This is a genomic window from Synechococcus sp. R55.4, assembly GCF_047461935.1.
Classification (GTDB): Bacteria; Cyanobacteriota; Cyanobacteriia; order Thermostichales; family Thermostichaceae; genus Thermostichus.
This window is the reverse complement of the sequence record NZ_JANSIF010000004.1, coordinates 1-57,671: the sequence shown is the minus strand read 5'-3', so window position 1 is coordinate 57,671 and position 57,671 is coordinate 1. Positions and strand designations below refer to the sequence as shown.

Below are 57,671 nucleotides of genomic sequence, written 5' to 3'. Positions count from 1 at the left end.
GCGAATGGGTTTCTTCTAAGTAGTGCAAAAGCCCTCCCGCTGCTCGCACCGCCAGAGGCAATCCCTCACAGCCCAATCCTTCCAGAGAGCGCAGGCCGTAGGTCTGCATGAGGTTCTCCCGCGCCACCGCCAGTTCAAAAGGTTCGGCTGGGCGCAGGGTATAGGCGTATTGGTTGGGGAGACCCAGGGGCTTCTGGGGATCCCCTGGACGGATGAGGCCTAGTCCCAGCCCCTCCTCGGTGGGCAGCAAAACCTCTGCCGGCTGCAGCCGGGCCAGTTCCTGCTCCAGTTGCTCTTGCCCCTCGCTCTGACACACCCAGAACTCGCCGGTGGAGATATCCGCATAGGCTAGGCCCCAGCGGCAGGGAGCCTGCTTCGATCCTTTGAGCCGCACGACGGCTGCCAGGTAGTTGTTTTGCCGCGCCTGCAGCAGCTCCTCTTCGAGGACGGTGCCAGGGGTGATCACCCGCGTCACTTCCCGCCGCACCAAGCCCTTGGCCTGATCTGCCGGCTCCATCTGGTCGCAGACGGCCAGGGCATAGCCTTTGGCCACCAACTGGGCGGCATAGCGGTCAAAGGCGTGGTAAGGGATCCCGCACATGGGCACCCGCCCTATGGCCCCTGCTTCCCGCCCGGTGAGCACCAGCTCCAGCTCCCGCGACACCCGCTGGGCGTCCTGGAAGAACATCTCGTAGAAATCCCCCAGGCGGTAGAGCAAGATGGCGTGGGGATACTGCCGCTTCAGCTCCACATAGTGCTGCATCATGGGGGTGAGCAGGGCGGGATCTACCTCTAAGGCATCCCAAGTAGGCTCGGCGGAAGAACTCATGGCATCAAAACGTGGGCAAGCAATGGGCTGAAGGTTCGGAGTCTAGCCAACTCGGGCCGACCAGCTTGGGCCATTCTAGATCCAGGTCTAGATGAAGTTTGAGACGTTTCCCCAGCCCTTCTCCCCTGATTCCCATTTCGCGGTTGGTTGCCATGACCTCGCTCAGGGTAGTTGGATCCCCCCTGAGGTAAGTCTGAATGGCTGGGCAGAGGCGCTGCCCGGTCTTGTCCAAAAGCCCTGAAGCGCAAGAGGGAGAAATTTAGGCACAAGCTATTGAAACTGACTTGCAACATCCAAGAAGCCTTGCTATTCTAGCGACTACGTTTTGTTGAGTTTGACTTTCAATAAAGCTCGGGAGGGAGGCCTGGCCAACTTGGCTGAGTTTTCCATCCCGCCCTTGCGGGCGGAGGGGGTTTCTTGGCCTCAGAAGGCTCTCTTCCTGGGCAAAGCTCGAGAGGTTTTCCCGGTGCTGGTCGATCGCGAGTGTCCGTATACAGAGGTTGAGGGGGGCAGAGGCTGGGGGCAAAGAAAGCGGCTGCTCTCGCCAATCGGTTTGACCTGTTTGCTATTGAGTTTCATTTTCCTAGTACTTTTGGTCTCGATTGCTTTGGGATCCGTTCCCATGACTTTCCCAGAACTCTGGCAAGCCCTGTGGGGGCAGGGGGATCCCATTCGGCAGACGATTGTTTGGCAGTTGCGGCTGCCGCGGGCGCTCTTGGCCCAGTTGCTGGGGGCGGCTCTGGGGATGGCAGGGGCCCTGTTGCAGGGGATGCTGGGCAATGGGCTGGCGGATCCCTACCTGCTGGGCATTTCGGCGGGGGCGGGCCTGGCGGCGGTGGGGTTGCTCACCTTGGGAGAGTGGACGGCTTGGGTGCCCCTGGCCGCTTGGGTGGGCGGGGTGCTGACTACCGTGTTGGTGTACGGGTTGGCGCGTACTCCCTTGGGACTGGCGGTGGAGCGGCTGATCTTGGCGGGGGTGGCCGTCAGCGCCCTGTTTGGGGCCATTAGCTCCACCTTGTTGTTGATGGCAGATGACCGGGTGCAGGTGGCTCTCACCTGGTTGATCGGCAGCTTGAGCGGGCGGGGCTGGCCAGAGGTGCAGGTGGCCGGGGCGTATATCCTGGTCGGCTTGGGATTGGGATGGGGGCAGGCGCGGGCTTTAAACCTGCTGAGCTTGGGGGAAGAGATGGCGGTGAGCTTGGGGATCCCTCTGGCGCGGACGCGGGTGGTGATTGGTCTGGTGGCGGCTTGGCTGGCGGCAACCGCCGTCAGTGTGGGGGGGGTGATCGGCTTTGTCGGTTTGGTGGTGCCCCACATGGTGCGGCAGGGGGTGGGATCCGATTACCGCTGGCTGTTGCCCCTTTCTGCCTTGGCGGGGGCGACCCTGCTGAGCGGTGCCGATATCCTGAGCCGTTTGGGCCCGATAGAGCTGCCGGTGGGGATTGTCACCGCTGTGATGGGGGCTCCCTTTTTCGGCTGGCTGCTGTGGCAGCAGGGGGCAGGGCGATGAGAGAGCCCATCCTGCAGGTCGAGGATTTGAGCGGGGGCTACGGATCCCGGACGGTGGTGCAACAGGTGAGCTTCAGCGTGCAAAAGGGGGAATGGCTGAGCATTGTCGGCCCCAATGGTTCCGGCAAATCGACGGTGCTGCGACTGTTGAGTCGGGTTCTGATTCCCCAAGCTGGGCGCGTGTACCTGGACGGTCGGGATCTGCACACTCAACTCACTCCAAAGCAGGTGGCCCGGCAGTTGGCTCTTTTGCCGCAGCAGCCGAGGATCCCGGCAGGGCTGACGGTGCGGCAATTGGTCAGTCTGGGGCGTTCTCCCCACCAGCCCTGGTGGGCGTGGCAGTTGACGCCGGCGGATCGGCAGCGGGTGGAGTGGGCTCTGGAGCAAGCAGGACTGGGATCCCTGGCGCTGCGGCGGGTGGAAACCCTCTCGGGGGGAGAGCGGCAACGGGCTTTTCTGGCGCTGGCTTTGGTGCAGGAGCCGCAGGTGTTGCTGTTGGATGAGCCCACCACCTTTTTGGATCTGCGCCACCAACTGGAGCTGCTGGAGCTGTTGCAACGGCTGAAGCAGGAGCAGGGCCTGACGGTAGTTACGGTGCTGCACGACCTGAATTTGGCCATTCGCTACAGCGAGCAGATTGCCTTGCTGGGATCCGGCCAGATGCAGGCCCTGGGGTCTCCCTTGGCGGTGTTGACCCCCAGCCGGGTGCGACAGGTGTTTGGCCTGGAGGTGGAGTGGATCTCGACTCCGGTAGGGCCACAGCTTTGCCCCCTGCGCAGCACAGCCCCGTCGGCAGCAAGGCTCCTCTCCCTGCCGGTGTCAGGGTGCTGAGGGAGGGTTTGTCCGGTTTTGCAATGAGTTTTTCCTGTTGTGGATTTCGAGGAGCATGAGAGGTTATGCGCGTGAACGGTCGTTGGTGGCGGGTGGTGAGTTTGGGGTTGAGTTTGGGAGTGGGCTGGGGATCCCTGTCCCAGGCTCAGCCCAATGCCCGGATCCCTGATTCGACAACTCCGCCGCTGTTGGCCCAGGCCACCCCTGCACCGACCACCCTGCCAGAGCAGATTAGGGAGCTGGAGGCGCAAATAGAGGCTGCTCGCCGGCGGGGGGATCAGGCAGAGGTGGAGCGGCTACAGGCCGAACTTCGGGCTCTCCAGCAGGAAGGCACGCCGATCTTTAACCTGCAACAGGTCACCGTAACCGGTACTCGCACCGAGCGCACCTTGGCCGACTCGCCCGCCAGCATTACCGTCATCGACCGGGAGCGGTTGCGGCGGGAGCTGGTTCAAAACATTCAGGATCTGGTGCGCTACGAGCCGGGGGTGAGCGTGCGGCGCAGCGTTCGCTACGGCCTGCAGGACTTCAACATCCGCGGCCTCGACGCCAACCGGGTGTTGATCCAGGTGGATGGGATCCGCCAGCCGGAGCGATTTTCCTTCGGCCCCTTCACCATTGGCCGGGATACCTTTGAGCTGGAGGCCTTGAAAACTGTAGAAATTATCCGCGGCCCCGCCTCCACCCTCTACGGCAGCGATGCGCTGGGGGGTGTGGTGACCTACACCACCCTGGATCCAGCCGATTTGCTGGGGGAACGGGACAGCCATGTGGGCCTGTCCAGCCAGTACGACAGCAAAAACCAAGGGTACGTCAACACCCTCAGCTTGGCGGGTCGGCAGGATAACTTAGAGGCCCTGCTCATCTACACTCGCCGCGACGCCAGAGAGCCGGATATCCAGGCGGATCCCAGTTTCAAGGATCGGCAGACGGTGGAGGGAGACAATGTTCTGGCCAAGCTGGTCTATCGCTTCAGTCCCTTTGACAGCCTCACCCTGACGGCGGAATACTTCAACAACCGCACCACCACCACCTTTTCGCCCCGCAACCTGGATCCCGGCATCCGCTTTTTCAGGGAGACCATTGAGACCGAGCGCAGCCGCCTCAGCTTGGAATATCGCTACGCCAACCCCGATACCCCCGCTTTTGAGCTGGCCACCGTCCAGATCTACTACCAGCCGGCCCGCACCCAGGAGCCCAGCGTGGAAGAACGCACCCTCACGGTACAAGATCGGCCCGTGCCTGTGCGTCGGGATACCTTCAACGAGCTGGTCAGCAACATTCTGGGAGCCAGCGTACAGGCCCAGAGCCGCTTCCAAACCGGGGATCTCTCCCACCGCTTGGTGTATGGAATGGAGATCTCCACCACCCGCAACGAACGTCCCCGCAACCGCTTCCAAACCAACCTGCTGACCGGGGCAGTCACCCAAAACATCCCCCCGGACACTTTTCCCACCAAAGATTTTCCCGACTCCGATACCGTGCGCTTTGGGCTGTATTTGCAAGATGAGATCGACTTTGGGGGCGGCAACTTTACCCTCATCCCCGGCATCCGCTACGACACCTACCGCCTCACCCCCAGCCCTGACGAAGCCTTCTTGAAAAGTGGGGCAGAAGCCGCCAGCCTGTTTGCCGATGCCATTTCTCCCAAGGTGGGCCTGGTGTGGAGGATTAATCCCAACCTCACCTTTACGGCCCAGTACAACACCGGTTTTCGGGCCCCTCAGTACAACGAAATCAACAGCGGCTTCACCAACCTGGTCAGCCCCTTCTTCCGCTACCGCACCCTTTCCAATCCCAACTTGCGACCGGAAACCAGCCAAGGCTTTGAAGTGGGGTTGCGGGGGATCTACCCCCAGGCCAGCTTTAGCTTGGCCGCCTACTACAACACCTACAACGACTTTATCGAGGCTTTCCGGGAGGTGGGATCCGAGCCTTCACCCCCCGGCCCGCCAGGGAGCCCGCCACCTCCACCGGTGACTCTCTTTCAGAGCCAGAACGTCAGTCGGGCCCGCATCTATGGTGTAGAAGCCACCGGGCAGTACTTCTTCAGCCCCGATTTGACCGGCTGGAGCCTCAATGGCAGCTTTGCCTGGGCGGTGGGGGATAACCTCACCGAAAACAAACCCCTCCTTTCCATTGAGCCACTGACGGCAGTACTGGGACTGCACTACGACGATCCCAGCCAGATCTGGGGAGCCAGGTTGGTGGCCACGCTGGTGGCGGATCCCCGCGACCCGCAACGGGAGGTAGTGCAACCGAACCCCAACGCTCCACCTCAAATTCCGTTTGTGCCCAAGGGCTACACCGTGGTGGATCTGCTGGGCTACTACAACCTGGACGACAACTGGCAATTGAATTTCGGGGTGTTCAATCTCTTTGATGAAAAGTATTTTCTCTACTCCGAAACCCGCTCTCTCTTTGTCGGCCCTGAAGTGGAACGGCGGGCCCAGCCGGGACGGCATGCTGCGCTCAGTTTTTCCACCCGGTTTTAGGGGCCAAGACCTGAGGCCGTGTTTACTCTGGATCCTGCTCTAACCGATGCTTGCCGAGCCACCTGCCCGCACCCCCAAGGGATCCCTCTCTCTTCTTCGGAAGTCCTGTCCCCAGCTTTTGTGGCGACTGCAGGGGTGGTATTGGCAGCAGGCGGGCATGGCCTGGGAGGCGGGGCTGGCTTGGTTGGCGTTGTGGCTTTGGGCTGGCGCAAGAGAGAGCGGCTGGCTGGAGTGTGCCGAGGAGCTGCTGCAAGAGGCTTGGGTGGCCGGCTATAGCTGGGCTGCCCTCTGGACAGCTTGCCAGGAGGGGGAAGATCCGCCGGGGACCGTCCTCCACCTGCGAGCCAGGGATCCCCGACCGCTGCGCCGGGAGGGGTTGATTTCCCTCCTCTTGCACCTGATGGCGCTGCTGGGGCTGGCTTGGTGGGGATCCCGGCCTTTATCAGACGCAGAACTCCGGATCCCAGTCACGCTTTTGCTGGAGGATCCCGAGCCACAGTTGCTCGAACCGGATTCAGAATCCATAGAATCTCTCCCACCAGAGCCAACAGCAGAGCCGCCCGGCCCGGCCCCGGAATCGCCCCCTGCAGACGATCTATCCCCACCGGAGCCTGTGCCCCAAGAGATCGAGATGCCAGCCATCCCGGAGGCTGAATCTTTGCTGGCCCTGCAAACTCCGACCCCTACGCCTCCACCGACCCCTACACCCATTCCCACGGCAAAGCCAGAACCCACCCCTACTCCTCCACTGACCCCATTACCGACAGCCACCCCGCAACCCACTCCTCCGCCACAACAGCCCACCCCAACTCCGGCGGTTACCCCCACCTCTACAGCGACTCCACTCACCTCCGCCCCGGTTACCTCAAGCACCCCTCTGCCCCGCTTTACCCCCTTGATCCAAGGGATCCGTTCCAGCGTAAAGACTGCCGCCGCTCCGCCTTCCCCCGGCAGCGAGAGCAGATTGGGGCCAAGGGATCCTGAAACTGGGACACCTGGCGGTATAGGTGCAGCCCAACCCCATTCCTCTGCCCCAACACCTGCCACCCCCAGTTCCTCCCCACCGACAGTGGCTGCCAACCCCCAGCCGGACATCCTGGCCCGCCCGATCCCCGGTCGCAATCCTCCGCCCCCCTACCCTCCTCAAGCTCGCCGTCTCGGCCAACAGGGGCAGGTGCTGCTGCGGGCCAAGGTCAATGCCCAGGGGCAGGTGCAGCAGGTGGAGATCGCCTCTTCCAGTGGGTTTCCCGCCCTGGATAGGGCAGCGCAGGAGGCGGTGCAGCGGTGGGAATTCAGCCCGGCCTTGAGAAACAACGCCCCCATCGAGTCTTGGGTGGTGGTGCCCATCCAGTTCACCCTCAATTGATTGCTGTTTGGGAATTGTTTTGGAGATTGTCCATGCTGTCTCGTCTTTCTCGCCGTCAACTGTTCGCCTTTGGTCTGGCCAGCGTGGGGGCCTGGGGAATGGGGCGTTTGGCCCAAGCCCAAGGTCGGATCCCTCAGGAGCCACTCCTGTCAGCGAGACAGAGTCCTTTTCGTCGGGTAGCCAGCCTCACCACCTTGACTGCCGATATCCTCTATCGCTTGGCCCCCGATAGGTTGGTGGGGATCCCTGCCGGTCGTTTGTTGGAGGAGGATCCCCGCTTCCAAGGCTTGACCCGCCTGGGGCTGGGCAACCAACCCAACCTGGAGCAGCTTGTGGCCCTACAACCGGACTGGGTGGTGGGGGCCAGTGGCTTTCACGAGGCTCTGGCAGAACGGCTGCAGGAGCTGGGGATCCCCACCTACCTCACCCGCGTGGACAGTTGGGCTGCTTTGGAAGAGACGATTGCCACCCTGGCTGCTGCTTTGGGGGCGGATCCCGATCCCTTGCTGCGGCAGTACGGATCCCTTTTGCCCCAGGAACTGCCCCGCGTTCGACCCAAAACCTTGCTCTTGGTGGGCACCCAGCCGATTCTTTCTCCCAACCGGCAAAGCTGGGCCGGGGATCTGCTGGAACGCTTTGGCGCGGACAATCTCACCGCTACCTTGCAAAGCCAAGGGCCTTTTCGGGGCTACGTCACCCTTTCGGCAGAGCGCATCCTGGAAGCCAACCCAGAAGTTCTGCTGGTGGTCAACCCGGAGGCGGCGGATCCCTTGGCGTTTTTCCGTTCCCGCCCCTTTTGGAATCGGTTGCAAGCCGTCCAAACTGGGAAAGTTTATGGATTTGACTACTACGGCTTGGTCAATCCCGGTAGCTTGGAGAAAATTAGAGTTGCCTGCGAGCAGTTAGCCCGCATTTTTTGAACGGACTTGGAGTGTCTCTCTAGTCCAAGCTATAGCGGGTCAGGCGCTGCACTTGCTCGGGAGCAAGGCCAAGCTCTTGGGCAATCTGAGCCGACACCTGGTCTGGATCCAGTTGTGGAAATTCAAATTCCAGCTTGCGCAGGTGGGGATTGGTGGTAGTCACCTCCACCTTGGTGTAGCCACGGGAGCGGCGGATCTCCGCCTGAATGGAAAGAATATCCAGAGCCAAGGTGGCTTGTTGCTGGCTGCGAATCGCCAAAGGTTGCTCTAGCCGGCGAGGACGGCTCAGCGCTTGGCCCGTCACCCACTCTCCCCCCGCCACAAAAAGAAGCCCTGCCAAGGGCAGCACCAGCCAAAAATCAAACCCTAGATCTTGCCACCGATGGATTTTGGGCCACCCCACCGTTGTTCTCTCCCTTGCAGAGGGCTATTTCCGTGATCCATCCTAGCCTGGGCAGTGGGAACTGGCCGTCTTGGTCAACGGCGCACAGGACGATGCGAATTTTGCTGGTGGAGGACGACCCGGAACAGTTGGAGCCTTTACAGGCTGCCCTGTCCAAGTGCGGCCACGTGGTTGACTGTGCCAAGGAAGGGGAGATGGCTGCCTGGCTGATGGAGGAGAAAGCCTATGATCTCCTGATTTTGGATTGGATGCTGCCGGGGCCAAGCGGGATCCAGCTCTGTCGGCAATACCGCCAATCGGGGGGATGTGCGCCGGTGCTGATGTTAACTGCCAAAGACGCAACATCGGATGTGGTGCAGGGGTTGGATGCGGGGGCGGACGACTATTTGGTCAAGCCGGTGGATCTGGTGGAGCTGCTGGCACGGGTGCGGGCTTTGGGACGCCGTTCCCCCCAATGGCAAGGAGACAGCCTCAGCCTGGGATCCCTGCACTTGCACTTGGCCAGCCTGACCCTAGAGCGGCAGGGGAGGCAGGTACAGCTTTCGGGCAAGGAGTTTCAATTGATGGAATACCTGATGCGCCATCCCAACCAGGTGCTCAGTCGGGGCCAGATCGAGCAGGCGGTGTGGGAATGGGGCTGTGAGCCGGAGAGCAATGCCGTGGCTGCGTTGGTGCGGCGGTTGCGGCTACGGTTAAAAGAGGTGGAGGCCCAAGATTGGCTGGAATCGGTGTATGGCCAGGGGTACCGGCTGCGCATAGCCTCTCCAGAAGAGAACCCATGAAAGCAGTTTCTAGGGGGTGGCGATGGAGGTGAAAAGAGCTGAACACAAGCATTCTCTCCCATGGCTGGGCTGGAACTGGGTTTCCCTGGCACACCCCCTTCAGCCGCACCTGGGGCAGAAGGCTGCGACAAGAGGGACGGGATCCCTGGTGTTTCACCACAGCCGCCGTCGCTTGGCCCGCAGCTTTGCCGGGGTCATGGGGGGGATCCTGCTGGTGTTTGCCGCCGTCTTCTACCGCTTGGAAGTGGAGAACCAGTTGCAGGCTTTTGACGAGGAGCTGCAGGTTCAGGCCGGGATCATGGCGGCAGCCATTAAGTACGAGCTGCGCCAGGGGCAGTGGCGGTTGGTGTTGAACGAGGTGCCCTTTTTGGGGGGGAAAACCCAACCCCTCGACCATCACTTGGCCTATGTGCGCTGGTTCGATCCTGCTCCCGGCACCGGAAGGGAAAGCTTGGGATCCCTGCGCCAGTACACGGGATCCCGGCCTCCTCTGGAGCTGTTTGACTTGGATGGCCCGCCTCACCATCTCCAACTGGGTTTCCAAACGGTGGAAGGAGAGAGCGGCTTACTGTTGCGCCAGATCACGCTGCCGGTGCAGCAGGAGGAAAAGCTACTGGGCTACTTGCAACTGGCGGTGCCCCTGGAACCGCTGCAACTTACCCTGGGTCGCTTGCGCTGGGGGTTGGGGATCGGGATCCCGCTGACGCTGGCGTTGATCGGCGGGGCCGGCTGGATCTTGGGGGGGCTGGCGATGCAGCCGATTCGTCGCTCCTACGAGCAGTTGCAACGCTTCACTGCCGATGCTTCCCACGAGTTGCGCGCCCCCCTGGCCGCCCTGATGAGCAATGCTCAAATGGCTCTGCTGGCCCCGGAACAAGCTCAACCTCGCCTGGAAAAGGTGGTGAGCGGTGCCCGCCGCCTCAGCGTGCTGATCGATACCTTGCTGCAGTTGGCCCGCCAGCAGGGATCCCTGCCCCTGGAGGATCTGCCGCTTCTGAATTTGCGAGCGCTGTTGCAGGAGCTGAGCGAGCAATACCGCCCCCAAGCTGAGGCCCTTGGCCTTCACTGGCAATGCCACCTGCCTGAGACGGATCTTTCTGGGGGTTGGCTTGTGCGGGGGAACGCTGCCCTGCTGCGGCAGGCCATCGAGAACCTACTGCGCAATGCCCTGCAGTACACCCCTGCAGGCGGCACAGTGCAGGTGAGCCTGGAAAGCCAGCGCCAGCGCGCTTACCTCCACGTCAAGGATACAGGCATTGGCATTCCCCCCGAGCATCTGCCCCATCTGTTTGAGCGGTTTTACCGGGTGGATGAAACCCGTGCTCGCCATACGGGTGGGTTCGGTCTGGGCCTGGCCTTGGCCCAGCAGATCGTCACCGCCCATCGGGGATCCCTGCGAGTGGCCAGCCAAGTGGGAGAGGGATCGATATTTACGGTAGAGCTGCCCTTGTCATCTTCACGTCATTTTTCTCCGCCATTCTCAAGATGAGCCGCGATAACCCAAACCGGCTTGTCCTGTCGATTGGAGTCTATGACCAATGACGATTCGTTCCTCTTTTGCTCGCGCTCTGGGTTGTTCTCTGCCGATTTTGGCTCTGCTCACCCCCCTGGTGCTGGGATCCCCGGCGCAAGCCCAGCGGGGCAGACGCTCTGCTCCTGAAGCCACAGCTCCCCTTCAGGTACAGCCAACTTGGCAGCGCCCGCGGGATCTTGAGCGAGCCAGCCGCGATCTGGCTAAGGCGCAGCGACACCTGGCCGAAGCCAGCTTCCTCTCTCAGCGGGGGTCTTCCCCAGAGGCTGCCCGCCTTTTGGAACACGGCCAGGAGAGCTTCACCAACGCCCAAGCCTCACTTGAGGCGGGGAACTTCTTCGCCGCCCGCGAGCAGGCCAAAGCAGCGGAAAACTTAGCCAAAGCAGCCAAAGTTCTCTATGAGGCGGAGCTGGGTTTCATGGGCCGCCCTGGCCGTTCCTTCTTCGAGGCCCCTTTCCGGGCTCAGGAGTACCTCAGCCGGCTGCAAGCGGAGATGGCCTTCGCCAACATCAACTCCGGCAGCGTCTCTGACCTGCAGAATCAAGTGCAGAACCTGTTGGGCGACGTAAGTACGGATCCCAGCAGCTACACCTTCGCCGACTACAGCCGTAGCAAAGCTGCCCGCTACTCCGCCCGCGCTGCCCTACACCTGTTGGCGGCTGAGCGCCTCGGGGGGATGACTACCCTGACCAGGCGCTGATCTGGCCTAACCGGAACTGGGGATAGAAGGGATCCCTGCTGGCTGAGTCTTCGGGGTTAACCCCTCTACCTTCTCTTGCCCCTGCTGCAGTTGGGTCAAAGTGAAAGCCCCCAAAGCGGGGGCTGTTCTTGGTTAGATATTGATCGCGTCTTTACATCTGCCCTTAGTGTACCTGCGTTCTCTGCACCTGCGCCACTTTCGCAACTACCGGGATCAAGAGATCACCTTTGACGCGCCCAAAACCATCCTGGTGGGGGAGAACGCCCAGGGTAAGACCAACCTGCTGGAAGCGGTGGAGCTGTTGGCCACCTTACGCTCGCGGCGGGCCGCTCGGGATCGGGAGCTGGTATACCAAGAGGAGCGACAAGCCCAGATTGCCGCCACGGTTGAACGGCTGGGGGTGGCCCACGAGCTGGTGATGGAGCTGCGCAGCAGCGGCAGGCGATCCCTGAAGGTGGACGGGCAGGTGCTGCGCCGCCAGGCGGACTTTTTGGGACAGGTGAATGCCGTGGTGTTCTCCAGCCTGGATCTGGAGCTGGTGCGGGGCGCTCCGGAGACGCGGCGCCATTGGTTGGACGGGGTGTTGCTGCAACTGGAGCCGGTTTATCTCGGCCTGGTGGAGCAATATCGCCAGATCCTCAGGCAGCGCAACGCCCTTTTGAAGCAGGATCCCAAGGACTCTGTCCCGCTAACGCAAGCGGCTGCTGGCGTTCAGTTCTCGCAGATGGCCTTCTGGGATGCCCAACTGGCCACCACCGGTAGCCGAATTATGCGCCGCCGCGCCCGGCTGCTGCAACGGCTGGAGCCTTTGGCTGCTCACTGGCACCGGGTCATTAGCGGTGGACGGGAAACCCTGACCCTTACCTATCGACCCCAAGTGCCCCTGCCGGATCCCCAGGCCAGCCCCGAAGTGATCCAAGCCCAGTTTTTGGCCGAGATCCGCGCCAAAGCCGCCGCCGAACACTCCCTGGGCAGCTCTCTGGTGGGCCCCCATCGGGATGAAGTGGAGCTGTGCATTAACGGAGTTGCCGCCCGCGCCTATGGATCCCAAGGCCAGCAGCGCACTCTGGTTTTGGCTCTGAAATTGGCGGAGCTGGAGCTGATCGAGCAGGTGGTCAGGGATCCGCCCTTGCTGCTCTTGGACGATGTGCTGGCCGAGCTGGATCTGCAGCGGCAAAACCAGCTCTTGGAAGCCATTCAGGAGCGCGTGCAAACCTTGGTTACCACCACCCATCTGGGATCCTTCGACGCCAGCTGGCTCAAGGCCGCCCAAATCCTTCAGGTGCAAGGGGGGCAGCTTTTTCCCAGCAAAACAGGGGATGGGATCCCGTAGGGCAGGCCGGAGCTCTGGCAGTGAGGGAAACCCTATCTGGGAGGGGGGCTGGGGGTGGTCGCGTCAGCGGCGCCGAGCGCTTGGGCTTTACAGCCGAGCGCGATCCAGGCTGCGGTATTGAATCGCTTCGGCAATGTGGGTGGGGGCAATGGCCTCCGCGCCCTCGAGATCGGCGATGGTGCGGGCCACCTTGAGGATGCGGTCGCTCCCCCGCGCAGACAGGGCCAACTTTTGGATGGCGCTTTCCAAGAGCTTGCGACAGGGATCCGAAAGGGAGCACCACTGCCGCAGGTGGCGGGATTGCATCTGAGCGTTGCAGTGGATCCCGGGCTCCTGTTGGAAGCGCTGCCGTTGCCGTTGCCGGGCTTGTTCCACCCGTTGCCGCACCGCTTGGGAGGGCTCGCCGCTCTGGGCGCGAACAATTTCTTCCGGCTTGAGGCGACTCACCCGCACCTGCAAGTCAATCCGATCCAACAGGGGCCCCGAAAGTTTGGACCAGTAGCGCTCCCGCTGTTGCGGCGTGCAGGTGCAGGGGTGAACCGGATCCCCGTAAAAGCCGCAGGGACAGGGGTTGGTGGAGGCCACCAGGGTGGTTTGGGCGGGAAACTCCAGGGAAACGCGGGCGCGGGAGATGGTAACCTTGCCGTCTTCCAGGGGTTGGCGCAGCACCTCTAACACCTCCCGCCGGAACTCCGTCAGCTCATCCAGGTAGAGGATGCCATGGTGGGCCAGCGAGATCTCGCCGGGTTTGGGGTAGGATCCCCCACCTACCAAGGCCACTGCCGAAGCCGAGTGATGAGGCGCGCGAAAGGGCCGCTGGGTGATCAAGGCGGTTTGTCCACCCAGGTGGAGATTTTGCCGCAACAGGCCGGCTGCCGAGTAGATGCGGGTGATCTCCAACATCTCTTCCCACTGCAACTGGGGCAAAATGCCGGGCAGTCGCCGGGCCAACATGGTTTTGCCCGCCCCAGGGCTGCCCACCAGCAACAAGTTGTGCCCACCTGCCGCCGCTATCTCCAAGGCCCGCCGGGCGTGTTCTTGTCCTTTTACGTCCGCCAAGTCCAGAGGGGATTCCCAATTGGCCGACACCATCTGTTGCGGTTGGATCTGGATCGGCTTAACCCCGTTCGGGTGCTGCAGCCAGTTCACCACCGCCGCCAAGGAAGGCAACCCATACACTTGGATCCCTTGCACCACTGCTCCTTCCGGCCCATTTTCCTGGGGCACCACCAGGCGGCGGATCCCCATCTCAGCAGCACTGGCGGCAATGGGCAGAACCCCGGCCACCGGGCGCAGGGCGCCGTCTAGGGCCAATTCCCCCACCATCAGGGTGTTGGCCAGAGCTTCCCGCTCAATCACCCCTGAGGCCGCCAGGATCCCAATGGCGATGGGCAGATCGAAGCTGGGGCCTTCTTTGCGCAGATCGGCAGGGGCCAAATTGACAGTGATCCGCCGTTGTGGCAGGGCAAAGCCGGAGTTCTTGATCGCCGCCCGCACCCGCTCTTTGGCTTCCTGAACGGCGGCATCGGGCAGTCCCACCAAGGTGATCTGGGGCAAGCCACCGCCCACATCCACCTCCACCGTGACCCGCACGGCCTTGAGTCCCAGCAGAGCGGCAGCCGTGACTTGGGCAAACAAAGAGAGCGCCTCCGCCAAAGATAAGTAAAGATCTCAACTCATCCTGGCAGAAGTTTTGGCCGACGCATCCCCCCTCCCCCTTAGCTGCATTTCCAAGAGGAGAATGTTACAAATTGCTACGCGACGCTTCCGTGAACGTTGAGAAGCCTTCCCGCCCAAAGTGCTCCCTGCTGTCTTCGATAAGGATAGGATAGGATCGCGTGGAAATTACGCATGGATTGGCGGGATCCCTCTCCGAGCCAAAGCTGTTCTATGTGCTGGGGGGGATAGGCGTCTGGCAAGGATTGGGAAGGCTGCCTGCGTCAACTTATTCGAGGGTTCAAGATATCCACAAACGCAAGCGGGCGGAGGAGGATCCCAATATCTTGAGGTGGTGGCTCAGATCTTGCAGGATATGGCTCAGGTTTTCCCTGCCCCCACCGTGGAGGAGGCGCGCCAGCCCTTGCAAACCCAGACCTTTCAACTGGTGATCCTGGATCTGAACTGGCCAGATGGCTTGGGTTCAGATCTGTTGCCACTGCTGCATAAGGTCTCCGGCCTGCTGACGCGAACGGTGAGCAGCACGCCGGTCATGGTGTTTTCTGCCCAAGATAGGGGCTCAGAGGTGTGTACAGCAGGGATCCAGGCCACTCTGGTCAAGGCCCACACCTCCAATCCAGATTTTCTCAACACCATTCGCGCTTTGGTGGGGGAGAAAAGCAGGTGTGTCCTTCTGCAGAGGGGCAACCCCCATCTTTGTTGCTATGCCTACGGCACCTTGGCGGGAACCGCAACGCTGACGCGACAGGAGGCTGATCCCGGTGGTCTTTCCTGCTTCTGAACCTTCTTTTGGTCTTCCTTATCGCTACGCGACGCTTCTGCCAACGGGCTCTAATCACGTTAGCGAGACGGAGTCCTTGCGCAGCCCTGAGTTCGACAATCTGGACGATCTTGGGAAGCAGGTGCAGCAGTTTGCCCAACGCTACCGGGGGCAGGTGGCGCAACTCAGCCCGCCGGAGCTGGCGGTGGCACTGCAGGAGTTGGCCGAGCTGACGCAAAGGATGCAAGGGATCCCAACTGCCGACTCGGCAGAGGCAGCTTGGCAGAGGCTGGAGCGGATCATCGCCTTACAAAGCCAACTGCTGTTTTTCCTCCTGGAGTTGCAATCCCTGCCTGCCGTTGCTGCTGGTGGCCCGGAGGAAGGTGTTCCCCACGAGGGTCAGGATGGTGCTATGCCTACGGCACCCTGTCGGGAACTGCACCGCTGGCACGAACGCCTAGTCGATGCCCACGTCGAGCCTGAGCTGCAACCCTTTCGCCAATTCCTGTGTCGCCTTCTTCAAAGGACTCCGTCCCCCTGGCACGAACAGCAGAGTCACCAACAGCTTGAGCCTCTGGAGCGCCTGCTCCACCAACAGTACTTAACAGGAAGGTTGGCTTGGCGGCAGTTGTGGCAAGTGACCCTGAACTCGCCTGCCGCGCTCCCAGATCACACCCTTGTCCAGCTAGGAACTCCGTCCCACTGGCGCGAACAGAGCTTACCAACCCACGCCAGCGCCGAAATCCGTTGGGCTGCCTATCAGCGGCTGGGCCAACACCTGGAGGCCCATGCAGATCTGGGTGGGTTTATCCTCAGCACCCTGATCCGCGACCACCTGTGGGAGGCCCAATGGCGGGGCTATGACTCTGCTGCCGACCTGTATCTGGCCCGCCACGGCCTGACTCAAACTTTTTTGGAGAACCTCCTGGAAGGGATCCGCGATCGGTTGGATCTGTTCCAGCGCTATTACCGCCTCAAAAGCCGAAACATGGGGCGTTCCATTCGCATCTGCGACTTGCGTGCGCCCTGGCGGGATCCCGTTCCACCCCTGACCCCTGCTGAGGCCACCTCTCTAATCTGGGCTGCTTTGCAGGACTTTTGCCCTGAGTGTGCTGCCCAGGCCAAACCCTGGCTGCTGGAAGTCGGCGCTATCGCAACCGAGGCAGACAAGCCCACTCGCGTCAGCGAAACAGAGTCCTCGTCTAGACCAGGAGAAACGGGATCCGGCGGGAGCGAGCTCTTGTTGAAGACCCTTGCCACCCTCAGCCGGCGGCTCCGGCCTGAGGATCCCCAAGTTTGGCTGGATCTAGAGGAGATGCAAGGGGCTACTCAGCCGTGGTGCTCTCTACCTCCAGCGCGAACGTGGGGAGTGCAGGCCCACACCATCTTTTTGCAGCAGATACTCCTGGATCACCTGGTTGCATTGGCAGTGGGATCCCCCCGCGTGGGCAGGCCCGCTCTTTACGACCCGGAGGGGCAAGCTGTTCCGCACCGCTGGCGGGAACGCTCCGGCAGCCTCAAGTTGGCCCAGGCCCTGTTGATACATCATCTGGAAGCCCAGTTGCAGGCGGTGTTTTACCAGGGTTTGATCGGTCGGCTGGAGCTGCTCCTCTATCGGTCGGGGATCCCCGAATGGGAAAACGGTGTAACCTACTCCTCCTGGGTGAGCGAAGAGTGGTTGAAGCTGTGTCAGGAGCTGTGCGGAGATGCGGTGGAACTGTTGCCGGAACACCAGTTCTACTGGGTGGGGATGCCGGAGCTGTTTCTCCGCCCCTTCAGTGCCTATCAGGCCAGCCTTGCCAGCCTGGTGGCCTTGGCCTGTCACCGCCGCTATCATGATTCTCCGCGCAACTTTCTGCCCCACTACCTTCGTTGGTTGGCCAGCCCGCCCGGATCCCTGACTTTGGCAGAAACCACCCAGATGCTGCAGGCGGATCTGAGCGACCCAGAGGGAGTGTTGCAGGCGCTGGAGGAGCTGGAGCATTGGATCGAGACGCTAGAAAAGCTGCTGGAAGAGGATCCGGATCGCTGACCCACCCTTGTTCTCTTGGACGTAGGCATGCCCTGCGGCGGGAAGATCCTGCGCCCGACTCCTGCGAACCCACTCCGGCAGCACCAGCCATTAAAGCGCGTCCCTTCCTGAAATGGGCAGGGGGGAAAGGACAACTGCTGAGCCAATACGAACCCTTTTTCCCTCGCACCTGGAACACCTATCACGAGCCCTTTTTGGGGGGTGGAGCGGTCTTTTTTCATCTGGCCCAAGGGATCCCATCGGGTTCTCGACACTTTGTTTTGTCGGATATCAACCCTGAGCTGGTGAATGTGTATCGCTGCGTGCGGGATCACGTGGAGGAGCTTATCGCCCTGCTCAGCCACCACCAAGCCCACCACAGCCGGGATTATTACTACACCATCCGCGCGGCTCGATTTGAAGATCCGGCGCAACGGGCTGCCCGCCTGCTGTATCTGAACAAGACCTGTTTTAATGGCCTCTACCGGGAAAACTCGCGGGGAGAGTTCAATGTCCCTTTGGGCCGTTACCGTAATCCCCGCATTTGCGACGCGGAGAACCTACGGGCCGTGGCACGAGTTTTGCAAGGCGTGGAGATCACAGTGCAGCCGTTTTGGCAGGTGCTAGAACGGGCCGAACCCGGAGATTTCGTCTATTTGGATCCCCCTTACCATCCCCTTTCTGCCAGCAGCAGCTTCACCGCCTACAGCCGGTTTGCCTTCGGCGAAGCGGAACAGATCCGCCTGCGAGAGGTGTTTGGAACCTTGGCCGACCGAGGCGTGCAGGTGCTGCTCTCCAATTCCGATTGCCCCTTCGTGCGGGAACTGTACCGGGATTACCCCATCCAGACCATCTCCGCCAGCCGTGCCATCAACGCCCAGGGCCACAAACGCGGCCCCATCACCGAGGTCTTGGTGCTGAGCCATCCCAGCCTGGCCTCTGCCCGTAGTGGGCCGGAAGGGATCCCGTTTTGCCCCAGAACCGTCTAAGGTGGACGCGATAGCGGTGCGGAGCACAATGGATGAGCAGGTCGAGATCCGAGGCGGGATCTTGAGCTTGGACACAGTGAGACCACGGGGACAACAGCGCATGGATCCACGAGAAATTGAGGCGTTGGTACGGGCCGCCCTGCCCGGTGCGAGAGTACAGGTGGAAGACACGGTCGGCGATGGCCACCATTTCCAGGCCATTGTGGTGGCGGAACAATTCCAGGGCTTGCCCCTGATCAAACAGCACCGGCTGGTGAATGAGGCCCTGAAAGCCTACCTGCAGGATGGCCGCCTACATGCTTTGGCCCTGCGCACCTTTACCCCCGCTCAGTGGGAGCAACTCCAGGGGCCGGATGGCTGATCGCGACAGCAGGACAGAGTCCCCTTGAGCCAAGAGGGTCATTTCCGGTCGCGCTGGGCATCGCCTCGATTCCCGGCTCCTCTCTTCCTTTGGGAAAGGGGCTGGAGCTGTCGCAAACGGGAATCCTCAAGGGATCGCCTCAAAGCAGCTTGCAATAGCCATAACTCACCTCTAACCAAAGCTGATCCGGAGCAGGGAGAAATCATCCTCAAAGTCCGTCCGCCCCTGAAAGGATTGGGCCTGATGGATCACCTGATCCAAACTATTGCCAGCGCCCTTGCTCAGCAGGGCTATCAAATTGTCCAGCCCCCAGAGTTCTCTCTGCGGGTTTATGACTTCGTAAACTCCATCACTGAACAGGTAGAGATGGCTGTTCTCGGGGATCTGCACCTGATCCCTTTGAAAAGTGAGGTCGGGCAAAATGCCAATGGGCAAGTTGGCAGTCTTCAGCAGGAGCGAATCCTGACCCTGGATGAGCAGGGCAGGTGGGTGGCCGGCACTGGCAAAAGAGAGCAGACGGGATCCCGGCTGATAAACCCCATACCAAAGGGTGAAGTACATCTCATGGTGGGATCCCATTTGAAAAGAGTGGTTGAGGGCGCGCAAGACCGCGTCCGGCTGGCGGGGATCGGCATCGGCCAAGCCTTGAGTGCGCAACTGGTTCATCACCGACACCGACAACAGAGCGGATCCCACCCCATGCCCCGACACATCCAGCAGATAGATGGCCAGGTGTTCCTCATCCAGCCAATGATAGTTAAACGAATCTCCCCCCAATTCCTGGGAGGGTAAAAAGCGCCACTCGAGGGTCACTTTGCAGTCGGGAAAATAGGCCGGCTCCGGCAGGAGGGAACGCACATAGCTGGCCGCCTCTGCCAATTCTGCCCGTAACCTGGCCGTTTGCTGCTGCAGGTCATAGCTGAGCTGGTGTAAGCGTAATCCGGCTCGCACACGTGCCCGCAACTCATTGGGGTCGATGGGTTTGCTTAGAAATTCATCTGCTCCGGCATCCAGGCCCTGGATGCGGTCTTCCACCTCAGTGCGGGCGGTGAGCAAAATAAAAAACGTCGTGGAAAACTTGGGATCGGCTTTGATGCGTCGGCAAACCTCTAGTCCATCCATGTCCGGCATCATCCAGTCACAGATGATCAGCCCCGGCACCAGCAGGTGGGCTTGCTCCAGCCCCTCGGAACCGTTGCTGGCCATCTCCACGGTGTAGCCCTGTCGTTCCAGGGATCGCTTCAACACCAGCCGAATCGTCGGATCGTCGTCAACAATCAAAATGGTCGTCATGACCGCTGCACCCCAATCCCAAAGTCAAAACGCATTCAAACCCAACTCCAGCCCGATATCCCATACCGATAGGCAGACCTCTCATCCTAGCTTAGGGGTTGCAGCAGGAAAACCGGCTCGGCAAGCAGTTCACGACAACGGGGAAGGCCTCAACAGCTTCATCCATCGGAGCTGAAGGTGCGTATCGATTTGTGGATCCTCAAAACCGTGGTTGCACGCTACCCAAAAGCTAACCGTTTCCAGATACTGGTGGCGGGAGACAATTCGAGGCAGATTCTGGGCAGATTCTTCTTGAGAGACTTTCATTGGATACAGAGATACAGATCACACTCATCCATCCTTCGCCGACTTAGAGTGAACGTTAAGATTCAATAGCCTTTACCGCATGAGCACATCTCCCCCATCCTTATCCCCTTCCGCCGTTCAGGATTCGCGGGCGAGCTTGCCTCCGGGACCTAGCGAAGCTCACAGGGGAGAAATTCGGCTGGAGGACTTGGACGAGAAGCAATTGTTGGCCTCCCTATCGTCGGTGGTGTTAAACCCGGCAGCTTGGAGTTGCTTCAGCGTCAGTGAAACCAGCCGCCTGCTACGCCCCCTGCAAATCTGCCCTGACTTGACGGGAACTCTTGTTCTCTCCCCAGGGGCCACTGCCGAAGTGGTCTATAAGTTCCTGCTGAGCGATGGTCGGATCGGAACCATGAAGGGGCTGATCTCCATCGAAGACTTCCGCAGCGAGCGGCTGCGCTCCGTTTACGATCAGCTTCACATCGAAAAGATTATACCGGTCTTCACCGAGTCGGTTGTGGTGCAAATCATCGACCATTTGAAACCGATTTTTGCCCGTGACTTGGATGAGCTGCTTTGGCAAGAAAGTTTTTACTTTACCCCTCAAGATCTGCGCCAGCAGGAGTTCTTGTTGCGCGGCCTACGGCCCGAGGCGATCCCACGCAGCTTTCGGCCTCACCTGCAGAGGGTCTACACCCAGATTATGAGGGTGTGCCGCAGCTTGCCCAACATCGCTTTCCAACTGTGTCTGCGGGCCTACTTAGAGTACAACGAGGTCAAGAACAGGCATCTGCTGGCGCTTCTACTCAGCAAGTATTTTTACACGCTCTACCGCATTGGTGGGTTGGACGGTTGGGAAAGTGGGGATCCGGTGGAGCTGGGATCCCTGCGCTCCTCCAATCGGCAGGCTCGACTCCAGGCTCTTGCTCGCCTTCTAACCCTGGACAACGACAGCGACGCTCCCCTGGTGGGCATTGGGGGCAGCGGGCTGGGGGGCAGCTATTTCAGCGGGGAACGGGAGCCTACTGGTGTTGAGATGGTGAGCTCGGAGGAGATTGAAAAGCTGCGGCAAGATGTGGAGGTGGCCCGCGGCCAGATCGCCGAGGCCCAGCAATTGGTGGCCCAATATCAGGAGGAGAAAAAACAGGAACTGCTCAACCGCCTTCAGGATCCGGGAAAGTTTCTCCTCTTCAGCATTCATCAGTTTTTTGACACCCTCTTCGGATCCCTGCCTGGAGAGGTGAAAAGCGAGTACGGGGCAGTTTGGGTGCCGCGCACCTCCTACTTGGATGAGAAGGAGCGAGACAAGCTGACAGAGCATTTGCGCCACATCACCAGCGAAGCTTATTTGGTCAGCGTTCCCTTTGCCGAGGCCACCCTCATCGGCTATTGGCGAGTTTTGGCGGATTCCTTCTACAACCAATGGGTTTTGAATCAGTACAAGCAGTTGCAAAGCTATGGGGTGGATTTGGAGCAACAGGGCATCCAGATTCTGGAACGAGAACGATTTCTGGATGAGGTTCAGTTGCGCTTTGCCGCCCGCCACCGAGAAATCGTCACCCAAAATGTGGAGAAGATCACCCAAATTGTGGTGGATAGCCTGGCCAAGCGGGTGGCCCTCAACACCGGCCAGCAAAGTTTTCAGGCTATGCGGGCCAAGTTGACCACCGTTTTGGATATGGACATTTCCCGCAAGGACGTGGGAGAAGTCAAGCGGCTGATCGACTACTTTACGGATGTGTTTTTGGGCAAGCGGGAGGAGCTGCGCTCCCCCTATCCGGTGGGCACGATTTTGCAAGTCAAGGCGGCCATTGAGGCTCGCCCCCCCGATAACCGCACCCGCATTGGTCTGGAAATTTTGGGTCAGCTCTACCGCGAGTACGTTCCTCTGCTGGGATCCGCACCGAGGTAGGAGGGGGGCAGAGCGGGGGATCCCGTAGGCCGACAGGTTTTGGGCACAATGGGGACTGGCGCGCTGTCTAGATGGAGATTCCCCATGCGCTACCGCCAGCTTGGCCACAGCCCTTTGCAAGTTTCCGAGATCTGCCTGGGCACCATGACCTTTGGGCAGCAGAATACCTTGTCTGAGGCTTTCGAACAGCTCGACTACGCGGTGGAGCACGGGATCAACTTCATCGATACTGCCGAGATGTACCCGGTGCCGGCGCGGGCGGAAACCCAGGGATCCACCGAGCGCTACATCGGCGAGTGGCTGCAACACCAACCGCGGCATCGCCTGATCCTGGCCACCAAGATCACCGGCCCTGGTCGGCCCTGGCATTGGATTCGCGGCGGATCCCTGTCCATTACCCGCGACAACCTCAAGCAGGCGGTGGCCGGTAGCCTCAAACGCCTGAAGACCGACTACATCGACCTCTACCAGATCCACTGGCCGGATCGCTATGTGCCTCTGTTTGGGGGCGTTGCCTACGATCCCAGCCAGGAGCGGCCCACCGTTCCCATTGCCGAGCAGTTGCAGGCTCTGGCGGAATTGGTGCAAGAGGGTCTCATTCGCTACATCGGCCTGAGCAACGAAACCCCTTGGGGAGTATGCGAGTTCTGCCACGTGGCCGAGCAACTGGGGTTGCCCAAGGTGGTCTCGATTCAGAATGCCTACAGCCTCATCAACCGCACGTTTGAAATGGGCCTGGCGGAAGTCTGCCGCCACGAGCAGGTGGGCTTGCTGGCCTACAGCCCGCTCGGATTTGGGCTGCTGACGGGCAAATATCTGGGGGGGGTGAAGCCGCCGGGATCCCGTTTGGCCTTGTTTGAAGGCTTTGGCCAGCGGTACCGCAAGCCCAATGTGGAAGAAGCGGTGGCCGCCTATGTGCAAATTGCCCGCCGGCACGGTCTGACACCGGCCCAGTTGGCTTTGGCCTTTGTGCGCAGCCGCTGGTTTGTCACCAGCACCATCATCGGGGCCACCAGCCTGACCCAACTCAAAGAGAACCTCAGTTGCCTGGATGTGGAACTGTCCCCGCAGCTCCTGGCGGAGATCGAGGCGGTGCACCAGCGCTACCCCAATCCTGCCCCCTGAAAGGTTGGCGAAACCGGTGGCCAGACAGAACTTTTCAGAAGGTTTCCTCGTCTGGATGTGCGGTTTGGATATCCTCATCCTACACTTCTGTCCGGCCAGTTTCTATGGCCTCTCCCAGCCAAGAGTGGGGATCCGAGACCTGAATCCTGTACCAAGAACCTGAGGTGTGAACGATGCGTAAGCTTTCCCTTTGGCAGGGTTGGAAGACTGCGGCTTTGGTGATCAGTTGCAGCAGCTTGGCCTGGCTTGGGGATCCCGCTTGGGCCCAACTGTCCGATATCAGCACCTATTGGGGTGCCCAGTACATTGCCGGGTTGAATGAACGACAGATCATCGGTGGCTTCCCGGATGGCACCTTTCGTCCCAATGAATCCATCACCCGTGCCCAATTTGCCGTTATTGTCACCAAGGCTTTTGGCCTAGATACCAACGTTCCTGTGCGCTCCTTTGCCGATCCGATTCCCAGTTGGGCGGCTCCCTCCATCGGCGCGGCGGCAGCGGCAGGGTTTGTTTCCGGCTTTCCGGACGGCACCTTTCGTCCCAACGATGTGCTCACCCGTGCACAGGCCATCACCGTCCTAACCCGTGCAGCCACCAACGGCAGGCTCATCGAAGATGCCGGCCAAATTGACGCGATCCTATCCGCGTTCGGCGATGCCAATTTGGTTCCCAACTTTGCCCGCGCCCCCATCGCGACAGCGGTTCAGGAAGGGCTGTTGGTGCTCTACCCCAACCCCACCCAATTGAATGCCCAGGCGGTGGCCACGCGGGGGGAAGTGGCTGCTCTTACCTACCAAGCGCTGGCCAAGGTGGGCCGGGTGCCCAATTTGGATCCGCCGGTGGGGGCTGCCATTCCCGGCCCTGGGATCCGTACCGAGCTCCTTGCCCAGGTCACTCCTACGCCCGAACCCCTGGCCACGCCGGACATTCCCATTGAGCCTCTGGTAGAAACGCTGCCCGCCGCCCCAGAAGTGAGAACCTTCTTCGCCCGCGAAGAGCTGGGATCCGTAAACCCAGGAGATACGATTACCGTGTTTTTGCTGGGATCCCCAGGGGCGCAGGGATCGTTTTCCATCCCCGGCATTGCCTACAACCTGCCACTGCAGGAAACCCGCCCAGGGCAATACGAGGGCAGCTACACCTTCCGCAGCCAAGACCGAGCCTCAGAAGCGCCTGTTTTTGCCCGCCTGGAGCGGGATGGACTGGTGACCCTGGTGCAGCTGCCGGATAAGACCATCACCATCGGGCGGGTGACCGACACCACCTTCCCCACCATCAGCGAACTGGCCCCTCCCAACGGATCCCTAACAGACAACCCTCGCCCCTCCATCTCAGCCCGTTTCCAGGACGACCAGGGAATTGACCTGAATAGCTTTACCTTGCTGGTGAACAATGTGGATGTCACCGCCCAAGCCCAGCTCACCCGCACCGGCTTCGCCTACACCCCAGCCGAGCCGCTGCCCACCGATCGACCGACCTTGATCGCCGTCCAAATTGCCGATACCAGCGGCAACACCATCATCCAGCAGTGGTCTTTCCAGGTGCAGGCCGCCCAGCCCACTCCCACACCAACTCCAACACCCGCACCAACCCCGACACCAACACCGACAGCCACGCCCACACCGACCCCAACGCCGACTCCAGCTCTGACCCCAACGCCAACCCCAACACCGGTAGCTACGCCTACTCCCACACCCACGCCGGAAGCTACACCCACGCTGACTTCAACACCAACCCCGACACCTACGCCCGCCCCAACACTCACCCCCACGCCACCCACACCGACCCCCACGCCGGAAGCTACACCCACTCCCACTCCACAGCCTGGCGGAGAGCCTTCACCTTCTCCTTCTCCAGAAGGACGGTCTCCTGCAGAACCCAAGCCGGAGTCCAGCCCCGAGGCTCAGGAGAGTGAGGCTACAGAGTCTCCTAAGCCAGAATCCCCAGCCCCCCAGCCAGGGGATCCCGGCGGACCGACTCCTTCTCCTTCCCCCAGCCCCTAGGGAAAACTCGATCCAGACCCCGAACAGGCTCAATAGTGTTTTAAGAGCTTCCGATCCCTTAATACCTACTAAATCTAGTGGGCATGAGCTGGTCAGGATGTTAAGCTACTGCCAGTTGTGACCGGATGGGATCCATGAGCTCAACCTTGCAGCCGTTCCTGCATTTGTTGCAGAGGAGTTCCTTTTGGGGGGTGTTGATAGCCGGTGCCGTTACCCCGGTTGCTGCTCAGCAGTTCGAGTTCACCCCTCAGCCGGTGCCCCCCAGGGGGGATCCCGTCCCTACCCTGCCCTTGCTGAGCCCTCCGCCCTCCCCCGGCTCTGCCACGGCCCTGCCACCGGTACCTCAGGTGCCGCAAATGCCGCTGGATCCCACAGCTCCGGCCTTGGATCCGATCCCGGTGGTGCCCGTTCAAGCGGCCCCAGGTGGACAACTCCCCCAAGGCGAGGCCTATTCCTATCAACGTCGGCCCGACCTCAGCCCAGGTGGGGATCTCTCCGGAGCCACGCGGGGCGAGCTGCCTGCCGGCACCCGTATTCTCCTCACGGTCTACCGCCCCATCACTTTCCAGCCCTACCAGGCCATTAACGGCCACCTGGAAGTCTCCGAGCCGGTGGTGGATCGCTTTGGCCAGGTGGTGATCCCGGCAGGGAGTGTAGTGTGGGGCACTTTTGAGCCGGTTTACCGAGAACTGAAGTTGTCTGGCCGGGAGGCGGAGAGCGCCGATCCCCAAGAGCGGGTCGTCGGCAGCCGCTTTGTGGCCAACCGCCTCACCATTGGGTCTTCCACCTACTTGGTGAGAGGCCAATCTGCGCCGCTACCAGTCGGGTTGGATCGCAACGCCGATGTCGGCACAACTGTAGCCCGCGGGGCAGGCTATGGGGCAGCAGGTGGGTTGGCCTTGGGAATTCTCACGGGGGGATGGGGCTTTTTGCCGATCTTGGCCGGCAGCTTGGCCGGCGCTGCGGCAGGCAGTACCAATATCGACCGGGTGGTGACGCTACAGCCCAATACGTTGGTGGAGCTGGAACTGACCGATAGCCTGATCATCCAATAACTGGTCAACCCTCTTTTGCCCTGTGGCTGGCTGAAGTGACTCGGGGCAGCTCGGTAGAGTAGAAGAGAGCCCCCTCCATTGGTTCCATGGCCTTCTGGATCTACGTTGTGCCCCCGCTGGCCGGGCTGGTGATCGGCTATTTCACCAACGACATTGCCATCAAAATGCTGTTCCGGCCCTACCGCCCCTATCGGGTTTTCGGCTGGCGCATCCCCTTCACCCCCGGTTTGATCCCGCAGAACCAACCCCGTCTGGCCAAGCAGATCGCCAAGACCATCATGGGATCCCTGCTCACGCCGGAGGAACTGCACAATCTGGCCCGTAAGCTGCTGCAAACCGAGCGCATGCAAGCAGGGATCCGCTGGCTGCTGGGGGTAGCCCTGGATCGGCTGCAAAACCCTGAGCAACAGCAGCAAACTGCTCAGGTGTTGGCGCGCATTTTAGCCGACCTGTTTAACGAGTCGTTGCCCCGCCTGGTGAAGGTGCTGGCCCGCCAAGAAACCTTTTTGGAAGGGCCCATTAACCAACTGTTCGACCAAGTGTTGCTGGAGCTGCGTCTCAGTGCCGAGCAGGCTAAGCAGCTCTCGGAGTGGATCCTGAAGCAGGCGCTGCCCCCAAAGGTGTTGCGGCAGAACTTGGTGGACTTTCTCACCGATCGCAACATCGAATCCCTTGACGAGGAGTTTCGTGAACGAGCGACCGGCTCCTACTGGGTGGTGGCCAACTTGTTCGGCCTGAAAAATGCCCTGTTGCGCCTGCGCACCTATTGTCTAGAAGAGCCGGAAGGGGCAGAAGCCATCTTGGAAGATCTGCTCAAAGACATCAACGCCTCCCGCCGCCTGACCGAGATCCTGCAGAACCTCTCGCTGCAAAACCTGCCGGTTTCCGCCGTGCGTCAGTTGCGCCGTGCCCTCCGCGACGGGATCCAAGATTACCTGCGCAGCCAAGGGCCAGAGGTTATCAAAGGGCTGGGGGAGACCATCGATTGGGAAAAAGTGGCCAGCCTGGTGTTGGGACGCCTGCGCAACTCCAAGGCGTTGATCACCTCCATCGACCAGATCAGCGCCGACCTGGCTTTGGTCTTGGAGCGCTACCTAGAACGAGATCTCGAATCCCTGATGATGCAGGTGATCCCGGTGTTGAACCTGGATCAGGTCATTGCCGATAAAGTCAACGCCACCTCCCCTGCCGACCTGGAGCAGGCCATCCAGCAGATTGTGCGCCAAGAACTCCAGGCCATCGTCAACTTAGGCGGCCTCCTCGGCTTTTTGGTGGGCTGTGTGCAGGTGCTGTTCTTGCTGGGCTGACGAGTTTGGGTTGGGCTTTGACTTTGGCTATGATATGAGAATGCGGTTAACAATTCTCCACACTTCGGATCTCCATGCCAATCTACATCCCTGGAACTACTTCACCGGGATCCCTGCGGAGCACGGTTTAGCCAAGCTGGCCACCCTCATCAAGCGCGTGCGAGCAGCCAGTGAGGATCCCGTCCTGCTCATCGACAGCGGCGACACCATTCAGGGATCCCCTTTAGGCAGCTACTATGCGCAAGTGGAGCGTGTCTCCCCTCACCCCTTGGCTCATGCTCTCAACGCCTTGGGCTACGACGCCTTTACCCCCGGCAACCACGACTTTAACTTTGGGCTGCAAGTTCTCCAGGATTTTATCGGCGATCTCCGCTGTCCGGTGCTCTGCGCCAACATCCTCCGCCAGAATGGGGATCCCCTCTTCCAGCCCTACCTGATCCGGGAATTGGCCGGGGTTCGCGTTGGCTTGCTAGGGCTGACCACCCCCCGCATCGACACCTGGGAGCGACCCGACTACATTGCGGGGCTGCGCTTTGCCCCCTTGTTGGAGACCGCCCGCCACTACCTATCGCTGCTGCGACCTCAGGTGGATGTTTTGATCTTGATCCTGCACAGCGGCCCCAACCAATTGCCCCCCCTGCGCACCCCTGAGCATTGGCACAACCCGGATCGCTCCGGCTGGTGCAGCAACAAAAGCCTGGCAGGGGAAAACGAACTGTTGGCCCTGGCCGAACTGGACGGCATTGACGTCATCCTCTCCGGCCATACCCACCAGACCATTGCCGGTTTGGGGGGATCCCAAGCTCTGGTAGTTCAGCCCGGCTATTGGGGCAGCCACCTCTCCCAGGTATCCCTGGAGCTGGAGCGCCAGGGCAGCCGCTGGCAAATCATCAGCAAAAGCGCACAGCTCCTCTCCGCCGAAGGGATCCCTCCCGATCCCGAACTCTTGGCCTTGACAGAGCCCTATCATCAAGCCACCCTGCGCTACATCCGTCAGCCCATTGGCCAAGCCCGTTCTGCCTATAGCGGCGGTCTGGCAGCCCGTCTGGGGGCCAACCCTCTGGCAGAGCTGCTCCACCAGGCCCAATTGCAAGCAGTGCGGGAGGCAGGATTCCCGGCAGAGCTCTCCCTGGTCAACATCTGCAGCAGCGCCGGCCTGTCGGCAGGCCCCATCTCCCTGCAAGATGCCTACAGCCTCACCGTCTACGACAACACCCTCTGCGTTTTGGAGATCACCGGAGATATTCTGCGGCGCGCCCTAGAACAGACCGCCGGCTATTTTCGCCAGTTGGATCCCAATCACCTTCCCGCCGATCCTGCTGCCGTCGTGGCCCCCGAAGCCCGCGGCTACACCTTCGACCTCTACCACGGCATCGACTACTGCTTCGATCTCACCCGCCCCGTAGGAAAGCGCCTGGTGACCTTACAATTCCGCGGACAGCCGGTGGAACCAGCACAGACCTTTCGCCTGGCCATTAACCACTACCGAGCCGGCGGCGGCGGCGGTTACAGCATGTTCCAAGAAGCCCAAACCCTGTGGATCTCAGCCGATAGCATCCGCGACTTTCTGGTCTACTATATTCACACCCACTCCCCCATTCAACCCATCTACAGCCCCAACTGGCGCCTAATCCCCGACTTGGCCAAGATCTACTTCCCCGATTGCCTGGGCCGGCCACGGGAACATCTGCTGGTCGGCTAGGAAAGAAAAGATATTGACTTCAACTGGCTGAAAGAGAACCCGGTAGAATACGATCAACACAGAGCCTGGTTTGGCTGAGTGCAGCGGCGGTTTTGAAACTGCCAAACTGGGGATATCCGAGTCACTGCTCATTGCTAACACTTGCCGACATCGCCCATGACTGCCGAAGAGAAGCAACCGATGGCCCCAGAAGATACCTATCCTGAACTACAGGAAGAAGAGATCGACGTAGAGGCAGAGCTGGAGAAGCTGATTTTGGAAGATAGCGAAGCAGAAGCCGGTACCTCCTCCGGAGAAACCGCAGCTGAGCCTTCTCCAGATCCCGGTGAAGCTCTCAAGCAGCTCCAGCACGAGTTGGAAGTTGTCCGCCAGCAACTCAAAGAGAAAGAAGACGCCTACCTGCGCCTCTACGCCGATTTTGAAAACTACCGGCGGCGTACCCAGCGGGAAAAAGAAGAGTTCAGCCAAAAAGAACGGCAGAAATTTGTGCTGGAGATCTTGCCTGTTGTGGACAGCTTTGAGCGGGCTCAGCAGCAGCTGAAGCTGGAAACCGACCGCGAGCGGGAGTTGCACAACAGCTACCAGAGCGTCTACCGCCTGCTGGTGGAATGCCTGAAGAAGATGGGCGTCTCCCGCATGAAATCGGTGGGCCAGCCCTTCGACCCCAACCTGCACGAAGCCATAGCCCGTCAGCCCAGCCCAGACTATCCCGAGGATGTGGTAGCCGTCGAATATCAGCCGGGTTACAAGTTGGGGGACTTGGTGATCCGTCATGCCATGGTGGCCGTCTCGGCGGGCAGCCCCAGCTCTGAACCATCCCCCCCAGCCCAAGCCACCATCGAAGCTGGTCCGGAAAACACGCCCGCCTCTCCCCAAAACCCCCAACCTTCCTAGCCGAACTTGCTCACTTGAACCTTGACAAACAGAGCCAGAGCAGTCTCAGAAACGCTACAGTAAAGCTACGGAGACGAAAGCACCGTCTGAAGGTTTCTGCGGGATTCTGGGCAGAATGCTTTTAAGATTCGTGGAATCGCGTTCTTGGGTTGAGACTTGGCGCACGGGGAGAGGGGGCTATGGGTAAAGTCATCGGGATTGACCTGGGAACCACCAACAGTTGCGTGGCGGTTTTGGAAGGTGGTCAGCCCGTTGTGATCACCAACGCCGAGGGAGGGCGCACCACCCCTAGCATTGTCGGCTTCGCCAAGAACAACACCCGCTTGGTGGGCCAACTGGCCAAGCGCCAGGCGGTTACCAATGCCGAAAACACCATCTTCAGCATCAAACGCTTCATTGGCCGCACCTTTGCCGAGACCGAAGATGAGCGGAGGCGGGTTCCCTACAAAGTCATCCCCGGTCGAGACAACATGGTGGAAGTGGCGGTGCAAGATCGCGCCTACACTCCGCAGGAGATCTCCGCCATGATCCTGCAAAAGCTGAAGGCCGATGCGGAGGCCTATCTGGGGGAGCCGGTGACCCAAGCCGTGATCACCGTTCCCGCTTATTTTACCGATGCCCAGCGGCAAGCCACCAAAGATGCGGGCACCATTGCGGGGCTGGAGGTGCTGCGCATCATCAACGAGCCGACAGCAGCCGCCCTGGCCTATGGCCTAGACAAACAAGATCAAGACCTACGCATTCTGGTTTTCGATTTGGGTGGCGGCACCTTCGATGTCTCGGTGCTGCAACTGGGCAGCGGCGTGTTTGAGGTGCAAGCGACTGCCGGCAACAACCACCTGGGGGGGGATGATTTCGACCAAAGAATTGTCGATTGGCTCATCCGTCAGTTTTTGGAGACGGAAGGGATCGACCTCTCGCGGGATCGCATGGCCCTGCAGCGGATGCGGGAGGCTGCTGAGAAGGCCAAAATTGAGCTGTCCAGCACCCAGGTTACGCTCATTAACCTGCCTTTTATCACCGCCGACGATTCGGGGCCCAAGCACCTGGAAGTGGAGCTGACCCGCGGCAAGTTTGAGGAGTTGGTGCGGGATCTGGTGGAGGCCACCGTGGAGCCTACAGAACAGGCGCTGCGGGATGCTGGCCTCTCCCCTGCAGACATCGACCGCGTGCTGCTGGTGGGCGGCTCTACTCGTATTCCCGCTGTCCAGGAGAAAATTCGGCAAATCTTCAAAAAAAACCCAGATCGCTCCGTCAACCCGGACGAGGCGGTGGCCCTTGGCGCTGCCATCCAGGCAGGCGTGGTGGGTGGAGAAGTGAAAGATCTACTGCTGCTGGACGTGATCCCTCTCTCGATTGGGGTGGAAACGCTGGGGGGAGTCTTCACCCGCATCATCGAGCGCAACACCACCATTCCCACCAGTAAAACCCAGATTTTCTCCACTGCCACCGATGGCCAGAGTGTGGTGGAGATTCACGTCCTGCAGGGAGAGCGGGCCATGGCCAAAGACAACAAGACCTTGGGCCGCTTTCAACTGACCGGGATCCCGCCGGCTCCCCGTGGGGTGCCCCAGATCGAGGTTTCTTTTGACATCGATGCCAACGGGATCTTGAAAGTCTCAGCCCGAGAAAAGGGGACGGGGATCGAGCAGAGCGTCAAGATCACCAATAACGGTGGCCTGAGCAGCAGCGAGATCGAGCGGATGCGCCGAGAAGCGGAGGCTTATGCCGAAGAAGATCAACGCCGGCGGCAGTTGGTGGAAGCCCGCAACCAGTCAGATAGCCTGCTCTACAACTACGACAAAACCCTGCAGGAGCATGGCAATCGCCTCAGCGAAGCTCGAATCCAGCGGGGGGCTCAAGTGGCGGGCACATTGAGGGCATTGCTGGCAAATGATAACGTAGACTTAGCAACTTTACGGAACGCAATGGAAGAACTGCGGGCTGTCCTGCTGGAGATGGGTAGCGAGATCTATGGAGCTCGCTGAGGATTCTAGGCAACTGCTTGCTCTCCCCCAGCTCCGGTGCCTTGTAGGTCTGCTTCGGTTGTGCTGCCTGACAAGTTGCATCTCAAGTGTGTCTGATGTTTTGATCTTTAACCTCTTCTGAAGCGCTTCTATGGCTCGCGACTACTATGAAATCTTGGGGGTTAGCCGCGATAGCTCCAAAGAGGAGATCAAGCGCGCCTATCGACGGTTGGCTCGTAAGTACCACCCGGATGTCAATAAGGAGCCAGGCGCCGAGGAGCGCTTCAAGGAGATCAACCGTGCCTATGAGGTGCTCTCTGATAATGAGCTAAAAGCTCGCTACGATCGCTTTGGAGAAGCGGGTTTGAGTGGAGCTGCTGCGGCAGCAAGTGGATTCCAGGATTTTGCGGGGATGGGTGGCTTTGCCGACATTTTCGAGAGCTTTTTCACCAACTTTGCAGGGGCAGGAGCCAGCTATGCCCGCAGTCGCCAGGGGCCGGTACGGGGCGATGATCTGCGCTTTGACCTAAAACTGGAGTTTCTGGAAGCCATCTTCGGCGGCGAAAAGCAGATTCGCATCAGCCACTTGGAAGTCTGCAACGTCTGTGGAGGCAGCGGGGCTAAGCCCGGTACGGAGGTGAAAACTTGCCCCACCTGCGGGGGCGGTGGTCAGGTGCGGCGGGCAACCCGCACGCCGTTTGGCAACTTTACCCAGGTCTCGGTTTGTCCCACCTGTGGTGGCAGCGGTCAGGTGTTGGAAGAGCCCTGCTACAACTGCAACGGCGAGGGCTTGGCCCAAACCACGAAGAAACTGCGCATCAACATCCCAGCCGGTGTAGACAGTGGCACCCGTTTGCGGGTTTCCGGAGAAGGCGATGCCGGTCGGCGCGGTGGCCCCCCTGGGGATCTCTACGTCTACCTGTTTGTGGAGCCGGATCCCGACTTCCAGCGAGATGGCCTGACCATTCTCTCGGAGGTGCGGGTGAGCTATTTGCAGGCCATTTTGGGGGCCAAAGTCTCTGTGCCCACTGTGGACTCGAAAGCCGGCCTGGAGGAAGAGGTGGAGCTGACCATCCCAGCCGGATCCCAGCCGGGTACAGTGCTGACTCTGGAAGGTAAGGGGGTACCTCGCATTGGCAACCCGATGTCTCGGGGCGACCACCAAATCACGCTGGTGGTGGAGATCCCCACCCGCATCAGCTCGGAAGAGCGGGAATTGCTCATGCGCTTGGCTGAGTTGCACGGAGAACGCATCAACAAGCGGGACGGTTTCTTGGGTGGGTTGTTGCGAGGACTGGCCCAGATGCCCGGCAACCGGGAGCGTGAGGAAGAATGACTGCAGAGGCTGTTTCGTCAGAAGAGGTCAAGCTTGTCCTTGACCAGCGTGGGATCCCTTGCCCACTCAACTACGTGCGGGCGAAGCTGCGCCTGGAGCGCATGGCTCCTGGAGAACTGCTGGAGCTGTGGCTGGATGCAGGAGAACCCCTGGAGCAGGTGCCCAACAGCCTAGCCATGGCCGGGCATCGGATTGAGGGACAGGCGGCTGCCCCCGAAGGCCATCACATTCTCTGGGTGCGTCGTGGCACGCCTGAGTCGGCATGAGCCCGGTGAAACCAGAAGGAAAGGGGGATCCGGGATCCAGTTGTACCGGCTGGGTGCGCGCAGCGCAGGCCAACTTTTATCGCGTGCGTATCGATCCAAGTTTGGCTGTCCTCTTTCCCGAGATCCCGGCTCGGTTTCCGGTTGAAAAGCCCACGCCGGCAGAGATTCTCTGTACCAGTCGGGCCAAGCTGAAAAAAATGGGTCAGCAGGTGATGGTGGGGGACTGGGTGGAGGTGCGCTTGCCGCCTGCTGCCGCCGACCTCTGGCCGGAGCGGGGGGTGATCGAGGCGATCCTGCCGCGGCGCACTCAGCTGCCTCGACCTGCTATTGCCAACGCGACCCAAGTTCTGGTGGTGGTGGCCCTGGCCGAGCCCGACCCTGAGCCCAACGCCCTCAGTCGTCTGCTGGTGCAAGCCGAGGCCAGCCAACTGCGGGTTCAGGTGGTGTTGAACAAATGCGACTGCGTGGATCCAGAAGTGGCGACAACTTGGGTGGAGCGTCTGCAGAGGTGGAGATATGAGCCTCTGTTGGTCAGTGCCCACACCCAAGCTGGGATCCCCCAGTTGCAACAGTGCTGTCGAGATCAGATCTCGGTGGTGACAGGCCCTTCCGGGGTGGGCAAATCCAGCTTGCTCAATCGGCTGCTGCCGGACGTTCGGCTGGCCACTCAGGCCGTCTCCAGACGTTTGGGCCATGGTCGGCACACCACCCGCCATGTGGAGCTGTTTCCTTTGCCGGAAGGCGGTTGGATCGCCGATTCGCCGGGATTCAATGCTGGCGAAGGGATCCCGCCGGTGCATCCTTTGCAGTTGATACGGTGCTTCCCCGAAGTAAGGGATCGCTTGGGCGCCTGTCAGTTTCGCGATTGCCTGCACCATCGAGAGCCGGGCTGTGGGCTCCGAGATCTGGATTGGGAACGACGGACTTTTTACTTGCAGCTTTTGCAGGAAGTCCAGCAGGTGCAAAAGGCATCGGTGGGCCTTATCCAGCCTGGCCAAGATCCCAGTCTCGCCAGAATTGCGCGAAAGACCCCAATCTGAGGACTATAGTCATTCCAAACTAGATTGAGACACTCCTCAAGCATTCCGTGCAGCTTCTGCGACCACTCCCAGCCCCTCTTCCTTTGGGAGAGGGGAGTTAGGAACCAATACACAATACAACAGAAATGTTTCATTCCTGTCTAAAATGACTATAAAACGACCGTAGAATGTCAGGTGGACCAGATCTTGCGGATGGGCAAGGTGAAGCCCGGCAGCACGTCCTCTCCCGATAAGGTTTCCGGATCTTCGACCAATTCCGGCGCTTGCCCTTGTCGGTAGATCATCACCCGCTTGACCTTGGGATCCAGCAGCCACCCCAGCCGGCAGCCGTTGTCCATGTATTCTTGCATCTTGGCCTGAGTTTGGATCCAAGAATCGGTGGGCGAGAGGATCTCCACCACAAAATCGGGGCACAGGGGCAAAAATCCTTGACGGACTGAGGGATCCAAAGCTTCCCACTTTTCAATCGGGATCCAGGCCAAATCAGGGGAGCGGTCGCTGCCTGAAGGCAAGGAAAATCCGGTGGAAGAATCAAAGCTTTTCCCTCGGCCCGATTGCCGATTCCAAACATAAACTTCCCCGGCAATTTCAAAGTTAAGATTGCCCGTTTCCCCACCGGTTGGAGACATGATGACCAATTCTCCTTGGGCAGTACGCTCCAGCTTCAGCTCAGGATTGGCGGCACAAAGCCGGATAAAATCTGCTCGGCTGAGGGTTATCAGGGGAGATAGATTCAGAGTCAGAGCAGCCATGGTAGTGTGACTCCGCCTGTTTTTGGCCTATCGCTCAACATTTTTACTGCAGCTGTTTCCAAGGTTGGGAGAGTTCTGCAATTGCGTGGGATCCCTGTCATGCAAGAGATCCATCAGAGTTGGCTGGGTTAAGGGTGTGGAAAAAAGCTGTATCAGGGATCGTAAATCCGTGAAAGCTACTCATATCAAGCCGACCAGATCTTGCGAATGGGCAAGGTGAAGCCCGGCAGCACGTCCTCTCCTGATAGGGTTTCCGGATCTTCGACCAATTGCGGCGCTTGCCCTTGTCGGTAGATCATCACCCGCTTGGCCTTGGGATCCAGCAGCCACCCCAGCCGGCAGCCGTTGTCCATGTATTCTTGCATCTTGGCCTGAGTTTGGATCCAAGAATCGGTGGGCGAGAGGATCTCCACCACAAAATCGGGGCACAGGGGCAAAAATCCTTGACGGACTGAGGGATCCAAAGCTTCCCACTTTTCAATCGGGATCCAGGCCAAATCAGGGGAGCGGTCGCTGCCTGAAGGCAAGGAAAATCCGGTGGAAGAATCAAAGCTTTTCCCTCGGCCCGATTGCCGATTCCAAAGGGTTAAGTCTGTGGTGATTTCGGCATTCCAGTGGCCGGTTTCCCCGCCGGTTGGAGACATGATAACCAATTCTCCTTGAGCGGTACGCTCCAGCTTCAGGTCAGGATTGGCGGCACAAAGCCGAATAAAATCTGCTCGGCTCAGGGTTGTCAGGGGGGATAGATTCAGAGTCAGAGCAACCATGGCAGGCGTTTGGACACTCCTAAACCATTCTTAGAATGAGTCTAATGGGACCTCAGGATTTGCCCTCTGCTCTTAACCAAGCCACATCTTAACTGGGGTGAGGGGCGGGTTTGGTCAGGCCGATCACCTGAGTGTATGCACCGCGGGCCTGGGTTACACCAATGGTGTGCTCAGCTTTTTCGATCATCGGGCGGCGTAAACTGACCACCAAAAACTGCGCCTGACGAGATTGCTGCCAGATCATATTGGCCAATTTTTCCACATTGGCCCCGTCCAAAAACATATCTACTTCATCAAAGGCGTAAAAGCTGGAAGGGCGGAATCGCTGGAGAGCAAAAATAAAGCTGAGGGCTGTCAAGGATTTTTCTCCTCCCGACATGGCGCTGAGACGGCGCACCGGCTTACCTTTGGGGTGGGCCACCAAGGTTAGACCGCCTGCGAAGGGATCCTCTGGGTTTTCCAATTCCAAATGGCCATCCCCATCGGAAAGTTGGGCAAAGATGGTCTGAAAATGGCCGTTGACGGCATGAAAGGCATCCAAGAAGGCTTGCCGACGCAGGGTGGAAAAGTTCTCGATGCGCAGCAACAACTCGGTGCGCTCTTGGTGCAGGGTTTCCAGTTTGGCGCTGAGATCCCGTAGGCGAGCTTGGGTCTGTTCGTATTCGGCGATGGCCAGCATGTTCACCGGCTCCAGGGATCGCAATTGCTCTTCGATTTTGCGTTTTTGCCGCTGCAGCTCGTCTAAGGTCAGGGTGGCGGGCAAGTCGGGCAGCGGATCCGGCAGCTCTTGAACCACCGCTTGCAGTTGGGTTTGCAGTTGGGCCAGCAGAGCCTCTTTTTCCTGTTGTTGGGTGAGGGCGTTGTAGCGTTCCCACTCCAGGCGTTGGATCTGCTGTTGTTGGGCCCGCAATTGGAATTCTTGCCGATCCCGCTCTTGGCGCAGGTGGGAAAGTCGGGCCTCGATCTGGCTCATCTGTTGCCGTTGCTCGGCAAGGTGTTGCTGGATTTGGCCAAGGGTGGCTTGGGCTTGGACGATTTGCTCCTGCAGATAGGCTTGGCGCTGTTTGCTCTCCTGCAGGCGCTCCTGGTGGTGCTGGATTTGGGCCTGTTTCAGGTGTTGTTGGCCGGAGTTCTCCTGCTGTTGCCGCTCCAGTTGGGCCAGTTGCTGCTGCAGCTCTGCCAAGCGACTTTCTTGCTGCTGCACCGCCTGCTGCAGTTGCTGCCAATGCTGGTTCACCGGGGATCCCTCCAGTTGGCTGAGCTTGAGGGCGAGATCGGCTAGGCGCTGTTGCAAGGGATCCCAGCGCAGTTGAATCTGCTGGAGCCGCTGCTGGGCTTGTTGGCTTTCGGCTTGCAGTTGTGCCAGGGATCCCTGCAGGTGTTGCAGGCGGGCCTGTTGCTTTTGGCAGTCGGCTTGGTGCCGCTCCAGATATTGCTGGGCTTGCAGGGCGTCTTGGCGAGCCAGGAGCAGGGCTTGGGCCAGTTGTTTTTCGCGGGCTTGGGCTGCTTGTAGGCGCGGGGTGAGGGTGGCCAGCAGTTCCTCCAGCTCGGCCAAGCGAGAGCGCAAGGCGGCCTCCTCGGAAGGTTCGCCGGCAGAAAAGTGGATCCCAGCTCGCTGGGGGGCGCTGCCGCCGGTCATGGCGCCCGAAGTTTCCAACAGCTCCCCTTCCAGAGTAACCATGCGGTGCTTGCCGATGTGGGGCTGGGCCAGCTCTAGGCTTTGGAAAACCAGGGTGGAGCCGAACACAAAGCCGAAAACATCCCGGTAGCGCTCTTCAAAACGCACCAAACGAATGGCGTAGTCGATCAGGCCGTCCAATTTCAGGGGGCTGGGGGGGCGGGTGGGCTGGAGCTTGTTCAAGGGCAAAAAGGTGGCGCGTCCGGCTTTTTCCCGCTTCAAAAAGTTGACGGCGCTCACGGCCACGGTGTCATCCTCCACCACCACAAAGTGCAGCCGGTTGCCTGCTGCAACCTCCAGGGCCAGTTGATACTGGGGATCCACCTGCCCCAACTGGGCCACCAACCCCAAAACCCCCGGCAGACGGGCACTCAGGATGGCTTGGGTCGCTCGGGATCCCTGGGACTCTTGCAACACTTGGCGGCGGGTTTCCCATTTGTCCAGTTGCCGCTGCTTGGCGTGCAGCTCGGCGGCCAGGCGCTCGTGGGTGGCGCGATCCAACTCCAGGCCGGCCTGCAGTTGCGCCAGCTCTTGGGCCAAAGTTTGAACCTGAGCTTCCGACTGTCGGCAAGTGTGTTCCAGCTCGGCGGTGAGGGCCAGGTGGGATCCCAGCCACGCCTCGATCTGGGCAATCTCCGCCTGGATCTCTTGGCTTTGTCGTTCCAGTTGCCGTTGTCGCTCTTGCAGGCGAATTTGCTCCTGTTGGAGAGGCTCCTGTTCAGCGCGGAGTTCCTCAATGTGGCGGGTGAGGTAGCGCTGCTGTTTCACCCAGGCATCGGCGGATTGGGCTAGGGCGCGCAGCTGTTCGCGGCTCTGTTCCAAGCTAATTTGGGCTTTCTGAACCTGGGCCTGCAGGGATCCCTGGGCTTGGGCCAGTTGCTCTTGTTGGCTGTGCAGGTGTTCCAGCTCCGCCTGCAGATGCTGCTGTTGGGTTTGCCGCTCCTGATGTAGGCGCTGCGCTTGCTCGATCTCCTGCTGCCAGGCTGCGATCTGTTGGCTGACCTGTTGCCGCTGTGCTTCGGCGGCGGCGATTTGGGCTTGCAGGTGCAGGTATTCCTCCTCTCCAAGAGCATGGATGCGGCTTTGCAACTCGGCCAGGGCGGCTTCGGCCTGTTGCAAATGATCGTTCAAGGTCTGCACCTGAGCAGTGGCCTGCTCCTGAGCCTCCAGAAGCTGCTGAATGGCCGCCTGGGTTTCTTCCACTTGGGCCTGCAAATGCCGCCAAAGCAACACCTGTTGTTGCTGCCCCAGCGTTTGCAACTGCAGCCGCAGTTGCTGATAGTGTTGGGCCTTTTCGCTCTCTTTGAGCAGCCGCTCTCCTTGAGCTTGCCATTCCTGTTCGATGAGCCGAAAGCGCTCAATTTGTTCCCGTACCGCCTCCAGCTTGCTGTTGGCCTGGGCGATCTTGCGGTCGAAGGTGGCCACCCCCGCCAATTCGTCGATGATCTGCCGCCGTTCCTTGGGGTGCATGGAAATGATGCTGGTGACATCCCCCTGTAAAACGACGTTGTAGCCGTTGGGGTAGATGTGCATCGCCTCCAGTTGTTCGTGCAGCTCGCTCAGGGTACAGGGCACATCGTTGATGTAGAAAGTGCTGGTGTAGGGGAGAGAATCCGTCCCGCTATCGCGAGTGGGATCCTCAGCCTTTCCGGGCTTGACCCGCAGCCGGCGACTGACTTTCCATTCCCTGGGCTGACCATCTTCTCCCGGCCCCAGCTCAAAGGTGACAGAAACATGGGTTTCCACCTGCCGATTGCCGTTGAGGCTGCCGGAATGCACCAGATCCAACAGCCTCTCTGCCCGCATCCCCCGCGAGGACGATAACCCCAGCGCAAACAGGATCCCATCCAGGATGTTAGACTTACCGGAGCCATTGGGGCCAGAAATAACCGTGAACCCCGGCAACAGGGGTATCGAGGTTGTGCTACCAAAGGACTTAAATCGGGTCAGCTCAATCCGCTTGACGTACATCACACCCCATATCTAGCGTGACCACCGGCAGATGATGGCAACAGGCTAGCATGGGTAGCAAAAACCTGTGCAGCTCAAGTTTCTTAGGACGGCTTGGCATCTGAGTCTGCACCTGTTGAGTCTACATCTGTGCCGACGAGCAGATCGGCCTTTTGTAAAAGACGATGCACCTCCGCCCTCAGCTCCGGCCAGCGGTAGGTCAGTAAGTTTGCCTTGGAGATAAACAGCAGCCGGTATCCGGGTTTCAGGTTTGGGCACAGAGGGCGCAAGATTTCTCGCAACTGGCGTCGCAGCCGATTCCGTTTTACGGCAGATTTGCTCACCTTTCTGCCGATCACCAGTCCCACCTGGCTAGGGATCCCTTCGCACCCTGCGGGCATCGGCTGAAACAGCAGGGTCAAGCCTGCACCGGAACGACGTTGGCCCCCCTGGTAGAGCGCCTGAAAAGCTCGTCGATCCCGCAATCGATGAGGAGCCGGCAACATTTATTTGGGCCCCGAAGTCAGCCTGTTTTGGGCTGCAACGCTCCAAAAATCCCAGATTAGGATCCAATATCCAACCAAAGGGCTTAGGAAACCGCCAGGCGATAACGCCCCTTGGCCCGCCGTCGCCGCAAGACCTGCCGCCCAGTTGCCGTTCGCATTCTGGCCCGAAACCCAGAAACCCGAATGCGTCTGCGATTGGTGCCACGAAGGGTACGCTGAGTCATGGTGAGAAGCCAACTTATGAATCCAAGATCATTTGCCAGAGCTGACCAGACCGAAATTAGCCCGCTTGAAACTGATCGCAGACGCTTAATCTTAGCAGACTCAATGGAAAATTGCTAGATTGGCCACCCCGCGCCGAGCAGTTAAATTGGGAATCCCGAAGCTCCTGTCGAGGAAGCCGCCGCTGTTTCCTCTGGGCTTCTGCTGTGTCGCTCTGAGTGTGTGGTGTGGATATTTCCCTGGATCAGCTCTGGGATGAAGCCCTGTGTCATCTGCAGGTGCAGCTCAGCCGCCCAACCTTTGAGGCTTGGATCAAAACGGCGCGGGCTGAATCGTTGGTGGACAACCGCCTCACCATCTGTACCCCCAGCGAATGGGCGCGGGGCTGGCTGCAAAAGCACTACGCCTCCACCATCACCGAGGTGGTGCAGCGGGTAGCCGGGATCCCTTTGCAGGTGGAGTTTTCCGTTTCCCCCCATGCTCCGGTCGAGGAAGAACCCCCTTCAAGGGCGATTTCCCCAACATCGCGCAGAGCCGGCAGCTTACCTGCCTCCACCACCCTAGGACTGGAAGTCGGCGGCAGCCTGCCGATGCGGGCGCCGGATCTCAACCCCAAGTATTCCTTCTCACGGTTTGTGGTCGGCCCCAACAACCGCATGGCCCACGCAGCGGCCTTGGCCGTAGCAGACAAGCCCGGACGCGCCTACAACCCCCTGTTTCTCTGCGGCGGGGTAGGGCTGGGCAAAACCCACCTGATGCAGGCCATTGGCCACTACCAGCTAGAGGCAAATCCACAGGCCAAAGTCTTTTACGTGTCCACCGAACGGTTTACCAACGATTTAATCGATGCCATCCGGCGAGACAGCATGCAGTCTTTCCGGGAGCACTATCGAGATGTAGATATTTTATTGGTGGATGACGTTCAATTTATCGAAGGCAAAGAGTACACCCAAGAGGAGTTTTTTCACACCTTTAATACGCTGCACGAGTCCGGCAAACAGATCGTACTGGCCGCCGACCGTTCCCCCCATTTGATCCCGCGTCTGCAGGAGCGGCTTTGTTCTCGTTTCTCCATGGGTTTGATTGCGGAAATTCAATCGCCGGATATCGAAACCCGCATGGCCATTCTGAAGAAGAAAGCCGAGTACGAGGGGATGAACCTGCCCGCCGACGTGATCGAGTACATTGCCACCACCTACACCAGCAACATCCGCGAGCTGGAAGGTGCCCTGATCCGCGCCGTCGCCTATGTTTCCATTTCTGGCTTGCCGATGAGCGTGGAGACGATTCAGCCCATCCTCAATCCCCCCAGCGAGCCGAAAGAGATCACCGCCGACATGATTACCGATGTGGTCTGTGAAGAATTCGGCATCGACCGAGACAGTTTACTGGGATCCTCCCGCAAGCGTGACATCAGCCAAGCACGGCAAATTGCCATGTTTTTGATGCGCCACTACACCAACCTCAGCTTGCCCAAAATTGGCGACTACTTTGGGGGAAAAGATCACACCACCGTTCTCTATAGCTGTGAGAAAGTCAGTCAGCTACAGCGGGAAAGTCTGCAGTTTGAACGGCAACTGCAAAAATTGGTCGAGCGCTTGCGGGTGGTTGCCAACAGCCGGAACAGCTAGGCTTTCTGTTGCCGTTGAGCCGTCTTTGAGGTGTTGTTGCCGCCCTTTGGCTCTGCCCGTCTGCGTGGAGAATCTCTCGGAAAGCAGCTACAGTAGGGACGCAATGAATGTGGTTGCAGGTGGTGAGACAGTCTGGCAAAGGGCTTCGCCTGGGTATGCTGCTCCTCTGGGCTGGACTGGTGCCTGAGCGGCCGGTTTGGGCCAATTCCCAGCAAGCCCCTATTCCAGATCCGGTGCCGGCCACCCTCTCAGCCGCTTTGGATTTGGGCTTGGATGACCGAATTTTAGAAGACAGCCCCGTGTTGCGCCGCTGGCTGCAAAACCCGCCCCATCTCCTGGAAGAAATCCGCAACACCCCTGTCTTGCCCACGCGCTTGCAGGCCGGCTTTGAGTCCTCTTCGCACTGGCGAATCAGCCTGCAGGATTTGCGTCTGGGAGATCGCCTCACCCTCAGCGGTGACTATCGCCAATCTTCCGAACATCCCGAAGTGCGCCAGTACGGGTCGGAGATGCGCTACTTTCTGGCCCCCCTGGGATCCCCTTTTAATCTGGCGCCACAACTGGGGTATCGGGCTTTGGAACAAAAAAACCGCAGCCTCAGCGGAGTTAGCTATGGGGCTTTTGCCGTTTTGGCCTTGGCTCCCGGAGCTGCAGATTTGACCGGTAGCTACAGTTGGGTTGCCCCCCAGGAGCCGGAAGAAGGACAGGCCACCCTGGCGGAGATCACCGCTGCCTATGCCATTAGCCCTTCTTTTCGTCTTTCTGCTCGCTATAGCCTGCGCAACTCGACCTTGGATCGGGAGTTTAGCTTTGGCGTTGGGCTGGAGTGGATCCCCTAGCCTGCGCTCTCGCCCTCACTCCCAGGCCCTCTCCCGGTGGAAGAGGAGGGCTGGGGATCGACGCGACTTGGATTTGGGTGATGGCTCCGCTCTGGACTCAATGAATGGCCACCTCAACCCAGCCCAGATCAGAGGCGCACTGCCCGCACAAAGGCCACCCAACCCAAGCTGAGATAACGCTCCAACTGCAGCCCCACCTGTTGAAGGTGCTCGCGCAACTGGGTTTCCGAGAAAAAATGAAGGCCGGTGGCTTCCAGCCATTGCTGCACCATCTGCCCCCATCCCTGTACCTGCTGGCTGTGCATCGAGACAAAGGCCCCTCCCGGTTTCAAGACGCGGGCAATTTCCCGCAAACAGGGATCCAAAGGCAATTCGTTCAAGGTGGCCCCGCTGATCACCGCCCCAAAAGTTCCAGAGGCGAGGGGAAGCTGTTCGGCTCGGGCCCGCATCAGGCTGTAGTGCTGCCAGTGGGGCTGCGCTTGTTGAGCGGCTTCCGCCAATACCCCTGCTGCATTGTCCAGGCCGATCACCGTCCGTTGTGGATCCTTGGCCAGGAGCAAGCGGCTCCAGTACCCCCCGGCAGTGCCCAAATCCAAGATGGGATCCCCCTCCCCCACCAACTCGGCCAGCAGTTGACTCTCCCGCTCGCTCCCAAAGCTCTCCCCCGTCAGCAGCGACAGAGCCCAGGGCCGCCAGAGGCGATCGTAGCCCCAGGCAAACCCAGGCAGATGGGCAATGGCTTGGGCCGGCGTGAGATGCAGGTCCGATGAGCTGCCGATAAAATCCACAGCCCCAGAAGCGGTGATGGGGTAAATTTGGCCACAACTGGGACAATAAACCCGATCTGCCACGGATCCCTGTTCCCGCCCTGGTGATTGGGTCAACCCTTCCCGACCGCAGCTCAGGCAGCGATAAAGGTGAACCGGCAAAGCAGAGAGCGAAGAGAGCATGCGACAGCCCAACGCAACCCAAAACTCGCGAGGAAAAGGGGGCAGCTGCCGGGATCCAGCCCCAACAACCCCCCCAGTTGTCTATCTGGCAATGGAGATGGGATCCCTTAGACCAACTTTGGACTCCGTCCCGCTTCCGCAAGTGGACTGGGCAGGCCGGCCTTCTCCGGGATGGGCACATACTCTGAGACAATCGCCCGGAATTCGTCGCCATCCAGGGTTTCCCGTTCCACCAAGGTATCGGCCAATCGATCCAGCAGAGGGCGGTGCTCCAGCAAAATCTGCTTGGCCTTCTGGTAGCAGCTCTCCAGGATCTGCCGCACCTGGCGGTCGATCTTGGCGGCCACATCCTCCGAGTACTCGACGCGGTTCATCCAGCCGCCGCCCAAGAATACCTCGTTGTTGGGGGGATCCAGCATCAAGGGCCCCAGCTCAGACATGCCAAAGCGGGTCACCATCTGCCGCACCAGATTCGTGTTCTGCTGCAGGTCGTTGCTGGCTCCGGTGGTCACTTCCGAGTAGCCGAAGACGATCTCTTCGGCCGCCCGACCGCCAAAGCCCACCACCACCCGATCCAGCAGCCAAGCGCGGCTGTACATGCCGGAGTCGATCTGCTCCTCGTTGGGCAGTTGCTGGGCAAAGCCACCTGCGCCGCCGGAACGGGGGATGATGGTCACCTTGTTCAAGGGATCCGCGTGGGGCAAAAGTGTCATCAACAGGGCATGGCCACACTCGTGGTAGGCGATCAGGCGCTTGCTCTTGCCGTCCAACAGCGGGGGCTTGGTCAGGCCGATGGTGATGCGGTCGATGGCATCGTCAATGTCTTGGTTGGTGATGGCCATGCGCTGACGGCGGGCCGCCAAAATGGCCGCTTCATTGAGCAGGTTGGCCAGATCCGCGCCGGCAAAGCCGGGGGTACGGCGGGCAATCGCCTCCAGGCTGACCTCTTCCGCCAGCTTCTTGTTGCGGGCATGCACCCGCAAGATCTCGTAGCGCCCCTTAAAGCTAGGCCGATCCACCGTAACCTGGCGGTCGAAGCGCCCCGGACGCAAGAGAGCGGCATCCAACACATCAGGGCGGTTGGTGGCGGCAATCACGATAATGCCGGTGTTGCCCTCAAAGCCGTCCATCTCGGTGAGCAACTGGTTCAGGGTTTGCTCGCGTTCGTCGTTGCCCCCGCCAATGCCGGCCCCCCGCTGCCGGCCCACCGCGTCAATCTCGTCGATGAAGACGATGCAGGGCGCATTCTCCTTGGCCTTCTTGAAGAGATCCCGCACGCGAGAGGCACCCACCCCGACAAACATTTCCACAAACTCAGAGCCGGACAGGCTAAAGAAAGGCACTCCTGCCTCGCCGGCAATGGCCTTGGCCAGAAGGGTTTTGCCCGTCCCCGGCGGCCCCACCAACAACACGCCTTTGGGGATCTTGGCCCCAACAGCGGTGAAGCGCTCCGGCTTCTTCAAGAAGGTAACCACCTCTTGCAATTCTTCTTTGGCTTCTTCAATCCCGGCCACATCGTCGAACTTAACGCCGGTTTTGGCTTCCATCTGAAAGCGGGCCCGCGATTTGCCGAAGTTCATTGCCTGCCCAGGGCCGCCCGCTCCAGCACCGGCACGCCGCAGGAAAAAGAACAACCCTCCCAACAGCAACAGCGGGATCACCAGGTTGCCCAGAAGCGCCCAAAAGGCGCTGCCATTGCGGGTGGGTACCACTGCCACTTCGATCCCCTGCTCGGTGAGGCGGTCCACCAGTTGCGGTACGGTGTTGGGCAGCAGGTTCACTCGGTAGCGGGTGGAATGCTGGGTCTGGGGATCCACAGCCGTAACTTCAGCTACCAGATTGTTGTCCGTGAGGCGCACATCCGTAACCCGCCCCTCCTCGACGTAGCGCAAAAAGCGATCGTAGGTGAGGGCCGAGGCCAAAGCTGCATGGGCGGGTGCAGGCTGCAGCACCAGGCCGGATCCCTGCCAGAGACAAAAGCCCAGCAGGAGGGCGATCAGCCAGCGCTGGGGAGATAGAGGCTTGTTCATAGGGAAGAGAACGCTCGGTTATTAAAAGTCCTTTAACAAACTTAACCTGTCCCTCCTGGAAGGCACAACCCTACCCCCGCAAGGATGAGCTCCTGAGGGATCCCTGCCCCATCCGATGCCCGCCACAAGCCTGCAGTTAGGCCGAGCCGGGGGATCCCAGACCATCCAGCCCATAGACGCGCCGCCACATGGAGTCAGCCAGAGCAGCGGGCATGAGCCGCATCAGCCCCAACGCCACCTTACCCCCCGTGAAAGCGGTGTAGCGGTCGGAAGGGTGAGGATCGGTCATCGCCCTCAGGATCGGCTCCACCACCTTCTCCACCGGCCAGGCCATTTTGTTAAACGAGCTGGCCAGATCGGCGGTCTTGTCCAAGATCGCCTTGTAGGGGCCGTTGGGGTTGACAACAGCGGCAAAGGTTTCTTCCGCCACGCGGCCAAACTCGGTGGCTACCGGCCCCGGCTCGATCAAGATGACCTTGATGCCGAAGGGGGCTACCTCCACCCGCAACGCATCGCTGAGGGCCTCCACAGCAAACTTGGTTGCGTTGTAAACGCCGCTGAAAGGCATGGACAGCTGGCCGGCCACCGAGCTGAGGTTGAGGATGCGGCCACTGCCCCGTTCCCGCATTTGGGGCAAGAGGGCACGGGTGAGAGCATGCAGGCCAAATACATTCACCTCAAACTGGCGCCGCATGGCCGCCACATCCACCTCTTCCACCGGCCCCATCTGGCCATAGCCGGCGTTGTTCACCAGGATATCCACCCGGCCAAAATGATCCAGAGCCTTTTGGGCCAGTGCCTCCACCTGGGCCGTATCGGCCATGTCGGTGGGCACCACCAGCGCCTCCGCTCCCCGACTCTCCACCAAGTCTTTGACGTTTCGCAGCAGCCCTTCCCGGCGGGCCGCCAGCACCAAGCGAGCCCCGCGTTTGGCCGCCTCCAGAGCGACGGCTTCCCCAATTCCAGCAGAGGCGCCGGTAATCAGCACCACCTGATTTGCAAGTGAAGGCATGGTTTCTTTTATCCAAACTCTCCACCATCCTAGAAGAACGACTGGGATCCCTGGAGAGGGGCAGCTCCGTCTTCCGAACTTCTGGATTCGGCATCCGCTATCATGGCTACATTGGGTAAACCCAGAAAACAGCCGGGACAAAGCCCGATAGACAGGTCTCTGCTTGGGCTGAAGTCCTATGGTGCTTTGATTTAAAGTAGAGAGTTGTGTATAGGGTGCAGCGACTGTGAAGTACTTCTGCAGGCGAGTTGGCCGAGGTCGATCTCTCTCCCCGGAAGAGCGTTGGGTTGTTACTGAGGTTCGATTGGCTCAATTGCTCAGGGCAGCGGAAGCCAACTTGCGGGCCAATTCTGAGTTGCGCCAACAGCAGCAGGAGCAGCAAAAGCAACTGGAAGCCGAGCGCCGCCACAGCGAAGCCCTAAGAGACTCGACCGCCGATTTGCGCACCAGCGTGATGGAGCTGCGGGAAGGACAGGCCCTTTGGCAGAGCCATGTGGAAGAGCTGCGCTCTTGTCTGCGGGAGCTGCTCAAGGAACAAAGCGAACTGGTGCAGATTGTTGCCCAGCAGCAGCACATCCTGAAGGATTGTCAGGAAGTCATCCGCGCCATGCTGGAGCAAATGCGAGATGACCACCGAGACTTCCGCTCTGCCATCAGCATTTTGCTGGAGGAGCTGCACCAAACCGTGCGCTGTTTGGTTATCAGGTCAGGTGGCACCCTACCCAAGCCCGTTCGCCATCCCGAAGTGCCGGAGACGGATCCCGGCTCCCCGCCGACCGATTCGGCCTCGCCTGGGGAAGGCTCTTCGTCCTAGGGATCTTCTGCTCCCCCAAGAGCTATCCCACATCGCCTTCCGGCAGCCACTGCGGCCAGAACAGGCGCAACTCCCTGACCCGCTCCCCTTTGACCAGGAGGGATCCGCCCCCGGAGCGGCTTTGCAGCGGGATCTCGGCAGGAGAGAAGGAGTACACCTGTTCAGACTCCGTGATCACATCCAGTTGCAGATGGGAAGGCCTCTCCAGCTCGGGGGGGAGACCCACCAAGCCCACCAGCACATCCCCTCGGTCGGAGAAGTGAAAGGCCGGCGCGCCCACCGGACTCCGCTCCAAGATGGGGATCTCCTCCAGAGACAAGCGCTTCAGATAGCCCGACCGGCTGGCCAGAACCAGGATCCCTTGGGAGGGCACCAGCGCCATACCTGCAATCTGTTCGGTGCGCCCCAGGCGCAGGGCCGGCGATCCCATAGCCGCTCGACCCATCAAAGGGATCCCTTCGGCAGCCAGCCGCAGCACCCGTCCCCCTGAAGTAGCCAGGACGACGCTGTAGCCTTGGTGGCCGGGATCCCAAAGGGCTGCCCAGCCCAGCTCATCTCCCTCCTTTAGTTTGAGGACGGTGGATCCCCGTTGGGTGAGGCCCATCAACTCTGCCAGGGCCACCCGCTTGATCCGCCCCTGCCGGCTGAGCACCACCAAACTTGCCTTGCCCGGATCCGGAGCCAACGTGAAGGTGGCGACGATCGGCTCAGGGTTGGGAAGAAGGGTGAGCAGGGGTACCCCCCGTGAGGACCCAGTGCTGAGGGGGATCCCTGCGATGGGCACGGTAAAAGCCTTGCCGCCGGCGGTGAGCACCAAGATTTCCTGCTCCAGCGTGACGCATTCCAGGCCGACCAGCACATCTTCCCCCAGTTCCCGTTGCGCCGGGTTGCTGCGGGAGCGACGGCTAGGCAGAGGCAGGCGGCGCACATAGCCCTTGCGGGTGAATTGCAGCAAGAAGTGGGTCTCTTCCGTCTCTTCGCCGCTGGGGATTTGGGCCACTTCCGCTTCCAGCTCCGAGGCCGAGAGGATCTGGGTGCGCCGGGGATCCCCGAAGGTCTTTTTCAGGTGTCGCAGCTCTTTTTTCAAATAATTCAAGAGCTTGCGGCGGTCGCTGAGTAGCCCCTGCAGTTCTTCGATGCGGGTCTGCAACTGGGCGTGTTCCTGGTGCAGCCGTTCCCGCTCCAATCCCGTCAGGCGACGCAGAGGCATGGCCAAAATCGTCTCTGCCTGCTGGGGGGTACAGCCCAGGCGAGTTTGCAATTGGGCTTTGGCCGTGGTGCCATCGGGCGCTTGCCGCAGCAGCTCGATCACCCCCTCCAGATCCGCCAACGCCAGCAACATTCCTGCCACCTCTTCCGCCTTGCGCTGCACCTGCTGCAACTCGGCACGGAACATCCGGTTGAGGGTGGCCTCGCGAAATTGCAAGAAGTGTTGCAGGATGTCCTTGAGGCTGAGCTGCCGCGGTTCCCCGTTCACCAAAGCCAGCAGGATGGCTCCAAAGTTGCTTTGCAAAGGGGTGAGCTTATACAACTGCTGCAAAACCGCCTGCGGGTTGGCTTCTCGCTTGAGCTCCACCACCACGCGAATGCCGCTGCGATCCGACTCATCCCGCAGATCGGCGATGCCGCTGATGCGGTCTTGGTTGGCCAGCTCGGCCACTTTTTCGATCCAGGCGGCTTTGTTCACCTGGTAGGGAAACTCGCTGATGACTAGAGCAGGCCGCCGGTGGCGTCCTTTGCCCGGCTGGATCTCCTCAAATCGGGCTACCCCCCGCAGGGTGATGGAACCGCGCCCGGTGAGGTAGGCTGCGCGGATCCCTTGGCTGTCTAAGATTTGGCCGCCGGTGGGAAAATCCGGCCCTGGGATCCACCGCAACAGTTCCTCAGGGCTGAGGTCGGGATGGTCGATCAAAGCCAACAGGCCATCCACCACTTCCCCCAGGTTGTGGGGTGGGATATTGGTGGCCATGCCCACGGCAATGCCGGAAGAGCCGTTGAGCAGCAAAATGGGCAATCGGGCCGGGAGAACGGTGGGCTCCGCCTGGGATCCGTCGAAATTGGGCATGAAATCGACGATCTCTTCCGACACCTGCTCCAGAAGCGCTGTGTGGCTCAGCTCCGCCAGCCGGCACTCCGTGTAGCGCATAGCCGCCGGCGGGTCATCGTCCACCGAGCCGAAGTTGCCGTGTCCCGCCACCAGGGGATAGCGGCTGGAAAAGTCTTGCACCATGCGCACCAGCGCGTCATAAACTGCCTGATCCCCGTGGGGGTGATATTTCCCCAGCACATCCCCCACCACCCGTGCGCATTTGCGGTAGGGGCGATCCGGCGTCAGGCCCAGCTCGTGCATGGCGTAGAGGATGCGGCGGTGTACCGGCTTGAGGCCATCCCGCACATCCGGCAAGGCCCGCCCCACGATCACGCTCATGGCGTATTCCAGGTAGGAGCGCTGCATCTCCCCCTGCAAATCGGTTACAATCACCCGACCCAGACGGGATCCCCCATTCGATCCCAATCCCAGTCCGTCGAGAGTCAGTTGCTGAGTCATGGCACACAGGAGCGGAACGCTTTCCAGGTTACTCTAGCCGCTTCTGCGGCCCCTGCGAGAGGGATCCCATCTCAGAAGGAGTGAAGAAGTTGAGAGCAGACCGAACACCGAAACGCCTACCTCGTGCTATGACTTGAAGCGGCAGCACCCACCGCAACACCACTATGGCCGATACCCCGATCCGTTTTGGCACCGACGGCTGGCGAGCCGTGATTGCCGATGCCTTTACTTTCCAAAACTTGGCCCTTGCCGCCCAGGCCAGCGCCCAAGTGTTGGCCCGCACCTACCCCGGCGAAGGGATCCTGGTCGGCTACGACAACCGCTTTCTTTCGGAACGCTTTGCCGCCCACACTGCTGAGGTGGTGGCCCGCCTGGGGATCCCAGTTTACCTCTCCACCTGTGTGGCCCCAACGCCGGCCTTTAGCTGGGGTGCTAAGGAGCGAGGCTGCCATGGCGCTTTGGTGATCACCGCCAGCCACAACCCCCCCCACTATTCCGGCCTCAAGGTCAAGGGGGGATTTGGTGGATCCGTGCCCCCGGAAGTTACCGCCGCCATCGAGCAGGAGCTGCAAAGCCTCCAGCCTCTTGGATCCCACAAGGCCCCCATCCACACCTGGGATCCCTGGCCCGGCTACCTGGCTCAGCTCAGCCGCTTTGTGGATCTGGAAAAGCTCAAAGGATCCCCGGCCAAGATCTGGGTGGATGTCATGTTTGGCTCTGGCGCCGGTGGCCTCAAGCGCCTACTGGGGGAGAAGGTGATTGAATTGCAGGCCCACCGGGATCCCTTATTTGGGGGATTTCCCCCTGAGCCTTTGCCGCAAAACCTGCAGGCTTCCGCTCAGATCATCGCAGCGGATCCGGCCCCCTTGAAAATGGGCCTGGTCTTTGATGGAGATGCCGACCGCATTGCCGCCCTGGATGGGCAAGGCCATTTCCTCAGCCCCCAGATCCTGATCCCCATCTTGATCGACCACCTGGCCGGGCGACGCGGCTTGCGGGGCGAGATTGTCAAAACCATCAGCGGCTCCGAACTGTTTGTTAAAGTTGCACAGCACTATGGCCTACCGGTTACGGAAATGCCGGTGGGCTTTAAGTACATCGCCGGGCGCATGATGAGCACAGAGGTGCTCTTGGGTGGAGAGGAATCGGGCGGCATCGGCTACTTGGGCCACATTCCCGAGCGGGATGCCCTGCTTTCGGCCCTGTATCTCATCGAAGCGGTTACGGAAACCGGCCAAGATCTCAGCACCATCTACCGGGCTTTGCAGGAACGGGAAGGGTTCACCTCTGTTTACCTGCGCCGCGATCTCCACCTCGCCGATCAAAATCAACAAACCCAGCTCTTCCAACGGCTGCAAATGGATCCCCCGGCTGAGATTTTGGGGCAGAAGGTGATCAAATATTTCGACAAAGATGGCCACAAATTCACCCTCGCCAACGGCAGTTGGGTGATGATTCGCGGCAGCGGCACCGAGCCTTTGCTGCGGCTGTACTCAGAAGCGAAAGACCTAGAAGCAGTGAACGCCCTCCTGGATTGGGCAACATCATTGATAGCTTAGTTCAGAACCGAATATGAGCCCTACCATCTGATTCCAGAAAGCACCGACCAAGCACTCCTAGCGCCTGGGAGAGGCACCTTGGCGTATTTGCATTTTGCTAGGACAAACCTTAGCCGCTCCCTAGCTTTATACAGACTTTTGAAGAGTTGTAGAGCAATCTGTATTGAATTGTGAACCCATCATTCATTTTCCCAGAAATCCTCTCTGGCCAAGACTGCCTAGTAGCTACTCGTCTTAATACTCAGACTGGATTACTATAGTGATTTTGGAAGGATCCCATGATTGAAATTTGAGGACTGAAGACAGTGAAGCATGGCCACTTTCAAGGAAGATAAACTCAGCTTCTCGTTGAGAAGCTACGGCAAAGAGTTGAGCTAGAAAGATGACTGATTACTTGATACTTGGATTGATACTTGGAGCTGCAGAGACTTAATTGCGATGAAATTTATCGTACAGCTTTAAGTTAAGCACCTCCGCCTTGAGTTACTACAATAGTTATATTTCCTACGGCCAGCTGTCCAGTGGCATCTACAGCTGAGATTTGCAAATCATAAATTCCAGGGAAAATAAATGCAGCGTTGATAAAAACTTGATTGTTGATAAAATCAAAGGAGAACGAGGCTGTGAAAGTGCCATTTGGATTAGTAATCGTGGGTGACGCAGGAGTTGGATCAATTTGAACGTTAACAGTAATTGGTGAAATGCCGCCAGAAATTCTTGCAACAATTGCATTAACATTGGCTGTCCCAGAAATTAGACCAGAACCAAGACCAGTTCCTGTATTTACAGGGATTACAGTATCGATTCGATCTCGACCGGGCAAAATAGAGACCGTCAAGACTGGGGGAATTGGAGCAGGAGCTACAGGCCCTTCAGCGACAATCGGAGGAACAGCATCAGGGGTAACAACTGGGTCAATGGTCGGTGCAGAAACAGGCCGAGGGATTCCTGGCGTGGGTTGAGCTGCAGCTACAGGACTAGATCCCACGTTGGTTCCACCTGTTTCAACAGTTGGGTTTTGCACAGGGATGATTGGCCCTGGCAAAAAACTTGTAACATTTTTATCCTTAGCCTGTTGACACCCAATAAGAGTCAAAGACATCAACACAAGCGAGGTTCCACCTATTGCCAGTGTTTTAAACTTAATCATCACCACACCCTCTCACACTCACTGAAGTTCTCAACTAAGCCTTTAACTCATTTGGCAAGCCATTGCTGGGATTACCTTCTCTACAGATTTCCACAAGCAGGAATCTGAGAGCCACGAATTTCTGTTCGGCTTTCTTCTCCACTAAATATAGAATCGTCAACTCTTAGCACCTGACCAAAACTATCACGAATAGTTAAGATGATCAGAATGTCATCACCAGTCAGCTCGTCTGTGATCTGAACCTGCCCCTGTGCATCAACTCTACGAACGCCACGAATGGCTTTAGAAAGAATTCTGAGATCATTAAAGTAGCGGGGATCCGTCGGAAAAGTAAAGCTAAAGGTAATTCCCGTCGCATCAAGGAATGTATTTCCTCTGCCAATCAATAGATTCTTAAATTGTTCTAAAGCAGTTGGGAGTATAACATCTGTCACGTCTGTTCCACAGGTGATGTTTAAAACCTGTACATCAACGCTAGCAATGGTCCCACGCACGATCAAACCAGTTATATCGATCTTATAGGATAGCGAGGCAAACTCCTGATCGGCATTGAAGCCGCTGTTTGGATTTGTCGAATCAAATTGAGGCGGATCCGGTAGGTCGGGCTGGATGGGCGGCGGGGTGATGGGGGCGAAATCTGGACCAGGGCGGAAGGTGATAGGCGTGAGATTGGGGGCAATCGTGGGGGCAACGGCCACAGGAGGAGGCGTGGCACCGCTAGAAGCCAGTAGAGGCGGCACCCCGCTGGTGGTCTCGCTACTGCAGCCGGTAATCAGCGCAACCGAAGCACAGGTTGCCCAAAGAGAGAGGCCGCCACGGCCAAGGGCTGAGCCAAAACGTCGTCTCATCGAAAAATCTCCACTCACTTACACCACAGCAAACGTCTTAGGCAGCGTCCAGCAGGGATCCACCGAGCTTGCTCAAGTCTTATGCATCTGCACAATTTCAAGGGGGATGCCTGCTGTTAGTTCTACTGCATCCTAGAGCGTTGTCAAGCGAGCGGCAGAGCAAATGCAAGAAATTGTTCTGGAAATGGCCCATCCTCTATCTGTGGTGTATCATGGCTTCGAGCAGGGGTGGTGAGCCTACCTGTAGCGTTTGCGCCAGGTGCCGCTTGCTCTATTTTGTGCATGCATTTGCCTAGGTTTGGGTGTGTGAGGAAGTGCCGTATGAACTTCAAAGGTCGCTCGTTGGCGGTTTTGTGTGGAGTCTTGCTGCTAGGCGGCTGCGGAGAAGTTAATGAGTCTCCGACCTTGCCTGGGCCCGTCCAGGTAGATCCGGCTGCCTTTGTCTCGGCCCAAGAGTATCGCTTTACCCCCGGCTCGGTGCTGGAGACCACCAGCCTCCGCTTGGACTATGTCAATCCGAGGTTTGACAACGGGATCCCTGTGCGCACCAACCCCCTCCAAGGCAGCGGTGAAGCTCGCATCGCCAATGTTGAAGCCCGCATCTTGCCTGTGAACGAGATCCCAGCCAGTGAGCTGACAATCGACTCCACCCTTCGCTCCAGCACGCTGGCCATCCAAATTGGGCGAACCACACCGCTGGTGAATATCACTGCCTTTGGACCCAACGACGGCAGGCTATCTACGCAATTCAATATCGCCGGGCTGGTTGCAATTTCGACCCTCCCCAACGACCAGCGCATTCGGGTGAACACCACCTTCAGGGCTATCCGAGATGACCGTACTGTTTTAACGCTCACCGTGCGCCGCATTTTGGTGAACAGGAATGGCAATCAGGTCGTTCTCGAGGGAGATTCTTCTCTCATTGTCCCTACCACAGGGGTACTCTATGAAGATCCTGGCCCTAACGGCGACCCACCAGCAGGAAGCTTTGTCAACCCTCCTCCACCTCAAGGTCCTGTAGTCGCTATTCTCCAAACGGGCAATTTCTCCGCGAGCTTTGTGGTGCGGCAGCGAGGTGTTGCGGGCGATGGCACTCCTGAGGATGCCTTGGCTCTCTTTGCCCGCCTGAACTTCCGGCCCAACCAGGCGGAGATTGTCTATCGCCCTGCCCAGGTGGGTACGCAGTCGGTACTGTTTGCTCCGGATCCCACTCGTCCAAACATCTTGCCCAATCAGTTGGTTCGCATCCGCCGCTTACTGAACGGTCGTGTTCAAGCGGAGTTTGATCCGGCCAACACCAGCACAGTTCTCAACTTTGTGCAGGTCAGCCCCCCACCGCGACCTTTCCCCACCCCAATTCCCCAGTTACCTGTTCCCACTCGTCCGGATGCCCCAACAGCCTTTGATTACTTTTTCTCATTGCGCACAGAGCGCTCTACGGGTACCTTGCCCGGCTCGCCTGCGGAAGGAGACAACCCTCAGCCCGTTATCCTTCAAGGCATTGTGCCCACCACAGGAGATTTCGTCTTCCGCACCCTAGCCGGGGCGCAGTTGGCGGGGCCGTTTAACCGGCTTGATATTGGTGGGGGAACACAAAGAGGAAATCTGAACCTTGTCTTCGATTCAACGACCTCTGCTGAGCGCATTTCCGGCCAGTGGTTTTTGGAACAAGAGTTCCCCACCGGCAACATTGAAGATGGGACGGCAAATGAACCAGGAACTCCTGCTAGCCAGGAAGGGGCCATTTTGATCATCCGTGGGTTCTTTGAGGGAACTGAGGTGCGGCTGTAATCCAGCCAGCCCGTTTGATCCCCAACCAGGAATCCGTTCCGGCTTGGCCCTTGTGGCTGAGCCTTTTTTGTCCGTTAAAGATTTGGCAGATCGCTGAGCACCACCTGCGCGCAGTTGTGGCCAGGGATCCCGGTCACTCCGCCTCCTGGGTGCGCTCCTGAACCGCAGAGGTAAAGGCCGGGAATGGGGGATCGATAGTCGGCCAGGCCGGAGATGGGCCGCAGGTTGTAGCTTTGATCCGGCGTCATTTCCCCGTGAAAAATGCTGCCCCCCACAAGGCCGAAGCGGGCCTCCAGATCCAGGGGCGACAACATCTGCCGTGCGATCACGGCGTTTTTAATGTTGGGGGCAAATTGGGCAATTTTGTCGATTACCCGATCGGCAAATTCCTCCCGTAGGCCATCGTTCCAGTCTCGCCCTTTGGGTTGGTAAGGCACAAACTGGCAGAAGCAGGAGAGAATGTGCTTGCCTGGGGGAGCCATTGTCGGGTCGGTGGGGGATTGGCTGTAGATCTCGATAAACGGATCCCGGGAAGGGATCCCGTACTTGCAGTCATCCCAAGCCCGCTCCAGATAGGCCACCGAGGGGGCAATATCCACTGTGGCAGAGCTGACAACTTCTGGGGGCACTTCAGCAGGGGCCGCCGTGTAGCGGGGCAGTTCCTCCAGGGCCAAGTTGAGCTTGTACACCGGGCCTGAGGTGCGGTAGTGCCGTTCTAGCCGGTCACGCAAGTCTGGGGGCAAAGAGGAGCAGAGTCGCAAAAAGGTGATTTGGGGATGGGCATTGGAGAGAACCGCCCGCGCCCGCACGGTTTCCCCCGATTCGAGGACGACTCCAGTAGCCTGCCCACTCTCCATCAAGATCTCCGCCACTGGAGCAGACGTGCGGATCTCCACCCCTAAGTCCAGAGCTGCCTTGGCCATCGCTTGGGTAATGGATCCCATCCCACCGCGCACATAGCCCCAGACCCCACGCGAGCCAATGGCCCGACCTACCGCATGGACCAGCCAGATGTAGGGCGTACCTGGAGTCATCGGCCCGGCTGAGGTGCCGATCAAAGATTGGGGAGCCATCGCCGCCTTGACCTGCTCCGACTCGAAGAATTCATCCAAAAGATCGGTGGTCGAGAGGAGCATGATGCGGCGGAAATCGTCTTCATAGCCAGCAGCTGCAAAGCGATCCGCCAGTTGGCCCAGTGAAATCGGCGGCTGCATCAAAGTTGGCTCCACCACCTCGTTCACCCGATCCCAAAACTCCTCCCAGCGGTCGTAGGCTTCCGCATCTTTGCGGGAAAACTTGGCAATTTCCGCCTTGCTCTTGGCGCGGTTATCGGCATACAGGAAGAGGTGCTGCCCATCCGGGAAGGGCATGAAATAGGAAGGTTGCTTGGCGTAGACCTCAAAGCCATAGTCCGGCAGGCGCAGATCGCGGATGATCTCCGGGCGCAGCAAACTACAGGAGTAGGAAGCCACCGACACGCGAAAGCCCGGGTGAATTTCTTCCGTAATGGCAGCACCACCAACGGTGTGATAGCGCTCCAGCACCAGCACTTTTTGCCCCGCTTTGGCCAAATAGCAAGCGCTCACCAGCCCGTTGTGGCCGGCCCCAATCACCACCGCGTCGTAGCTCATCGACAATCCTTTTGCAAATGCTTCCCCACCCACAATACTCCTGCCAGCCAAGATTCGATCTGCCGGCAAGGGATCCCTGCCTTAACCGATGGAAAAAACGTAAACTACCCGACCCTGACTGCTTCGCAGTACGGGGCGGGCTTTCGGTAGCCCTGCAGTTGGCAAGCCAACCACGGGCCTCTAGGCTGGTTTACGACAGCCCCAAGCTTGGCAATCATGTTGGCCCCATTCCAGTCCGCATCCCCTTCCCATCCACAGTGCCCACACTTGAACGACTTACCACTGCGATAGGATTGCGCAGGGTCGGGATG

General features: G+C 59.5%; 45 protein-coding genes and 1 pseudogene (1 of these 46 running past the window's edge). 29 read left to right on the top strand and 17 right to left on the bottom strand.

All coding sequences use genetic code 11. The features are described 5' to 3' along the window. Positions 1 to 829 carry the 5' portion of a DNA mismatch repair protein MutS gene (gene mutS, locus NW842_RS01695; RefSeq protein ID WP_414417355.1) on the bottom strand. Its footprint begins 1,871 nt before the window's first position, so 829 of the gene's 2,700 nt are visible here — the first part of the coding sequence; its start codon is at positions 827 to 829; its stop codon lies beyond the left edge, outside the window. Positions 830 to 1,295: 466 nt separating this feature from the next. Here mutS and NW842_RS01690 point away from each other — a divergent pair, with 466 nt between their 5' ends. From NW842_RS01690 to NW842_RS01670, 5 genes are all read left to right on the top strand, one after another. Beyond that, positions 1,296 to 2,339 carry a FecCD family ABC transporter permease gene (locus NW842_RS01690; RefSeq protein ID WP_414417367.1) on the top strand — a complete coding sequence of 348 codons (1,044 nt, stop codon included), beginning with the start codon at positions 1,296 to 1,298 and terminating at the stop codon, positions 2,337 to 2,339. Further along, positions 2,336 to 3,169 carry an ABC transporter ATP-binding protein gene (locus NW842_RS01685; protein WP_414417354.1) on the top strand — a complete coding sequence of 278 codons (834 nt, stop codon included), beginning with the start codon at positions 2,336 to 2,338 and terminating at the stop codon, positions 3,167 to 3,169. Before NW842_RS01690 ends, NW842_RS01685 begins: the two co-directional genes overlap by 4 nt. Positions 3,170 to 3,234: 65 nt before the next feature. Then, the gene (locus NW842_RS01680; RefSeq protein WP_414417353.1) at positions 3,235 to 5,664 is read left to right on the top strand and encodes a TonB-dependent hemoglobin/transferrin/lactoferrin family receptor; all 2,430 of its coding nucleotides are present in this window, start codon (positions 3,235 to 3,237) and stop codon (positions 5,662 to 5,664) included. 46 nt (positions 5,665 to 5,710) lie between these two features. Then, positions 5,711 to 7,030 carry an energy transducer TonB gene (locus NW842_RS01675; protein ID WP_414408478.1) on the top strand — a complete coding sequence of 440 codons (1,320 nt, stop codon included), beginning with the start codon at positions 5,711 to 5,713 and terminating at the stop codon, positions 7,028 to 7,030. Positions 7,031 to 7,062: 32 nt separating this feature from the next. Beyond that, positions 7,063 to 7,950 (top strand): ABC transporter substrate-binding protein, encoded by an 888-nt coding sequence (locus NW842_RS01670; protein WP_011434267.1) that lies wholly within the window; start codon positions 7,063 to 7,065, stop codon positions 7,948 to 7,950. 19 nt (positions 7,951 to 7,969) lie between these two features. Here the strand turns inward: NW842_RS01670 and NW842_RS01665 are convergent, their stop codons facing one another. Next, a complete protein-coding gene (locus NW842_RS01665) occupies positions 7,970 to 8,353 on the bottom strand; it encodes a hypothetical protein (protein WP_011434266.1) in 384 nt (127 codons plus the stop codon). Between the two features lie 92 nt (positions 8,354 to 8,445). On the opposite strand from NW842_RS01665, the gene rppA reads away from it, so the two are divergent. From rppA to recF, 4 genes are all read left to right on the top strand, one after another. Next, positions 8,446 to 9,135 (top strand): two-component system response regulator RppA, encoded by a 690-nt coding sequence (rppA, locus tag NW842_RS01660; RefSeq protein ID WP_414355523.1) that lies wholly within the window; start codon positions 8,446 to 8,448, stop codon positions 9,133 to 9,135. A gap of 22 nt (positions 9,136 to 9,157) precedes the next feature. Then, positions 9,158 to 10,624, top strand: a complete 1,467-nt coding sequence (locus NW842_RS01655; RefSeq protein ID WP_414417352.1) for a sensor histidine kinase — start codon at positions 9,158 to 9,160, stop codon at positions 10,622 to 10,624. 49 nt (positions 10,625 to 10,673) lie between these two features. Continuing rightward, a complete protein-coding gene (locus NW842_RS01650) occupies positions 10,674 to 11,366 on the top strand; it encodes a DNA-binding protein (protein ID WP_414417351.1) in 693 nt (230 codons plus the stop codon). Between the two features lie 166 nt (positions 11,367 to 11,532). After that, positions 11,533 to 12,699, top strand: coding sequence for a DNA replication/repair protein RecF (recF, locus tag NW842_RS01645; RefSeq protein WP_414417350.1), 1,167 nt, complete (start codon positions 11,533 to 11,535; stop codon positions 12,697 to 12,699). A gap of 87 nt (positions 12,700 to 12,786) precedes the next feature. Here recF and NW842_RS01640 read toward each other — a convergent pair whose 3' ends face one another. Beyond that, entirely contained in the window at positions 12,787 to 14,337 is a 1,551-nt protein-coding gene (locus NW842_RS01640; RefSeq protein WP_414374978.1) for a YifB family Mg chelatase-like AAA ATPase, read from the bottom strand. Positions 14,338 to 14,707: 370 nt separating this feature from the next. Here NW842_RS01640 and NW842_RS01635 point away from each other — a divergent pair, with 370 nt between their 5' ends. Genes NW842_RS01635 through NW842_RS01620 form a run of 4 tightly spaced genes read left to right on the top strand, consistent with a single transcriptional unit; the run spans position 14,708 to position 18,497 of the window. After that, positions 14,708 to 15,157 carry a response regulator gene (locus NW842_RS01635; RefSeq protein WP_414355528.1) on the top strand — a complete coding sequence of 150 codons (450 nt, stop codon included), beginning with the start codon at positions 14,708 to 14,710 and terminating at the stop codon, positions 15,155 to 15,157. Further along, on the top strand, positions 15,138 to 17,168 hold the full coding sequence (locus tag NW842_RS01630) for a peptidase M3 (RefSeq protein WP_414355529.1): 2,031 nt from the start codon (positions 15,138 to 15,140) through the stop codon (positions 17,166 to 17,168). Before NW842_RS01635 ends, NW842_RS01630 begins: the two co-directional genes overlap by 20 nt. Further along, entirely contained in the window at positions 17,120 to 18,136 is a 1,017-nt protein-coding gene (locus tag NW842_RS01625; RefSeq protein ID WP_414355530.1) for a DNA adenine methylase, read from the top strand. Before NW842_RS01630 ends, NW842_RS01625 begins: the two co-directional genes overlap by 49 nt. 16 nt (positions 18,137 to 18,152) lie before the next feature. Next, positions 18,153 to 18,497: a BolA family protein gene (locus NW842_RS01620; RefSeq protein ID WP_414417349.1), complete on the top strand. Its 345-nt coding sequence runs from the start codon at positions 18,153 to 18,155 to the stop codon at positions 18,495 to 18,497. Positions 18,498 to 18,668: 171 nt separating this feature from the next. Here the strand turns inward: NW842_RS01620 and NW842_RS01615 are convergent, their stop codons facing one another. Then, positions 18,669 to 19,790: a PP2C family protein-serine/threonine phosphatase gene (locus NW842_RS01615; RefSeq protein ID WP_414417348.1), complete on the bottom strand. Its 1,122-nt coding sequence runs from the start codon at positions 19,788 to 19,790 to the stop codon at positions 18,669 to 18,671. A 442-nt stretch (positions 19,791 to 20,232) separates the two neighbouring features. Between NW842_RS01615 and NW842_RS01610 the strand changes: the two genes are divergently transcribed. From NW842_RS01610 to rsgA, 11 genes are all read left to right on the top strand, one after another. Next, the gene (locus NW842_RS01610) at positions 20,233 to 21,987 is read left to right on the top strand and encodes a hypothetical protein (protein WP_414417347.1); all 1,755 of its coding nucleotides are present in this window, start codon (positions 20,233 to 20,235) and stop codon (positions 21,985 to 21,987) included. A gap of 84 nt (positions 21,988 to 22,071) precedes the next feature. After that, positions 22,072 to 23,112: an NADP(H)-dependent aldo-keto reductase gene (locus NW842_RS01605; RefSeq protein ID WP_414417346.1), complete on the top strand. Its 1,041-nt coding sequence runs from the start codon at positions 22,072 to 22,074 to the stop codon at positions 23,110 to 23,112. A gap of 173 nt (positions 23,113 to 23,285) precedes the next feature. Further along, the gene (locus NW842_RS01600; protein WP_414417345.1) at positions 23,286 to 25,115 is read left to right on the top strand and encodes an S-layer homology domain-containing protein; all 1,830 of its coding nucleotides are present in this window, start codon (positions 23,286 to 23,288) and stop codon (positions 25,113 to 25,115) included. Positions 25,116 to 25,249: 134 nt separating this feature from the next. Beyond that, complete coding sequence (locus tag NW842_RS01595; RefSeq protein WP_414417344.1) at positions 25,250 to 26,170, top strand: hypothetical protein; 921 nt, start codon at positions 25,250 to 25,252, stop codon at positions 26,168 to 26,170. Between the two features lie 86 nt (positions 26,171 to 26,256). After that, positions 26,257 to 27,477 (top strand): DUF445 domain-containing protein, encoded by a 1,221-nt coding sequence (locus tag NW842_RS01590; protein ID WP_414374087.1) that lies wholly within the window; start codon positions 26,257 to 26,259, stop codon positions 27,475 to 27,477. Between the two features lie 40 nt (positions 27,478 to 27,517). Then, on the top strand, positions 27,518 to 29,179 hold the full coding sequence (locus NW842_RS01585; RefSeq protein WP_414374086.1) for a bifunctional metallophosphatase/5'-nucleotidase: 1,662 nt from the start codon (positions 27,518 to 27,520) through the stop codon (positions 29,177 to 29,179). Between the two features lie 141 nt (positions 29,180 to 29,320). Further along, on the top strand, positions 29,321 to 30,073 hold the full coding sequence (grpE, locus tag NW842_RS01580) for a nucleotide exchange factor GrpE (protein ID WP_414349859.1): 753 nt from the start codon (positions 29,321 to 29,323) through the stop codon (positions 30,071 to 30,073). A gap of 179 nt (positions 30,074 to 30,252) precedes the next feature. Further along, positions 30,253 to 32,061 (top strand): molecular chaperone DnaK, encoded by a 1,809-nt coding sequence (dnaK, locus tag NW842_RS01575; protein ID WP_414329166.1) that lies wholly within the window; start codon positions 30,253 to 30,255, stop codon positions 32,059 to 32,061. A 130-nt stretch (positions 32,062 to 32,191) separates the two neighbouring features. Further along, a complete protein-coding gene (gene dnaJ, locus NW842_RS01570) occupies positions 32,192 to 33,376 on the top strand; it encodes a molecular chaperone DnaJ (protein ID WP_414329167.1) in 1,185 nt (394 codons plus the stop codon). After that, a complete protein-coding gene (locus NW842_RS01565; RefSeq protein WP_414417343.1) occupies positions 33,373 to 33,642 on the top strand; it encodes a sulfurtransferase TusA family protein in 270 nt (89 codons plus the stop codon). The genes dnaJ and NW842_RS01565 overlap by 4 nt, the downstream gene beginning before the upstream one ends. Further along, positions 33,639 to 34,682, top strand: coding sequence for a ribosome small subunit-dependent GTPase A (gene rsgA, locus NW842_RS01560; RefSeq protein WP_414417342.1), 1,044 nt, complete (start codon positions 33,639 to 33,641; stop codon positions 34,680 to 34,682). Before NW842_RS01565 ends, rsgA begins: the two co-directional genes overlap by 4 nt. A 170-nt stretch (positions 34,683 to 34,852) precedes the next feature. Here the strand turns inward: rsgA and NW842_RS01555 are convergent, their stop codons facing one another. The 5 genes from NW842_RS01555 to rpmH all read right to left on the bottom strand — a co-directional run bounded on the left by NW842_RS01555 (position 34,853) and on the right by rpmH (position 40,559). Beyond that, positions 34,853 to 35,434 carry a Uma2 family endonuclease gene (locus NW842_RS01555; protein WP_414417341.1) on the bottom strand — a complete coding sequence of 194 codons (582 nt, stop codon included), beginning with the start codon at positions 35,432 to 35,434 and terminating at the stop codon, positions 34,853 to 34,855. 185 nt (positions 35,435 to 35,619) lie between these two features. Next, entirely contained in the window at positions 35,620 to 36,201 is a 582-nt protein-coding gene (locus NW842_RS01550) for a Uma2 family endonuclease (RefSeq protein ID WP_414417340.1), read from the bottom strand. Between the two features lie 88 nt (positions 36,202 to 36,289). Continuing rightward, positions 36,290 to 39,853 (bottom strand): chromosome segregation protein SMC, encoded by a 3,564-nt coding sequence (smc, locus tag NW842_RS01545; protein WP_414417339.1) that lies wholly within the window; start codon positions 39,851 to 39,853, stop codon positions 36,290 to 36,292. A gap of 80 nt (positions 39,854 to 39,933) precedes the next feature. Then, the gene (rnpA, locus tag NW842_RS01540; RefSeq protein WP_414355543.1) at positions 39,934 to 40,335 is read right to left on the bottom strand and encodes a ribonuclease P protein component; all 402 of its coding nucleotides are present in this window, start codon (positions 40,333 to 40,335) and stop codon (positions 39,934 to 39,936) included. Positions 40,336 to 40,418: 83 nt separating this feature from the next. Then, positions 40,419 to 40,559: a 50S ribosomal protein L34 gene (rpmH, locus tag NW842_RS01535; protein WP_011434477.1), complete on the bottom strand. Its 141-nt coding sequence runs from the start codon at positions 40,557 to 40,559 to the stop codon at positions 40,419 to 40,421. 225 nt (positions 40,560 to 40,784) lie between these two features. Here rpmH and dnaA point away from each other — a divergent pair, with 225 nt between their 5' ends. Both dnaA and NW842_RS01525 read left to right on the top strand, forming a co-directional pair. After that, on the top strand, positions 40,785 to 42,188 hold the full coding sequence (dnaA, locus tag NW842_RS01530) for a chromosomal replication initiator protein DnaA (RefSeq protein WP_414417338.1): 1,404 nt from the start codon (positions 40,785 to 40,787) through the stop codon (positions 42,186 to 42,188). A 155-nt stretch (positions 42,189 to 42,343) separates the two neighbouring features. Then, entirely contained in the window at positions 42,344 to 43,027 is a 684-nt protein-coding gene (locus tag NW842_RS01525; protein WP_414417337.1) for a hypothetical protein, read from the top strand. A gap of 128 nt (positions 43,028 to 43,155) precedes the next feature. Here the strand turns inward: NW842_RS01525 and NW842_RS01520 are convergent, their stop codons facing one another. From NW842_RS01520 to NW842_RS01510, 3 genes are all read right to left on the bottom strand, one after another. Next, the gene (locus NW842_RS01520; protein ID WP_414342194.1) at positions 43,156 to 43,977 is read right to left on the bottom strand and encodes a class I SAM-dependent methyltransferase; all 822 of its coding nucleotides are present in this window, start codon (positions 43,975 to 43,977) and stop codon (positions 43,156 to 43,158) included. 107 nt (positions 43,978 to 44,084) lie between these two features. Beyond that, positions 44,085 to 46,007: an ATP-dependent zinc metalloprotease FtsH gene (gene ftsH, locus NW842_RS01515; protein ID WP_414417336.1), complete on the bottom strand. Its 1,923-nt coding sequence runs from the start codon at positions 46,005 to 46,007 to the stop codon at positions 44,085 to 44,087. A gap of 136 nt (positions 46,008 to 46,143) precedes the next feature. Further along, positions 46,144 to 47,019 carry an SDR family NAD(P)-dependent oxidoreductase gene (locus NW842_RS01510; RefSeq protein ID WP_414417335.1) on the bottom strand — a complete coding sequence of 292 codons (876 nt, stop codon included), beginning with the start codon at positions 47,017 to 47,019 and terminating at the stop codon, positions 46,144 to 46,146. A gap of 304 nt (positions 47,020 to 47,323) precedes the next feature. Between NW842_RS01510 and NW842_RS01505 the strand changes: the two genes are divergently transcribed. Then, entirely contained in the window at positions 47,324 to 47,833 is a 510-nt protein-coding gene (locus NW842_RS01505) for a hypothetical protein (protein ID WP_414342192.1), read from the top strand. Positions 47,834 to 47,855: 22 nt separating this feature from the next. Here the strand turns inward: NW842_RS01505 and NW842_RS01500 are convergent, their stop codons facing one another. Next, complete coding sequence (locus NW842_RS01500; RefSeq protein WP_414417334.1) at positions 47,856 to 50,381, bottom strand: DNA gyrase/topoisomerase IV subunit A; 2,526 nt, start codon at positions 50,379 to 50,381, stop codon at positions 47,856 to 47,858. A gap of 164 nt (positions 50,382 to 50,545) precedes the next feature. On the opposite strand from NW842_RS01500, the gene NW842_RS01495 reads away from it, so the two are divergent. After that, positions 50,546 to 51,940 (top strand): phosphoglucomutase/phosphomannomutase family protein, encoded by a 1,395-nt coding sequence (locus tag NW842_RS01495; RefSeq protein WP_414417333.1) that lies wholly within the window; start codon positions 50,546 to 50,548, stop codon positions 51,938 to 51,940. 463 nt (positions 51,941 to 52,403) lie between these two features. Here NW842_RS01495 and NW842_RS01490 read toward each other — a convergent pair whose 3' ends face one another. Both NW842_RS01490 and NW842_RS01485 read right to left on the bottom strand, forming a co-directional pair. After that, entirely contained in the window at positions 52,404 to 53,090 is a 687-nt protein-coding gene (locus NW842_RS01490; protein ID WP_414417332.1) for a hypothetical protein, read from the bottom strand. An 80-nt stretch (positions 53,091 to 53,170) separates the two neighbouring features. Next, the gene (locus NW842_RS01485) at positions 53,171 to 53,938 is read right to left on the bottom strand and encodes a hypothetical protein (RefSeq protein WP_414417331.1); all 768 of its coding nucleotides are present in this window, start codon (positions 53,936 to 53,938) and stop codon (positions 53,171 to 53,173) included. Between the two features lie 321 nt (positions 53,939 to 54,259). On the opposite strand from NW842_RS01485, the gene NW842_RS01480 reads away from it, so the two are divergent. Beyond that, positions 54,260 to 55,729 carry a hypothetical protein gene (locus tag NW842_RS01480; RefSeq protein ID WP_414417330.1) on the top strand — a complete coding sequence of 490 codons (1,470 nt, stop codon included), beginning with the start codon at positions 54,260 to 54,262 and terminating at the stop codon, positions 55,727 to 55,729. A 74-nt stretch (positions 55,730 to 55,803) separates the two neighbouring features. On the opposite strand, the gene NW842_RS01475 is transcribed toward NW842_RS01480, so the two are convergent. After that, positions 55,804 to 57,360, bottom strand: a complete 1,557-nt coding sequence (locus NW842_RS01475) for a phytoene desaturase family protein (protein WP_414350049.1) — start codon at positions 57,358 to 57,360, stop codon at positions 55,804 to 55,806. A gap of 104 nt (positions 57,361 to 57,464) precedes the next feature. Further along, positions 57,465 to 57,671, bottom strand: a pseudogene (locus NW842_RS01470) (RNA-guided endonuclease TnpB family protein); the annotation flags it as partial.

Excerpts from the sequence above, each read along its gene's own strand:
- rpmH (WP_011434477.1), bottom strand. The coding sequence starts at position 40,559 with ATGACTCAGCGTACCCTTCGTGGCACCAATCGCAGACGCATTCGGGTT.
- NW842_RS01600 (WP_414417345.1), top strand. The coding sequence starts at position 23,286 with ATGCGTAAGCTTTCCCTTTGGCAGGGTTGGAAGACTGCGGCTTTGGTG.
- NW842_RS01475 (WP_414350049.1), bottom strand. The coding sequence starts at position 57,360 with ATGAGCTACGACGCGGTGGTGATTGGGGCCGGCCACAACGGGCTGGTG.
- NW842_RS01565 (WP_414417343.1), top strand. The coding sequence starts at position 33,373 with ATGACTGCAGAGGCTGTTTCGTCAGAAGAGGTCAAGCTTGTCCTTGAC.
- NW842_RS01685 (WP_414417354.1), top strand. The coding sequence starts at position 2,336 with ATGAGAGAGCCCATCCTGCAGGTCGAGGATTTGAGCGGGGGCTACGGA.
- rnpA (WP_414355543.1), bottom strand. The coding sequence starts at position 40,335 with ATGTTGCCGGCTCCTCATCGATTGCGGGATCGACGAGCTTTTCAGGCG.
- NW842_RS01525 (WP_414417337.1), top strand. The coding sequence starts at position 42,344 with ATGCTGCTCCTCTGGGCTGGACTGGTGCCTGAGCGGCCGGTTTGGGCC.
- NW842_RS01605 (WP_414417346.1), top strand. The coding sequence starts at position 22,072 with ATGCGCTACCGCCAGCTTGGCCACAGCCCTTTGCAAGTTTCCGAGATC.
- NW842_RS01555 (WP_414417341.1), bottom strand. The coding sequence starts at position 35,434 with ATGGCTGCTCTGACTCTGAATCTATCTCCCCTGATAACCCTCAGCCGA.
- NW842_RS01675 (WP_414408478.1), top strand. The coding sequence starts at position 5,711 with ATGCTTGCCGAGCCACCTGCCCGCACCCCCAAGGGATCCCTCTCTCTT.
- NW842_RS01550 (WP_414417340.1), bottom strand. The coding sequence starts at position 36,201 with ATGGTTGCTCTGACTCTGAATCTATCCCCCCTGACAACCCTGAGCCGA.
- NW842_RS01650 (WP_414417351.1), top strand. The coding sequence starts at position 10,674 with ATGACGATTCGTTCCTCTTTTGCTCGCGCTCTGGGTTGTTCTCTGCCG.
- rsgA (WP_414417342.1), top strand. The coding sequence starts at position 33,639 with ATGAGCCCGGTGAAACCAGAAGGAAAGGGGGATCCGGGATCCAGTTGT.
- NW842_RS01490 (WP_414417332.1), bottom strand. The coding sequence starts at position 53,090 with ATGATTAAGTTTAAAACACTGGCAATAGGTGGAACCTCGCTTGTGTTG.
- NW842_RS01510 (WP_414417335.1), bottom strand. The coding sequence starts at position 47,019 with ATGCCTTCACTTGCAAATCAGGTGGTGCTGATTACCGGCGCCTCTGCT.
- NW842_RS01495 (WP_414417333.1), top strand. The coding sequence starts at position 50,546 with ATGGCCGATACCCCGATCCGTTTTGGCACCGACGGCTGGCGAGCCGTG.
- NW842_RS01520 (WP_414342194.1), bottom strand. The coding sequence starts at position 43,977 with ATGCTCTCTTCGCTCTCTGCTTTGCCGGTTCACCTTTATCGCTGCCTG.
- dnaJ (WP_414329167.1), top strand. The coding sequence starts at position 32,192 with ATGGCTCGCGACTACTATGAAATCTTGGGGGTTAGCCGCGATAGCTCC.
- NW842_RS01655 (WP_414417352.1), top strand. The coding sequence starts at position 9,158 with ATGGAGGTGAAAAGAGCTGAACACAAGCATTCTCTCCCATGGCTGGGC.
- NW842_RS01480 (WP_414417330.1), top strand. The coding sequence starts at position 54,260 with ATGAACTTCAAAGGTCGCTCGTTGGCGGTTTTGTGTGGAGTCTTGCTG.
- NW842_RS01590 (WP_414374087.1), top strand. The coding sequence starts at position 26,257 with ATGGCCTTCTGGATCTACGTTGTGCCCCCGCTGGCCGGGCTGGTGATC.
- rppA (WP_414355523.1), top strand. The coding sequence starts at position 8,446 with ATGCGAATTTTGCTGGTGGAGGACGACCCGGAACAGTTGGAGCCTTTA.
- NW842_RS01670 (WP_011434267.1), top strand. The coding sequence starts at position 7,063 with ATGCTGTCTCGTCTTTCTCGCCGTCAACTGTTCGCCTTTGGTCTGGCC.
- NW842_RS01595 (WP_414417344.1), top strand. The coding sequence starts at position 25,250 with ATGAGCTCAACCTTGCAGCCGTTCCTGCATTTGTTGCAGAGGAGTTCC.
- NW842_RS01500 (WP_414417334.1), bottom strand. The coding sequence starts at position 50,381 with ATGACTCAGCAACTGACTCTCGACGGACTGGGATTGGGATCGAATGGG.
- dnaK (WP_414329166.1), top strand. The coding sequence starts at position 30,253 with ATGGGTAAAGTCATCGGGATTGACCTGGGAACCACCAACAGTTGCGTG.
- NW842_RS01680 (WP_414417353.1), top strand. The coding sequence starts at position 3,235 with ATGCGCGTGAACGGTCGTTGGTGGCGGGTGGTGAGTTTGGGGTTGAGT.
- NW842_RS01485 (WP_414417331.1), bottom strand. The coding sequence starts at position 53,938 with ATGAGACGACGTTTTGGCTCAGCCCTTGGCCGTGGCGGCCTCTCTCTT.
- ftsH (WP_414417336.1), bottom strand. The coding sequence starts at position 46,007 with ATGAACAAGCCTCTATCTCCCCAGCGCTGGCTGATCGCCCTCCTGCTG.
- NW842_RS01585 (WP_414374086.1), top strand. The coding sequence starts at position 27,518 with ATGCGGTTAACAATTCTCCACACTTCGGATCTCCATGCCAATCTACAT.
- NW842_RS01615 (WP_414417348.1), bottom strand. The coding sequence starts at position 19,790 with ATGACGACCATTTTGATTGTTGACGACGATCCGACGATTCGGCTGGTG.